This window comes from Anaerocolumna xylanovorans DSM 12503, assembly GCF_900143645.1.
GTDB lineage: Bacteria > Bacillota > Clostridia > Lachnospirales > Lachnospiraceae > Anaerocolumna > Anaerocolumna xylanovorans.
On the sequence record NZ_FRFD01000006.1, the window covers coordinates 1 to 57,671 of the forward strand.

Annotated in this window: 42 protein-coding genes, 2 tRNA genes and 1 rRNA gene (1 of these 45 running past the window's edge); 31 read left to right on the forward strand and 14 right to left on the reverse strand. The window is 38.1% G+C overall.

Going from position 1 to position 57,671, the window contains the following annotated elements:
- From BUF11_RS10575 to BUF11_RS10590, 4 genes are all read left to right on the forward strand, one after another.
- Positions 1–324: ribosomal RNA gene (locus BUF11_RS10575) — 23S ribosomal RNA — on the forward strand; the annotation flags it as partial.
- 95 nt (positions 325–419) lie between these two features.
- A tRNA-Asn gene (locus BUF11_RS10580) sits at positions 420–491 on the forward strand.
- 50 nt (positions 492–541) lie between these two features.
- Positions 542–612, forward strand: a tRNA-Cys gene (locus BUF11_RS10585).
- A 715-nt stretch (positions 613–1,327) separates the two neighbouring features.
- Positions 1,328–1,864 (forward strand): hypothetical protein, encoded by a 537-nt coding sequence (locus BUF11_RS10590; protein ID WP_073588834.1) that lies wholly within the window; start codon positions 1,328–1,330, stop codon positions 1,862–1,864.
- Between the two features lie 214 nt (positions 1,865–2,078).
- Here BUF11_RS10590 and BUF11_RS24730 read toward each other — a convergent pair whose 3' ends face one another.
- Together BUF11_RS24730 and BUF11_RS24735 are read right to left on the reverse strand one after the other, a co-directional pair.
- Positions 2,079–2,540 carry a hypothetical protein gene (locus BUF11_RS24730; protein ID WP_242952359.1) on the reverse strand — a complete coding sequence of 154 codons (462 nt, stop codon included), beginning with the start codon at positions 2,538–2,540 and terminating at the stop codon, positions 2,079–2,081.
- 239 nt (positions 2,541–2,779) lie between these two features.
- The gene (locus BUF11_RS24735) at positions 2,780–3,418 is read right to left on the reverse strand and encodes a hypothetical protein (protein WP_242952360.1); all 639 of its coding nucleotides are present in this window, start codon (positions 3,416–3,418) and stop codon (positions 2,780–2,782) included.
- A 449-nt stretch (positions 3,419–3,867) separates the two neighbouring features.
- Here BUF11_RS24735 and BUF11_RS24335 point away from each other — a divergent pair, with 449 nt between their 5' ends.
- From BUF11_RS24335 to BUF11_RS10640, 10 genes are all read left to right on the forward strand, one after another.
- Positions 3,868–4,011 (forward strand): hypothetical protein, encoded by a 144-nt coding sequence (locus tag BUF11_RS24335; protein ID WP_175562037.1) that lies wholly within the window; start codon positions 3,868–3,870, stop codon positions 4,009–4,011.
- 227 nt (positions 4,012–4,238) lie between these two features.
- Entirely contained in the window at positions 4,239–4,904 is a 666-nt protein-coding gene (locus tag BUF11_RS10600) for an ABC transporter ATP-binding protein (protein WP_073588835.1), read from the forward strand.
- A 10-nt stretch (positions 4,905–4,914) separates the two neighbouring features.
- The gene (locus BUF11_RS10605; RefSeq protein WP_073588836.1) at positions 4,915–7,305 is read left to right on the forward strand and encodes an ABC transporter permease; all 2,391 of its coding nucleotides are present in this window, start codon (positions 4,915–4,917) and stop codon (positions 7,303–7,305) included.
- Between the two features lie 263 nt (positions 7,306–7,568).
- Complete coding sequence (locus tag BUF11_RS10610) at positions 7,569–8,732, forward strand: radical SAM/SPASM domain-containing protein (protein WP_073588837.1); 1,164 nt, start codon at positions 7,569–7,571, stop codon at positions 8,730–8,732.
- Positions 8,729–10,396 carry an ABC transporter ATP-binding protein gene (locus tag BUF11_RS10615; protein ID WP_073588838.1) on the forward strand — a complete coding sequence of 556 codons (1,668 nt, stop codon included), beginning with the start codon at positions 8,729–8,731 and terminating at the stop codon, positions 10,394–10,396. The genes BUF11_RS10610 and BUF11_RS10615 overlap by 4 nt, the downstream gene beginning before the upstream one ends.
- A gap of 8 nt (positions 10,397–10,404) precedes the next feature.
- The gene (locus BUF11_RS10620) at positions 10,405–11,409 is read left to right on the forward strand and encodes a S8 family serine peptidase (RefSeq protein WP_073588839.1); all 1,005 of its coding nucleotides are present in this window, start codon (positions 10,405–10,407) and stop codon (positions 11,407–11,409) included.
- A gap of 15 nt (positions 11,410–11,424) precedes the next feature.
- Entirely contained in the window at positions 11,425–12,519 is a 1,095-nt protein-coding gene (locus tag BUF11_RS10625) for a radical SAM protein (protein WP_073588840.1), read from the forward strand.
- A complete protein-coding gene (locus BUF11_RS10630) occupies positions 12,519–13,766 on the forward strand; it encodes a radical SAM/SPASM domain-containing protein (protein WP_073588841.1) in 1,248 nt (415 codons plus the stop codon). The genes BUF11_RS10625 and BUF11_RS10630 overlap by 1 nt, the downstream gene beginning before the upstream one ends.
- Before the next feature lie 13 nt (positions 13,767–13,779).
- Entirely contained in the window at positions 13,780–14,466 is a 687-nt protein-coding gene (locus BUF11_RS10635) for a response regulator transcription factor (protein WP_084558593.1), read from the forward strand.
- On the forward strand, positions 14,456–15,490 hold the full coding sequence (locus BUF11_RS10640) for a sensor histidine kinase (RefSeq protein ID WP_073588842.1): 1,035 nt from the start codon (positions 14,456–14,458) through the stop codon (positions 15,488–15,490). The genes BUF11_RS10635 and BUF11_RS10640 overlap by 11 nt, the downstream gene beginning before the upstream one ends.
- 1 nt (position 15,491) lies before the next feature.
- Here BUF11_RS10640 and BUF11_RS10645 read toward each other — a convergent pair whose 3' ends face one another.
- The 5 genes from BUF11_RS10645 to BUF11_RS10665 form a co-directional block, all read right to left on the reverse strand.
- On the reverse strand, positions 15,492–16,589 hold the full coding sequence (locus tag BUF11_RS10645) for a sensor histidine kinase (RefSeq protein WP_175562038.1): 1,098 nt from the start codon (positions 16,587–16,589) through the stop codon (positions 15,492–15,494).
- A gap of 229 nt (positions 16,590–16,818) precedes the next feature.
- Positions 16,819–17,541 (reverse strand): LytR/AlgR family response regulator transcription factor, encoded by a 723-nt coding sequence (locus BUF11_RS10650; RefSeq protein ID WP_073588843.1) that lies wholly within the window; start codon positions 17,539–17,541, stop codon positions 16,819–16,821.
- A 110-nt stretch (positions 17,542–17,651) separates the two neighbouring features.
- The gene (locus BUF11_RS10655; protein WP_073588844.1) at positions 17,652–18,746 is read right to left on the reverse strand and encodes a radical SAM/SPASM domain-containing protein; all 1,095 of its coding nucleotides are present in this window, start codon (positions 18,744–18,746) and stop codon (positions 17,652–17,654) included.
- 132 nt (positions 18,747–18,878) lie between these two features.
- Entirely contained in the window at positions 18,879–19,034 is a 156-nt protein-coding gene (locus BUF11_RS10660) for a pseudouridine synthase (protein ID WP_073588845.1), read from the reverse strand.
- Between the two features lie 111 nt (positions 19,035–19,145).
- The gene (locus BUF11_RS10665) at positions 19,146–19,865 is read right to left on the reverse strand and encodes a LytR/AlgR family response regulator transcription factor (RefSeq protein WP_073588846.1); all 720 of its coding nucleotides are present in this window, start codon (positions 19,863–19,865) and stop codon (positions 19,146–19,148) included.
- A 437-nt stretch (positions 19,866–20,302) separates the two neighbouring features.
- Here BUF11_RS10665 and BUF11_RS10670 point away from each other — a divergent pair, with 437 nt between their 5' ends.
- Together BUF11_RS10670 and BUF11_RS10675 are read left to right on the forward strand one after the other, a co-directional pair.
- Complete coding sequence (locus tag BUF11_RS10670) at positions 20,303–23,008, forward strand: EAL domain-containing protein (protein WP_073588847.1); 2,706 nt, start codon at positions 20,303–20,305, stop codon at positions 23,006–23,008.
- A gap of 203 nt (positions 23,009–23,211) precedes the next feature.
- Positions 23,212–23,862 (forward strand): GyrI-like domain-containing protein, encoded by a 651-nt coding sequence (locus BUF11_RS10675; RefSeq protein ID WP_073589082.1) that lies wholly within the window; start codon positions 23,212–23,214, stop codon positions 23,860–23,862.
- A gap of 79 nt (positions 23,863–23,941) precedes the next feature.
- Here BUF11_RS10675 and BUF11_RS23785 read toward each other — a convergent pair whose 3' ends face one another.
- Complete coding sequence (locus BUF11_RS23785) at positions 23,942–25,324, reverse strand: glycosyl hydrolase (RefSeq protein ID WP_175562039.1); 1,383 nt, start codon at positions 25,322–25,324, stop codon at positions 23,942–23,944.
- A gap of 130 nt (positions 25,325–25,454) precedes the next feature.
- Entirely contained in the window at positions 25,455–27,284 is a 1,830-nt protein-coding gene (locus tag BUF11_RS10690; protein ID WP_084558598.1) for a cache domain-containing sensor histidine kinase, read from the reverse strand.
- Positions 27,285–27,417: 133 nt separating this feature from the next.
- Here BUF11_RS10690 and BUF11_RS10695 point away from each other — a divergent pair, with 133 nt between their 5' ends.
- The 7 genes from BUF11_RS10695 (at position 27,418) to BUF11_RS10725 (ending at position 42,075) form a co-directional block, all read left to right on the forward strand.
- The gene (locus tag BUF11_RS10695; RefSeq protein WP_073588848.1) at positions 27,418–28,983 is read left to right on the forward strand and encodes a response regulator transcription factor; all 1,566 of its coding nucleotides are present in this window, start codon (positions 27,418–27,420) and stop codon (positions 28,981–28,983) included.
- A 244-nt stretch (positions 28,984–29,227) separates the two neighbouring features.
- Positions 29,228–35,308 (forward strand): carbohydrate binding domain-containing protein, encoded by a 6,081-nt coding sequence (locus tag BUF11_RS10700; RefSeq protein WP_073588849.1) that lies wholly within the window; start codon positions 29,228–29,230, stop codon positions 35,306–35,308.
- Between the two features lie 131 nt (positions 35,309–35,439).
- Entirely contained in the window at positions 35,440–36,771 is a 1,332-nt protein-coding gene (locus BUF11_RS10705; RefSeq protein WP_073588850.1) for an ABC transporter substrate-binding protein, read from the forward strand.
- A gap of 159 nt (positions 36,772–36,930) precedes the next feature.
- Entirely contained in the window at positions 36,931–37,815 is an 885-nt protein-coding gene (locus BUF11_RS10710; RefSeq protein ID WP_073588851.1) for a carbohydrate ABC transporter permease, read from the forward strand.
- Entirely contained in the window at positions 37,812–38,699 is an 888-nt protein-coding gene (locus BUF11_RS10715; RefSeq protein WP_207665479.1) for a carbohydrate ABC transporter permease, read from the forward strand. The genes BUF11_RS10710 and BUF11_RS10715 overlap by 4 nt, the downstream gene beginning before the upstream one ends.
- Before the next feature lie 71 nt (positions 38,700–38,770).
- Positions 38,771–40,849 (forward strand): methyl-accepting chemotaxis protein, encoded by a 2,079-nt coding sequence (locus tag BUF11_RS10720; RefSeq protein ID WP_073588852.1) that lies wholly within the window; start codon positions 38,771–38,773, stop codon positions 40,847–40,849.
- A gap of 11 nt (positions 40,850–40,860) precedes the next feature.
- On the forward strand, positions 40,861–42,075 hold the full coding sequence (locus BUF11_RS10725; protein ID WP_207665480.1) for a glycoside hydrolase family 130 protein: 1,215 nt from the start codon (positions 40,861–40,863) through the stop codon (positions 42,073–42,075).
- Between the two features lie 98 nt (positions 42,076–42,173).
- Here BUF11_RS10725 and BUF11_RS10730 read toward each other — a convergent pair whose 3' ends face one another.
- Entirely contained in the window at positions 42,174–43,343 is a 1,170-nt protein-coding gene (locus BUF11_RS10730; RefSeq protein ID WP_073588853.1) for an iron-containing alcohol dehydrogenase, read from the reverse strand.
- 173 nt (positions 43,344–43,516) lie between these two features.
- Between BUF11_RS10730 and BUF11_RS24930 the strand changes: the two genes are divergently transcribed.
- Positions 43,517–43,648, forward strand: coding sequence for a hypothetical protein (locus BUF11_RS24930; RefSeq protein ID WP_278277145.1), 132 nt, complete (start codon positions 43,517–43,519; stop codon positions 43,646–43,648).
- 13 nt (positions 43,649–43,661) lie between these two features.
- Here BUF11_RS24930 and BUF11_RS10735 read toward each other — a convergent pair whose 3' ends face one another.
- A complete protein-coding gene (locus BUF11_RS10735; protein ID WP_073588854.1) occupies positions 43,662–44,252 on the reverse strand; it encodes an SOS response-associated peptidase in 591 nt (196 codons plus the stop codon).
- 266 nt (positions 44,253–44,518) lie between these two features.
- Between BUF11_RS10735 and BUF11_RS10740 the strand changes: the two genes are divergently transcribed.
- The 3 genes from BUF11_RS10740 (at position 44,519) to BUF11_RS10750 (ending at position 49,374) form a co-directional block, all read left to right on the forward strand.
- Positions 44,519–44,743, forward strand: coding sequence for a FeoA family protein (locus BUF11_RS10740; RefSeq protein WP_073588855.1), 225 nt, complete (start codon positions 44,519–44,521; stop codon positions 44,741–44,743).
- Positions 44,744–44,765: 22 nt separating this feature from the next.
- On the forward strand, positions 44,766–46,886 hold the full coding sequence (gene feoB, locus BUF11_RS10745; RefSeq protein WP_073588856.1) for a ferrous iron transport protein B: 2,121 nt from the start codon (positions 44,766–44,768) through the stop codon (positions 46,884–46,886).
- Between the two features lie 208 nt (positions 46,887–47,094).
- Positions 47,095–49,374 carry a glycosyl hydrolase family 18 protein gene (locus BUF11_RS10750; RefSeq protein ID WP_073588857.1) on the forward strand — a complete coding sequence of 760 codons (2,280 nt, stop codon included), beginning with the start codon at positions 47,095–47,097 and terminating at the stop codon, positions 49,372–49,374.
- A gap of 90 nt (positions 49,375–49,464) precedes the next feature.
- Here BUF11_RS10750 and BUF11_RS10755 read toward each other — a convergent pair whose 3' ends face one another.
- Both BUF11_RS10755 and BUF11_RS10760 read right to left on the reverse strand, forming a co-directional pair.
- Complete coding sequence (locus BUF11_RS10755; protein ID WP_073588858.1) at positions 49,465–50,466, reverse strand: WYL domain-containing protein; 1,002 nt, start codon at positions 50,464–50,466, stop codon at positions 49,465–49,467.
- On the reverse strand, positions 50,456–51,685 hold the full coding sequence (locus BUF11_RS10760) for a WYL domain-containing protein (RefSeq protein WP_073588859.1): 1,230 nt from the start codon (positions 51,683–51,685) through the stop codon (positions 50,456–50,458). The genes BUF11_RS10755 and BUF11_RS10760 overlap by 11 nt, the downstream gene beginning before the upstream one ends.
- A gap of 188 nt (positions 51,686–51,873) precedes the next feature.
- On the opposite strand from BUF11_RS10760, the gene BUF11_RS10765 reads away from it, so the two are divergent.
- The 3 genes from BUF11_RS10765 (at position 51,874) to BUF11_RS10775 (ending at position 56,277) form a co-directional block, all read left to right on the forward strand.
- Complete coding sequence (locus BUF11_RS10765) at positions 51,874–53,106, forward strand: RtcB family protein (RefSeq protein WP_073588860.1); 1,233 nt, start codon at positions 51,874–51,876, stop codon at positions 53,104–53,106.
- 448 nt (positions 53,107–53,554) lie between these two features.
- On the forward strand, positions 53,555–54,649 hold the full coding sequence (locus tag BUF11_RS10770; protein WP_073588861.1) for a slipin family protein: 1,095 nt from the start codon (positions 53,555–53,557) through the stop codon (positions 54,647–54,649).
- 161 nt (positions 54,650–54,810) lie between these two features.
- Positions 54,811–56,277: a S41 family peptidase gene (locus BUF11_RS10775; protein WP_139243388.1), complete on the forward strand. Its 1,467-nt coding sequence runs from the start codon at positions 54,811–54,813 to the stop codon at positions 56,275–56,277.
- Between the two features lie 5 nt (positions 56,278–56,282).
- Here the strand turns inward: BUF11_RS10775 and BUF11_RS10780 are convergent, their stop codons facing one another.
- Complete coding sequence (locus BUF11_RS10780) at positions 56,283–56,753, reverse strand: metal-dependent transcriptional regulator (protein WP_073588863.1); 471 nt, start codon at positions 56,751–56,753, stop codon at positions 56,283–56,285.
- A 608-nt stretch (positions 56,754–57,361) separates the two neighbouring features.
- On the opposite strand from BUF11_RS10780, the gene BUF11_RS10785 reads away from it, so the two are divergent.
- Positions 57,362–57,671, forward strand: partial view of a methyl-accepting chemotaxis protein gene (locus tag BUF11_RS10785; RefSeq protein ID WP_073588864.1) — the 5' end (the start) only. It continues 1,805 nt past the right edge of the window; only the first 310 of its 2,115 coding nucleotides appear in the window; it begins with the start codon at positions 57,362–57,364; its stop codon lies beyond the right edge, outside the window.

Below are 57,671 nucleotides of genomic sequence, written 5' to 3' on the forward strand. Positions count from 1 at the left end.
GAGCTGGGTTCAGAACGTCGTGAGACAGTTCGGTCCCTATCCGGCGCGGGCGTAGGATATTTGAGAGGAGCTGACCTTAGTACGAGAGGACCGGGTTGGACTGACCTCTGGTGTACCGGTTGCACTGCCAAGTGCATGGCCGGGTAGCCAAGTCGGGAAGGGATAAACGCTGAAGGCATCTAAGCGTGAAGCCCCCCTCAAGATGAGATATCCCATAGCGTAAGCTAGTAAGACCCCTGAAAGACGATCAGGTGGATAGGTTAGAGGTGGAAGTGCAGCAATGCATGCAGCTGACTAATACTAATAGGTCGAGGGCTTGACCTTAAAATGGTTCTTTTGGATGGTTCAATGTGTAGATTAAAAGTACATTAATGGGGTATTGACTTTTTAAATGAAAAGTATTACAATAAATCCCGTATTCCTCGATAGCTCAATGGTAGAGCACACGGCTGTTAACCGTGGGGTTGTAGGTTCGAGCCCTACTCGGGGAGTTTTTTATAGGTAATAAGTTAAGATTTACTTGATAAAATATGATATATATGGCGACATAGCCAAGTGGTAAGGCATGGGTCTGCAACACCCTGATCACCAGTTCAAATCTGGTTGTCGCCTCTAAAAGAATGGTCTCTAAACCTTTAAGAATACGGGTTTAGAGATTTTTTTGTTCGGATAATTTGGTGCAAGTAGGTGCAAGCTGTTTAACTTATGAAACCTTTTGCTTTTGAAGAATATTTTCATCTGTTATGCTAGTCTAAAATGTGGTTTACTTTGTTATATGTCTCTGAACGTGGGGTGATATTTTTTCAAATATCCATTTGTCATGGTAAGAGTAGTATGACCGAGCTGTTCCTGCGGTTAAAGGTTACGGTTGCTAAAGGCCTGGAATCCTTAATAAACAGATATTCACTATCTGGATTCCACTTTCTCTGATGTGGAGTTTCACTGCTTTATTTTATTTCGCTACACTTATTCACAATGCATGTACTATTACTTTCATTTTACAACCCGAATTCAGGCAAATATGGATATACATTAATTAATGCCAGAAAAAGCATATACCATTTATAGAAGTGTAGGAGGTACACTTTGATGATTAGTTCATCTTACTACACCTAATTTTAATTTAATTAAGAATTTACTTGTCTGCAACTTAGAATAGGTACTTGTATGTAAATTCTATATTTCAAAATAGACCATATATTTATAAAAAAAGATGGTGATTAATATGAGCAAAAAATTCCAATTATTATTTAGCTTTATTATGGTATTAAGTTGTATATGCGTCTTAGTATATTGCATTAATTTTATAAGAGAACCAAATGAAAGAATGTCAAACAAAGAAGTTAGTAAAATCGTACCAGAAAATAAATATATAGAAAATACTGATGTTTATGATGAGTTCTTAAAGAATTTTAACTGTCAAGGAGAAAAATATTATTACTCTTTTATAGAATTAGTGGGTTATGATTATCCTATTCTTCTACTTTCAAATGGGGTTTATAAGTTTAAAAATCAAGGTGAAGTTACAATTGGGACAGATATTTATTATCCTATTAACAATGAAATAACAAGATTTGGGAATATTGGTTCTGATGGAACAGCGTATCCCATTTCGGCTGATAAATCTGGCATTTTTACCTCAGGTGGGCACAATGTAGCAAAGTATAGTTTAGACCTTAAAAGTGGGAAATTAAAATTAATTTATAAATACATAATGTTATTCGATAAAATAGGCGAAGAAGTAAGGGCTATAACTATAGGAATTATTGGTGATGAGTATAAATTTGTAAGCGAAAAAGAATTAAATAAAGCAAATGCCGAGTATGGTAATGCAAATATAATTTATTTTAATCGCTTATGTTAATTAAGAAAAAGATAATTAATTCTTGTAGGATACTGATAAAGATAGTATTATTTGTTGAATTGTATCTAGGTGCAAACTGGGTGCAACCAGTATCAGAGATTGAAACCCCTCCTTTCTATGCGGGTTCTGGTAAGGTTCAAATAGTTCAAATCTGGTTGTCGCCTCTAAGAACAAAAGGTTCTAAATCTAGTTGATTCTAAGATTTAGAGCCTTTTTATTGATTTCTGGATATCCGCCATATCACTCCGGTGTTGGGCACAAAAACGCCGGGACTGTCAGGGTCGCTCCATCCTAAGTCCAATACATACATTGCGCCATCTGGTCCAAACACGACATCAGCGGGCCTTTCAAATCCACCCTCCGAGGTAAGTGATGCCGGATAACCGGATTTATTGATTGCAAATGTAGTAACCCCTCCGGTAAGCATATCAATTCTGGCTATTCTTTGTCCAGTACCGATATTGGGTGTTGTATATCCGACTCTTCTGGTTCCGCTGCCGCCAAATTCGGCAATATAAGCATCGCCATAAGGTCCAAATGTTCTATTATAATTAAAATCAAAACCCATGATAGCAGAATTCGGAGGGAAGATTGCAAAAGGCCTTGGAGCAACATTGGGATGCTGTGTTATCAAAAATTCGGGTTGTGGTCCTCTATCGGGCTTGAACCTGGGCAAGGTAATGGGTTCTCCGCCGGAATAATCGGGCCATCCATACCATATTCCGGATACCACTAAAAAAAATTCATCAGGAGCATTTGCTATGGGTCTGCTTCCTCTAATCTCGTATCCATTATTTGCTGCAAATAAGCGACCTAGCTCATCAAATTTAATATAGACCGGATTCCTAAATCCCCAAGCGAAAAGTTCAAGTTCTGTACCGTCGAGGTTAGACCTTAAAACGCTGCCAGATGCTCTTACGACACCTTTTCTGATTTCAAAAGGTACATTAGTACCCCATAGGGAGAATAAGCCCCGGTATAGATGGCTTCCCTTTCCGGCTGTTCAATCAATATATTATCTGTTTCAAAGTTCTGTGCATTGAGTATGATGTATTCACCTGGGTAATCACAAACCAATGGGTTCGTGAAAACCCAATCGTTATCCAATCCCACTACCCCGGAATTTGTAGCCGTTCCTTGCCCAAAATACAATTTATTGTCGGGACCTACCACTACTCTGCTGTTATAATAGTCACCATTACTGGGCAGCCCGGTTATGATATTTCGTCTTGTTCCATTTTGTTCTACTACGCTGATAAAACCCCTATGGGATACATAGATAACTCCATTAAAATAATTAATTCCTGTCAGTGGTACATTAAACCGGTCTGCGATTACTTCAAAACGACCATTAACCAGTCGTAATACTCTTGGGTTTCCTGATGTATAACCTGATTCAGCAACGAGCATATCCCCCTCGTTTGTAAATATCATACTGCTTGGTGAATCCAATCCCTGTGCAAAAACCTCAATACTATATTCTGATGATATACTGATATCTGACGGATTTAGAATTCTTTGAATGCTCTCATTATTTTGAGTACCATTAGCCATTGTAGCGCACCTTTATTCTTTTATTCATTCTCGTTACTTATAAAATGAATTTATTATAATATATTCAATTCACTTTATTCAATTCATTGTAAAGGTCTCTTCTATATAATAAATGAACAGCCGGAATAATTATTATATCAATCTTGCTTTTTTATCTAGCAGATGAAAAATCTCCTTATTTTCTTCAGCACAGTAAATCTTTGTAGACAGCACTATGCTATTTAGTATATTTATTAAAGTGCAAGCTAAATTGGAGATCAAAGAATGCTTTGATTCCTATAATAAAAGGGATTAGGTTTTTATTACTCAAAATAGTTTCATTAATCCAACTAGAAAGTAAAATAGGCCATTTAAGCAATAAATATTTCCAATTAATAAAAGTGCTGTATATTTAAACTATGATATATATCATAGAACCAGAACATATAATTTTTTAGGAGGAAACTAACATGGATGAAAAACAAATTTTAATGAACGAAGAATTAAAAGAAGAAGAAGTTAATATCTATGAAAAGGATTGTGGATCAGCGCAGACACACTGTATCACAGATTGTTTTCCTTTCCACACAGCATTAATAAACGGTAATCGATAATGTTATTTGACTAAATAATATCATGATGTTAGAGCTTTTAGCCATGTTGAGGGAATTAAGTTCCCATGAACATGGCTAAAGCTATTTTTAGTGAAAAGGAGCATAATTGATTTATAATTAATATAGAAAACGCAGTCTATTTTAGTCTTTAAAACTTACTAAGAAAATAATTATTTCGCAATATTTGGGAGTTATATTAATAGAAAATAATATGTGGAGGAAATATTATGCATGTGCTTGAAGCGAACAATCTAAGGAAATATTATGGCAATGATCCAAACATTACTAAAGCACTTGATGGAGTTAATTTATATATAGATCAAGGGGAGTTTGTAGCTATTGTTGGTACATCAGGGTCTGGAAAATCCACTTTACTTAATATTATGGGAGGATTAGATATCCCCACATCCGGCAGTGTACGTGTTCGTGGAAAAGAGTTAGCTAAATTATCAGATGAGGAACTTACTATATTTCGCAGGCGGAATATAGGATTTGTATTTCAAAATTATAATTTAGTTCCGGTATTGAATATATATGAAAACATAGTTTTACCTGTAGAATTAGATAATGATAGTACAGATAAAATGTTCTTTGAAGAAATCACAAAGATATTGGGATTAGAAAGCAAATTGAGCAACATGCCAAATAATCTTTCGGGGGGGCAACAACAACGGGTAGCAATTGCCAGAGCTTTAATTACGAAGCCTGCAATTATTCTGGCAGATGAGCCTACAGGTAACTTGGATAGTAAAACCAGCGCTGATGTATTGGGGTTATTAAAATATACAAGTAATAAATTTCAGCAGACAATTGTGATGATTACGCATAACAACCAAATAGCACAGTTAGCGGATCGTATTATAAGAATTGAAGATGGAAAGGTAAAAGAGTGAGGAGGTCATTGTGCTGAAAGAACATAATAATAAAGTTATAAGCAGAATTGCAATCAGAAATATAAAAAGTGATAAAATGCAAAGCTTTTTTTCTTTTGTTACGTTTATGGTGGCGATCACTCTTATTATGGCATTTATCCTTACTATTTTAGGAGTACAAAAGGAAACAGAGAAAGATGCAAAAATGCAGCATCAAGCGGTGTTTGACCACATAGATCAAAATACCATTAATATTATAGAGCAAGATAGTCAGATAAAAAAAGTTATTATTTTAGGCACTTTACCCAAAGTGAAGTATAATGACAGATTTATTATCCAAACTACCTATTTCAGTAATTTCTTCTATAAAAAATTAGAGGGAAAAATACCACATAGTATAAATGAAATTATGGTTACAAAGGAGAGTTTAAAGTATTTGCCGGAAGGGACGTCATTAGGAAAGCAGTTAAGTTTAAATTTGGGGAATGGGATAAGTAAATATAAGATAACTGCTATTGCTACATTGGATGTCGAACCTCCAAACACAATCAGTATTTACTGTACGAAAGAATTATTGGATGATTTTAACAATGGGGAATATAAAGATTATTCTGTGTATCTTTTCTTGAAAAACTCACAAAACATGGAATATTCACAGATCAAAGATAACATATACCGAATAGCTGCAGAGAATAATATTCCTGATAAGAATATAATGTTTAGCAGTAAATATAAGAACTTGAGTGAAAAATATAGTAGTAAAGAAATTGTACAGATGGCTATGGTTATGGCAGTTATATTATTTGCAGCATATTTGGTTGTGTATAGTATATTTTATATATCTGTAAATAAAAAAATTGTTGAATACGGTCAATTGCGGGCTATTGGTATGGTCAAAAAGCAGATATACCGTATGGTTGCTCTTGAAGGGTTGTTTATTGCTATTCCTGGCATGATTGCAGGGGTAATTTGTGGAGCAATAATAGGGTATATAATACGTCCAAGAGGATGGTATTATCTGAATTTTATAATAGCGGCAATAACTGCTCTTATATTTGGGCTGATTACTCTAAAAATCAGTATATATAGCCCGGCTAAAGCTGCATCTCTCATTTCTCCCATTGAGGCTATTGGCTTCAATAGAACCAGTACAGAGAACATAAAAAGACATAAAAAAAGTATAAAATATACAGCCTTTCGTTTTGCTGAATTAAACTTAAAACGAAACAAAAAAAAATCAATACTTACAATTCTTTCGTTGACCTTTTGCGGTATAATTTTTATATGTTGTGCCAGTTTACAGAGTTCCATATCAGCAGAAAGTATGGTGACGACCACAGATTTTCAATATGGTGACTATAAAGTATGCTTTGAAGGGAACTGGGATATATATAAGGAGTTAGACAGTGAGGCACAAAATTATGGGAAAGGTGCTTTACAGTCTGTCAATAATGCATTAACGATGGATTTAAAAAAGAAGATTCTCTCTATAAATGGGGTTAAGGAAATCAAAGAATGGTTTGGTACAACAAGTATCTTTCGATTTGAAAATAAAGATATTTCAGACCAGACGACGATATGGGGTTATTCACGGCAAGACGAAAAAAAACTGGAGATAGCTAAGGTAGATGGAACGGTAAGTTATTCCGAACTTATAAAGAATAATGGAATTATAGTAAACACATCTGAGAATTTATTTAAAGATGTCTATGGTTATGAACCTAAAGTTGGTGATAAGGTATCCATATCTTTTTGGCAAAGCAATGGTACTGTTCTTACGAAGGACTTTACAGTAATGGGTATTACAGGCAGTGCAGATGGATTTCAACATATGATAAGAATGCCTGTAGAAATTTTGCAGAAAAGTGCAGATTACAACCTGGCTCTCGATTGGGAAATAATAACAGAAACAAAATACAATGAAGAAATAGAAACAAATATTCTGGAATTGCTATCCAAATATCCAGAGCTTACCTTTGAAAAAAAAGCAGACTACGTTAAAAATTATAATAATTTATATGGAGCTCTCTTTTTTACATTATATGTCCTGGTTATGGTATTGGCCGGGTTTGGCATTATTAGCTTGATAAATCTAACATTAACTAACCATACACTACGAAAAAAAGAAACAAGTATTTTATTGAGTATTGGTATGACAAGGCGTCAGCTCCAGAAAACACGGATAATTGAAAATGAAATTTTAGTACTAATATCATTGGTAGTTGCTACAATCATAGGATCACCAATTAGCTATTTTGTAGTTAACTCCTTTAAAGGTACGGGAGCGGTCAGACAATATCATTTTCCATTAGGTGTATATCTTATATTTTATGGTGTAATTATTATGATTCAGTTCATTTTATCATTATACCTGAATAGAAGGAGTAGTCATTCTTTGATTTACGATTTAAAAAGAGCATAGTTTTAACATCAGTAAAGCAGACATATGACATGATTATAGAAGCAGCTTTCGGTGATAATTAAACTTTAATAAATAATCAGATGGTTTGAGAGGAGTCTAAGGAGATCTCCTCTCTATTTTATATTTATGTAAATGTCAATTGTATCATTGTATTATAACTATTTAGGTAATAAAAAAGACAATGTAAGCAAAAAAAGTAGATAAACGCTAATTGATGATATATTTTAAAATAAATTTAATACGATAAGGAGGAAAGGTAAAGAATGTCATATACAATTTATTTAACAACTGATTGTAATTTCAAATGTTCCTATTGCTATGAGAATTATAAACAGCAGCTGCAGCTAAGTAAAGATAGATTAATTAACACGATAAATTTTATATTTCATTATGATAATAGCAAAAAGATTTTGCTTGATTTTCTTGGTGGAGAGCCGTTATTGAAGAAAAATTTAATTTATCAGGCTGTAAATTACATAGAAGAACAATATCCCGATCGCATAGTCAAGTATTATATAACAACAAATTGTTCCTTAATGGATGATGATTTTATCAAATTTATGAAAAAAAATAATTTTGATATACGTTTGAGCTTTGATGGCACTGAGAAAGCTCATAATTTAAATAGGATTCCTAGAAACAATGAATTTTGTTATGAAAAAATATTTCAAAATATTAAAAAAGTACGTGATAGTGGAATGCAATACTCTGTTAGAATGACGATAACAAATGAAACAATCCCACATATGTTCCAGAATATAAAATTCTTACATGAGAATGGTTTGAACAACATATGTATGATCCCTGATGTTTATTTGAAGTTTTCAAAAAATTCTCTTGCGGAATTTAAAAATCAGGTAGAAAAGATTACAGACTATTATATACAAGAATATAGCCAGGAGCGTAAATTTAGTATTGACCAATATGATGGAAAGTTTTTAAATATTTTATGTGATTTTGGAAATCATTTTTCTATGTGTGATGCTGGGATTAGTAATTTTAAAATCATGCCAGACGGAAAAATATATCCATGTGGTTTTTTAACTGATAATGAAAAATATGTGATAGGTGATATTCATGAGGAGTCAATAGATATAAGGCGTGGAAAAATGGTGGCCTTGTCACATTATGATAAATCAGATAATAAATGCAAGGATTGCAAGATACGTGATTTTTGCCATGGTATGAAGTGTGGATATATGAATCTTATTCGTACAGGGAGTATTAATATTCCAGACGATTCTGTGTGTCAATACGAACATGTTTTTTATCCGGAAGTATTGAAGGTTCTTATGTATCTTTCAGACAACCCTGACGCTGAAATCAAACAGCGGCTAAATGGATTTATGCAATATATAGAGCAGGATAGTTTGCGCCTTAGTGAGATGGGAATCCAAATACAGAAAAAAATGAGGATCTGTAGATGATTAAAAAAAAAGGAGTATACTCTCAATTTTTAAAAAAGTTTGCATGCAAAAAACAACTATTCCCAATATATATTCTATTAGTTTTTATCATAGTAGTGAATGCTGCTATTTCTTTGATTCGACCGCAAATGCAGGGAGATATTGTAGATGACTTAAGCGCTCCCGCAAATGTAAAGGTCAGCAGCTTTTTTGTTATGCTAATAATTTTTTTAGGAATGCTACTTTTTAGTTATACAATAACATATATACAGATGTATATAACAAGTATGATTTCTGAAAAAATAGCCGCTGATATGAGACAATCTATACATGATAAACTTGGAACAGTCCAAGCGGAATTTTTTAGAAAAGTGGAGCTTAGCAATTTGCTATTAAAAGTGGATAAAGATGTAACTGCGATTAAACAGTGTGGAGTAACGAGTATAATTACATTGATTTCCAATGTTGTAATATTAGTAGTGGTCCCTCCCTATATGCTATCCATTCATAAGGGTATTGCATTAACTAATATAGCACTATTAGTAAGTGTCCCGGTTATTAGTAGATTATTAGGAAATCTTATACAAGAAACAAGTGAAAGAGTTCTGCAGGGGTATAATGATACAACAAGTGTACTGACGGAGACTTATAATAATTGGTTTACAATTAGAATTTGCAATTGTTATAAGTATATTAATGATAAGTATTACAAACAAAATCAGGTATATAAAAAGGAAACCAATAAACAAAATTTGCTGTATATTATAAATAAATGGATAGTCTTGCTTATACAATTTTTAGGAACACTCATTATATGGGGAGTTGGTGCGAAGGAAATTTTTGATGGAAATATGACGGTTGGAACCATTATGGCATTAATGAATTATCAATCCATAATCATGAATCCTATTATTGGGATTTCTTCTTTTGCTAATGAATATCACACGGCCATTGTTTCTTTAAGGGATGTTAATGATTTGCTAGAGTATACAGATATTGAAAATAATAAGTTTAGTATATCACAAAAAATTGAGTCTATTGAAATAAGAAATTTGGATTTTAGATATGCAGATATAGATAAAAAAGTTTTCAGCAATGTGAATTTTAAATTTAAACAAGGATCTATATATGCTATTCACGGTGAAAGCGGACAAGGTAAAAGCACACTTTTTTCTTTACTATCGGGTATCCTACAACCAACCAGCGGCAACATTTTAATCAATGGAAGGCCAATAAATACATTAAACCTTCAAAATTATTGGGATAAAATTGGAGTGGTCATGCAACGCTCACAATTCTTTAAAGATTCACTTTGGAATAATATAAATCTATTTGGTATGGAATCAAAAAATAGAATAGAATACCTAAGTGAATGTCTAGGGCTTTATGAAGATATTGAGTTGCTGCCAGAGAAATGGGATACAGAAATCAAAACAGAGCCATATAATTTTTCAGAAGGACAATTACGTCGGTTAGATGTATTACGCAATATTTTAAAAGAGGCGGACATATTAATATTTGATGAGGCAACCGCTAATATTGATGAAGCAAGGAGAAAAAACTTCTATAATTTAATCCATACATTATCCAAGGAGAAAATTATTTTATTTGCTACTCACAATCCAAATGAGTTAGCAGAAGCTGATGAAGTGATTTATTTGAGTGGTTTAAAGGGGGAAGGGTAAGAGTTTAAATGAAAATAGGTGTATTAGATACAGATGGAACCTTTGAAAATCCATTTTTCAACAACAAGAAATTGTCAATAATAAGGAAGGAAGTTTGGACGAAGGAACAACTGGAAAAAGGGGCCCTTTTTACTCATTCAGAATATGTGTGTGCCTATATTTTTAAAGAGAATCCAGATGCAGAGGTTTTATTAGTAACAATAATAAATTCAAAACTAAAATGTTCGGTACAGGCTTTAATTGATGGACTTGAATATTTGATGCAGGAAAACGTAGATATAATTAATTTAAGTATAGGGGATGAATATCGTAACCATAAAGAACTGGAACAGGTCTGTAAAAGGGCTTATGATAGTGGAATATTAATTATAGCAGCTCATTCCAATAGTAATGTAGAAGCTACTTATCCAGCAATCTTTCCATTTGTTTTAAGCGTTCGCTGTGTAGATAGTGCAGAACGCACGGATATACTTACATATAATGAAGGAATGAATGAATTATGTTTTTCATCCAGCTATTTTTCTATCTATCATTTGGGTGTTCCTAAATTGATTCCGGGAAATAGTTTTGCCAATGCAAAGATAACAGGACTATTAAGCCATTATAAACAAGATTACAAAAAGTTTCTTGATTTTTTTGAAAAGAGTCCTTTAAATCAGCATTATCCATATTCAAAGCTAAAGTCAAAAAAAAGCCTTTTTTTAAGTAACCGTTTGGGAGATTCTCTGGAGGAACGTTTTATAAATGAAGTAACTACTACGGTATTTTGCGCTGAGTTCATAGAGGAGGTGGGCAACCTTGATAGAAATCATCCCAATATTTCGCCATGGGATATACTATTTATTGATTGCAATTCTTTTGTGGAAATAGAACCATATAAACAAACTATATTACAATTACTCGAAGGACTACCTGACAAGGAGATTATTTTAAGATATCCGTTATTTAGCTTATATGAAAGAATAGGTCAGCATATAAGTCAGCATAAGTGTATTCAGCAACTTTTCATCTAATTTAGGAGGAGTAAGATGTATACTTTATCATTAGAAATTATTAATAGATGTAACTTGAATTGTAGTTATTGCTATTTAGGAGAAAAAAAGAATTCTTATATGAATATAGAGACTGCAAAAGGTGCTATTAATATAGCCATTCATGAGGCGAAAAAGCAATATGATAAAACTTTATTAGTTTATTTTATTGGTGGAGAACCTTTAATGGCATACAGCACTATGAAAGAAATTGTTTATTATGTGATACAAGAATGTAGCTGTTACGGGTTGCTTTATAAATTTAGCACTACTATTAATGGAACACTTTTGACAAATAAAATTGCTGAATTTTTAACCAATTACAATTTTGATGTTAAACTTAGCTTGGATGGTCCGGAATATGTACATGATATTAATAGAAGGGATTATGCTGATAAGGGAAGTTATTCCTTAATAGCAGAGAAACAATCTCTTTTTAAAAAATATGAGATTGATACTGGGAAAAAGATTTCTGTTGCGCATGTCATAACAAGAAATAATTACAATTATTTTATGGAAACTTTTAAGTTTTTAATAGATTCTGGATTTACAAAAATCGAGACAGCTATTGATTATCACTGCGAGTGGCCAGAAAAAGAAAAAAAAGAATTAAGTAATTGTGTTGAAGAAGTATTTAAGTTTTATATAGATTATTTGGTAAGAACCAGTAAGGAGATTTACTGGAATCTATTTGCACAGTATATAAAAGCATATGTGACTCCAGTGTGTTTTTATTTCTGCAAAGCTGGTTTGTGTACGGCGTATGTTGCTACTGATGGTGGTATTTACACTTGTGCTGAGATAGAAAAATTTAAAATAGGTTCTGCCAATATAGGATTGAATGTGCCTAAAATCCGAGAAATAGCCTATGCCGAAGATAAAACGGACTTAAAATGTACTCATTGCGTTTATGTAGAACATTGTAAGACCAGGGGCTGTATTGCAGCAAATTATTTAGTTAATAAGGATATTTATAAATCAGTTGAAATTAATTGTTTTATGACAAAAGTGTTTTACAGCCTAATAGAAAAGAATCTTACCGAACAACAATTACAAAATATTAGAAATGCATATGAAAGGGGAAATAAGTAATGCAAAACAATATATTGCCTAAGTTCATTAAAGTTGAAAATAGAAACAAAGTAGCATTGATTGATCCTGAAAATGCGGTATGTTTAGGTGTGAGCAAAAGAACATCCGATAATTTAGATGATATTTTAATACAAAAAAGATTATTTCCAATTTGGCAAGAGCAAGTTGATTTGCAAAAACGCATACATAGTAACAGGGAGCGTATTAATACTATATATTTAATGGTTACAAGACAATGTAATATGAATTGCGATTTCTGTGCTATCAACGCAAATCAAAATATGGATTTAAGCAAGGAGTTTACGGCGGATTCTATTAAAAATTATGTTGTGCCATTTTTAAAGGAATGTACGCCGCATAAATTAATTATTACCGGAGGGGAACCACTCATAAAACAGGATCTTTTAAAAATAATTGAGATGGTCAAAAACAGTGTAAAATGCCACATTGCATTACAAAGTAATGGATTAGAAATAAAAAAAGAATTTGTACATGGCATAAAAAATAATATAGACGAAATTGACTTTAGTGTAGCCCATATGATTGGAAATGATAAATTAGAACAAAAATTAATTCAAAACATAGAATTATGTCAACAAAATGGGATTGAAATTGCCTTGAGTTTTGTATATGATGGTACCAATGAACAAAAATTGCTAACAGCAATTGACTATGCAGCAAAGTATAATACGCAATTTCTTTTAACGAACACGGTGCCCGTTGGCAGAGCTAAAGAAAATGGCAATATTATAAGTGTGAACAATCAAATTGATTTATTCACTAATGTGGCAAAATATATATTAGAAAAAAAATACGAAGATAAATTAGTAGCAGAAATTTTCTTTGCTCCTGTGCAGATACGAAAAGGTTGTGGTGGATATGGAAAAATTATGTCAATATTTCCAGAAGGTAATATTTATATGTGCCAATCTTTAGAGAACGATGAATTTAAAATAGGTAATATATTAGAAGACTCATCCCAAGAATTATTGGAGAAATTAAACAGTAAACTGGAGCTTCCAATGATCAAACAGACCTTTTGTGTTGATAATAAAAATATTTGCTGTTCCTGCATATATAGATATCTGTGCGGAGGAAAATGTGCGGTATCTGATGATGATTCAGATCCTAAATGCTTATTGGTAAAAGCATTCATAGATTACTCTCTATTCTATTATGAACCAAAAGAAAATGTAAGATATAACTTGAGTTCATATATTAATCATTTGCAATCATTGAAAGGTTAGCAGGAGGTGTTTTTTGAGCACAATACTAATAATTGAAGATGATAGGGTTTTAAATGATACATTGGCAATAAACCTTAAAAATGCTGGCTATCATACCATTTCTTCTTATACAGCTTCAGAGGCTTTAGAGAGCATACGATTACATACTTTTGATTTAATATTATTAGATGTTTGCTTACCTGATGAAAATGGTTTTTTGCTATGTAAATCTATTAAGAATTTATATAACTGTGCAATTGTATTCTTAACTGCAGATGATATGGAATCATCGGTTATAAAAGGATATGACTTAGGCGCTGAAGATTATATCACGAAACCTTTTTCATTTACTGTTTTGTTGAAAAAAATATCAGTCATAATTGGACGTTTATCACACAAAACCGGTGCTCAAATATATAAGGATGGATATCTGGAGGTAAATTTTAATTCTCAAAAAGTTATTATTGATGGAAAATTAGTAGAATTAACACCGTTAGAATTTAAGACTTTAAAACTGCTAATAGACAATTCAGGCAGAGTCTTAACCAGGGAAATCCTTTTGGATAAGCTTTGGGATTGCCGTGGCAACTATGTGGATGAAACATCCTTAAATGCAATCATATGCCGTATAAGAAGTAAGGTTGATAAGCAAGGATGCCATCATATTAAGACTATATATGGTACCGGTTATATGTGGTTAGGAGATATTTATGAAAAATAAAAATAAGAGAATAATAAAGTTTATTATCTTTATAGAAATAATAGTGTATATTGCAGTAACTGCTATCTTATTTTTTAATAGTAAGCAGTCTGTATTTTCATATTTAATACCACAAATAAGCCTAATTCTAATTTTTATTACTATATTTGCAAGTGATAGAAAAAGCAAAGTCATATTTTTTAAGGATATATTAGTCCTATTGGACAATATGGCCGATAATGAAATATCAGAAGAAAGAAATACAAATGAAAATAATTATTTTTCTAAGATATACCATCGAATTTATAAAGTGTATGATATTTTGCAAGCCAATAGAGAAACAATAACGGAGGATAAAACCAATTTACAAACGTATATTTCTGATATTTCCCATCAAATAAAAACACCTGTGACTAATTTAAAATTATTAAATACTGCTTTGATGGAATATACAATAACCGGTGAGGAACAAAAAAAATATCTTGTAATACAAAATAATCAAATAGAAAAAATTGATTTTTTAATAAAATCACTTACAATTGCATCAAGGCTGGAAAACAAACTTATTAACCTATCTCCTCAAAAGGCTTCTATAAATCAGACAATTATAGCAGCCTTAGAGGAAATAGTAATCGCTGCTGAAAAAAAGGAAATCGAAATAACATTTAACAATAGTAATGAATATCTCATTACCCACGATCCTAAATGGACCGAGGAAGCTTTGGTGAATATATTGGATAATTCCGTTAAATATACACTCCAAAAAGGCAGCATAAATATATTATTGGAACAAACAGAAGCTCATATAAAAATTTCGGTTTCTGATACGGGTATAGGAATAAAAGAAGAGGATATACCGCGTATATTTAAGCGTTTTTGGAGAGGAAATTCTACAGTGACCCAAGGAAATGGGCTGGGTTTATATATTGCAAGAGAGATAATAACTTTACAGGGAGGATATATAGTTGTTGATTCAACTCCAGATACAAAAACATGTTTTAGTATATATCTACCCACCAAAAATTATATAGACTTATCCACATAAGTCATTCCAACGGTATAACAATAAATAAATAGAAGATATCATTTTCTACCTTTATAGAAAATTCACCACTATACTTTTGCAGAGCGGCATTTATATTCCTTAGCCCATAGCCATGAAGTTTTTTGTCTTTTTTAGTTGTCTTCAAACTCACCTGTACGTAATCAGCCTGTTTCTTACGAATACTATTTTCGCAAGTAATAAATAGAAAACCTCTCTTTCTTCCGGCTTTTATCAGTATAATATTTTCGCCATCAGGACATTCTTTTTTTCTCTCAATACATTCTCTCATTGCATTCTCTATTGCATTAGAAAAAACTGTACATAGGTCTTCATCTTTTATTTTATTAAATTCTTTTAAATCCACATATGCTTTAAACTGGATGTGATTCTCAGCCGAATCTTTTTTCTTCTTATATAAAATATTATCAATAAAAGGGTTTCCTGTATCGTAATGGTTTTCGAAACCATCTAGACGGTTCATAATACTATCAATGTATTCTGATTTTCTTATATTATCCTGCACCCCTTCTAATGCATTTAAATGCCCCCTTATATCATGGCTTAATTTTCTGACTTCATCCATATCTTTGCTCAGCTGCATATAATAATCATACTTTAATTTTACTTCACTAATTTGAAGTTTTGTTTCATTTTCAATTTCTTTAACTTCTAAATAATATTCTGCTACAGCAATATTACATAATCCTCCTAATAGTACAACGGCACCTGCAATTAGAATTGTAATTACTGAAACAGTAGAATTAAAGTTAGAAGTATTATAGTATAGCTTATCGGCAAACAATATAAGATAAGTGCAGTTTATTATTAGTGGAATAATAATTGTAAGCCAATTTAAGCGAGATATTTGCATGGGTATTTTCCATGCTAACTTTGATGTTATTATAATTAGGAACGCTAAAATAATTTCTATTTTAATAAATATTTCTGCCTGAAAGACTTTTCCTAATAGAGCTATACATGTAGTTTTAGTTTTAATATACATGTAACTAAAAACGGTAATCTGTGCAAGCGTATAATATGAGATTAAAAAACAACAAACAATTGTACTGTATTTAAATGTATAATTATTAACTAGCATTCCAATTGCCAGCACTGTTATTATAAAAGTTAAATAAATATACGCAATATGTATGCCAAACACAGACTCTAAAAATCTTAGGTATGTTAATAAAGCTATACAAAGTATTTTAAGAGTACGATTGACTCTGGTTGAGCTACTGTAAAATATTTCCTTGAAAGAGCGTGTCCTTTTAAAAATAAATAAAATTAGCAATGAATTTATAAATATTAGAAATAATTTCATAATGTTATAATATAACATTCCCAACACATCCCATTTCTTCTGCTAGACGTTGTAACAACTCCTTTTTCTTGGCTTTGCTGGTATAAATTTTTTCACCTGTTGTCAGGTAAATATCTAAACCAACAATTTTTTCTACATAAGCAATGTTTACTATATAGCTATTATGGCAGCGAAAAAAGGAATGTTCGGCTAATTCTTGCTCTAATTCAAGTAATTTTTTATATGATATAATATCTCCTGCTTCTGTGTGTAAAAGGGATTTTCTATCACGAGTTTCTATAAATCTCAAGTTATGTAAATATACTTTGTAAAAACCATCCAAATTTTTCACCGTAAGATATAACTGCTGATAACTTTTTAATCGCTTTATTGCCCTGTCCAATTCACGGTCAACTGATTTCTGGTCAACAGGCTTTTCTAAGTAATTTGCGGCATTGACCTCATAGCCTATGGGCATATATTGTCTATAAGAAGTAATAAAAACCATATATGTATCTGCATCATGTTTACGTAATATTTTTGCTAATTCAATACCATTCATATTAGGCATCTGTATATCCAGAAAATAAATCTGGAAATCCAATTTTAAGGATTCCATTAATTGAATTGAACTGTTAAATTTTCTTATTACAAAGTCTATATTATTTCTCTTACTATAATCTTTTAACATTTTTTCAAGTTTATCTAAAAAGTATTTTTCATCATCACATAAGGCTATTTTAATCATTCTTGCCTCCTGCTTCCAAATAATATTTTCATAGGTAATATTTTGAATATACTAATTTTGCAATATATTGTTATTAAATGTGTTGGAAATTTAAAATCATTACCTGCTAATTATACTACATAATTAAGTTTTTTATCTATGTCAAATGTTAAAATTTTCTTATATTTTTTATATAATTTAAACTTTTCTTGCTCTAACAGACATAATATTTGACATGGTTTATTTATATCCGAATTTACTTTTAGATTATTCATAAGGCATCCTTTAGCCGTACAAATATCGTAGATATTACATATTTGGCATTTTTCATTCTCAATTGAATGTATATTTTTTAGTATAATTATTTTATCAATCTGCAAGCCCTCATTAATATTCCCTAATGAATACTGCGGTTCTAAATTTGCAGCACAGGCATAAATACTACCATCTGTGCGAATATAACAACTAATAAGCCCGGCACCGCATATATAACAGGTATTTAATTTTTTATTAAAATTTTGCATATCAATAAGGGTTCCCCATAAAAAGGGCGATTTTTGGTTGACTTTTCCTTCAAAGAGAGTCATAATTTGCTCCATATTTTCGGAGATTTGCTCTAATTCGTATTCGTTCCAATTACAAGAAAGGTCAATTGCTGAATCTATAATATGCATTCCTAACTCATTCACAAGATATTTACAAGAATCATAATATGACTGATAGTTATTTTTGGTAATAACATGGGTTGCCTGTATCATATTACCGCTTTCTTTTTCATATTTCTTAAAAAATGGTATATTACTCATCAGTACTGAAAAACTTCCCTTCCCGTTAGCTAATATTCTGTTTTTATCATGAATTGGTTCGGTGCCATCAATACTTAATTTTATACGAACGTTATTGTGAACTAACCAATCATATATTTCATTATTCATTACTGTGCCATTGGTAGTAATTGAAAATATTATATCAAAATCATTTAGTTGCCTTTTTTCGTTTATATAATTTTCTATTTTTTTTAACAACTCAAAAGATAATAATGCCTCTCCTCCAACAAAATCAAACCATAGTTTTGATTCTTTATGAAGAGCTGCCTTATAAAAAGCAAAATCAATGCATTTATATGCTAGCTCCTCAGACATTACTGTTCCATTTTTCTTCTCTAAATAGCAGTATTTACAGTTAAGATTACAAATTTGGTTAACCTCCATTGTTACTGTATACATAACACCCCTCCAAAGTAATATTATCATGATCAGAATTATAGGCAAAGCGGATAGTTTTATTTTAACTGAGTACAAAAAATAAAGTCACCGGTAATAATAATACCAGCAACCTTATTTATACTTCTTGATGTTTCATTCTCCGGATGAAATATATGTTCCTGGAAATGGCCATGGGCAATCGCTTAGGCACATCTGTGTACGAGTTGTGCAACCGCTGTATGCCCTGATTTCCTCCTCAGTCATCATTACCTCTTCTGATTCTTGCTCACAATTCATTTTTGTATCCATAATCCCCCTCCTTCCTGCTGGTAAAACCAGTATAAATATTACATTATATTCAAACAACATTTTTTGCTTAAATAGCACAACTTTTTGATTGGATTGACATAGGTAGAGCTATCATACACTTTCTCCTAGAAATTCTGCTATTTTTTTAATTAATTGCTTTCTTTTATATTTACTAACTGAGACAATATGGCCGGTAGTCAAAATTGCAGAGCTGTCTGTAAGTTTGTCTATATAGTCTAAATTTAACAAGTAGCTGTTATGGCATCTATAAAATCTTTGATTTACTAATATATTTTCAAAATCATACATTTTTTTATAACAATATATTTTTTCCTTCGTCGTATGAATAAGAATATTTTTATTTATTGTTTCAATAAAGATTATGTCCGATATTTGGATTGTGAAGATGCCATCTTTATTTTTGATTACAAGTTTTTCTTCCTTGTTTGTTAATTTTCTATGATAAATATTACTTAGGATAGTTTCAAGCTTTTTGTAAAAAACAGGTTTTTTGAGAAAATCAGTTGCCTCTACATCATATCCGCTTTGGATATTAGGTAAAGTAAAATATGCAGTACAAAAAATTAAACTTACCTGATTGTCTATTTCTCTTATTTTTTTGGCAACTTCTAGCCCATTCATTTCCGGCATTTCAAAATCTAAAAAGATAATATCATACTTTTTTTTATGATAAAACATTAGCAAATATTCCCCGCTGCAGTAGCTTTGAATTTTTACCTCGACATGATTTTCTTGCCCATAGCGCATAATATATTTTTCCATATTTTTATTGTATTCTTTTATATCATCGCAAATTGCGATTTTTAGCATAGACATCATCTCCTTATGTATTTTTCAAAATATCAACAGATTTAGCATGTTAAAGGTTTGCATCAATTCTGCTATGACTTCTGGTTATCATCTCACTCACAACATTACAGTCTGATTAGAAAAATATCTATAAATTATGAACAAAATGTCAATTTCTTTACCTAATTGGAATTTTATAAAAATACTGTTGCAGCACCACTGTTATTGTAACAATTGAATATATATTAATAGAAAGGTTTGTAATACATTACATACTTAATACAGCCTGAGTAAACTTGCATATTTCGACTGGGCATTATATAATGGAAATGCACACAAATGAATATTTTTCCTTGCAAAGTATTGCATTTGACAGATTATGACCGAAAGCAGGAATGCTGTCAATATAGAGCGAGTATCCGATTGCTTAAGCGTATTTGAGGAAAGAGGGAGGACTAATGGAGTTTAGGATCAAAGTGTTTACTAGAAAAATAGTCTGTTGTTTATTTTGCATAGTCTTTGCAGGCGCGGTGTTTCAATATCCTGCCTATGCCGCTGATTCTTCCAAGGTAGTCTATCAGGTTGACGAAGATTATCCTCCCCTTACATATACGAATGGAAATTATATCTATGGATTTGACCCGGACTTGACCAATTTGATATTTAATACCGCTGATTATAAGGTAGAACATTCTTATGATAAGTGGGAGCTTGTCTATAAAAGATTAGTGGAAGGTGAAATTGATACGGCAGGTATTATTGCCGTAACAGAGGCGAGAAAGAAGGAGGTATTATATACCGATAATATATTTAATTCCTCCATTTCTGTTTATACCCGCGCAGGCTACCGGGATATTTCTCTGAAAGATTTGAAGACACTTAAAGTTGGAGTTGGCAAAGGTTATTATTCAGAGGGAGTCCTTAAGGAGAAAGTGGGCAGCACTAACTATGGTGCATATGAGGACTTATCTGAAGCAATTACAGATTTGGAAAGCGGTAAGCTTGATGCAATTTTTGAGAACGAACAGTTAATCGATACCTTGTTGATTAGCTTAAAGATGAAAGGTTCTATTGTCAGTAAGCTGGAGCATCTCTACCCCCGTGAGTATGCATACGCAGTTAGTAAGAACAGGCCTGACCTTGTGGAATACATGAATAAAAGAATAAGGCAGCTGAAGAGGAGCGGCGTATTCGAAGCTGTATATACAAAATATTATTATACCCATTCGGACTATTATAAAAGAAACCTTCTTATAAAAATTATCGTAATTGTTGCTGTTGCTGTTACAACAGTAACTGCACTTATTCTTTTGCTTCGGTTTTATATAACGCTGCTGAAAAAGAGATTAGCTGTAAATTATAATAAGCTGTCCATTGCAAACGATGAATTAACGGCTACCCATGAGGAACTGCAGGCCCAATTCGAAGAAATCCAGGCTCAATATGAGGAAATTGAAGCGAGCAAGATAGCTTTGGAAAAAAGTGAAGAGAGATACCGGTTGGTTGCCGAGGGAGCGAATGATGGGCTCTGGGACTGGGATTTGACAACAGATACGGTCTTTTTATCGGAAAAATGGGCTAAAAGGATGGGATATCAAGAACCTGATATACATGACTTTTTATCAAAGTGGGCACAGGATATCCTGAAAGAAGATCAGGATAAGATAAGAGAATATTACCAGACCTGCGAACAGGAAAATAGTCAGAACTTTGATGTAGAGTATCGGTTGTTAACCAATCAGAACCAATTGATTTGGATTTTACTCAAAGCGAAGGTGTTACGGGATGCAGAAGGAAAGGCCATAAGAATGGCAGGGTCGATTACGGATATTACTGATACAAAGGAGCACGAAGAAAAAATATTCCGGCTGGCCTATTATGACTTTTTAACGAATATCCCCAACAGGATTATGCTAAATGATAAGCTCGAGCGTATTTTAAAAGAGCGGAATCAAAATGTCTATACCGCTTTGTACTATATTGACCTTGATAATTTCAAGCATATTAATGATACACTGGGTCATGATTACGGAGATGTATTGTTAAAGCTGGTTGCAAAAGAACTGGAAACGTTAAGGGTGAATGATTATTCTGTTTACCGGGCTGGCGGAGACGAATTTGTCGCTCTGATTGAAAATATTACAGCCAGAGACGAGATTGTTCTATGGGCTGACAGGATTCACAGCCTGATCTGCCATCATTGGATGCTTGGGGACTGTGAGGTCTATGTGTCGGCAAGCATAGGGGTTACGGTTATACCGGATGATGGACAGGAATATCAAAAGATATTAAGGAATGCAGATACCGCTATGTATACTGCGAAAGAAGCCGGAAGGAGTAATTATAAATTCTTCAGCGAAGAGATGTTAAGTGAGGTCACCATAAGAACAGAAATGGAGGCGGACTTAAGGAAAGCACTGGAGCGAGGCGAATTTCGTCTATATTATCAGCCGTGTATCAGAATGTCGGATGGAAAGGTTATCGGCATGGAGGCCTTGATTCGATGGTTCCATCAAAAGAAAGGCTTAATATCTCCGGCAGAATTTATACCGATAGCAGAGGAAACCGGGCTGATTAAGCAAATTGGCCGGTGGGTTTTAGAAGAAGCCTGCCGCCAGAGCAGAACATGGCAGGAACAGGGCCCTTATGGAATCCCTATTGCAGTAAATGTATCAAAAATACAATTAGAGGACGAGGATTTTGTCACCGATTTAGCAAGTCTTCTCGAAGTTGCGGGAATTGATCCCCGCTATCTGCAAATAGAGATAACCGAAAGCTGTATTATAAAATCAATAGAAGTAAGTGTTGAAAAATTAAGAGAAATCAGAAAAATGGGGATACATATTTTACTGGATGATTTCGGGACAGGATATTCTTCTCTGTATTACCTGCAGAACCTGCCTATTGATGTGGTCAAAATCGATAAAAGCTTTGTTGACTCAATTGCCGTAAAAGCCCGTAATACCTTGATTATTGATGATATAATCTCTATTGCTCATAAATCAGAGATGACTGTAATTGCAGAAGGTGTTGAGACAGAAGACCAATTCAATTACTTAATGGACGAAGATTGTGATGCAATGCAGGGATATTACCGCTGCAAACCCCTTCCAAGAGAAGAGGTTGAAAAATGGATCAGTCATTATTTAAAGGGAAATTTATAACATGACATACAGGTGTCTTATTTTATTTGATATAATGTGAAAAATAAAAAGCATTTTTCACTTTCTATTTGGGCAGTTTCGCAAGTAAACTTGCGAAATGCACGGGTGTTAGTGTGAAAAATAAAAGGAATTTTTCACATTTCTTTTGGTGCAGTACTGCAATGGGTATCAGTATAGTTATAAATGAAAAAGGAGCGGATAATATGGATAAGGTGGATTACAAAAAAGCATTTAAAGAGCTGTATCAACCCGAAGCAACCCCGAAAATAATAGATGTTCCCGCCATGAGATTTATTCAGGTGGATGGACATGGAGATCCCAATGAACCTGGTGGAGAATATCAGGAAGCAGTAGAAATACTTTATGCATTGTCTTATACAATTAAGATGCTCTTTAAGAAGGAGCAGGCGCCTGCTGGTTATGTTGACTATGTTGTACTGCCGTTAGAAGGACTATGGCAGGTGGAAAATAATGAGGAATTTGACGGAACACAAAAAGAGAAGCTTTACTGGACATCAATGATCCGCCAGCCCGACTTTGTAGACGAGGCAGTTTTTAAAATAGCTGTACAGCTGACGAGAAGGAAAAAGCCTCACCTTACGTTGGAAAAGGCGAGGCTTGTAACTTTTACGGAAGGCTTGTGCGTACAGTGTATGCATATTGGCAGCTTTGATGAGGAACCGGTAACCCTTGAAAAGATGAAACATTTTACAGAAAATAATAATTTTGTTTTTGATTTGTCGGAGGAAAGGCAGCATCATGAGATATACCTTTCTGACCCGCGAAAGGGCAGTTCTTCCAATATGAAAACAGTTCTGCGCTATCCGGTGAGAGCCCTGTGTTCCGAAAACTAATTTTTTTTGATTACCCTTTTACAGAACCCTGTGTCAGACCGCTGTAAATATACTCTGCTTTGCTTTAGCTGATAATAATTTATTTCAAATCAGGTAATTCATTTTGGACAATAACATTGGAAGCCCAGTACAGATTCTGTATTTCGGAATTGGAGTTATTGCTGAAGGTAAGCTCCGCCCAGCTCATACAGAATACCCATCGGGGCTGCGATAAAAGCTTTGAGGCTGTGGGCAATTTTGCGCATTCCCCGATGGCAATGGGTTTGCTTCCGGCTATGTTTAAGGCCTGATTGTATTTATAATCGGTAAAGCCGTCCGAGTTGTAAATATCCAGTGCGAAGATATCCCAGTAGGCAGAACCCGGGTTATAAGTACTCCAGTTATAATCAAGATCCTGCATATCCCATACCCAGATAAGGTTGGTAAGGCCTTTTACGTTTTGCAGATAATCACGGGTCAAACGGTAAAGAGCTGCGGTTCCGTTGCTGCCTGTGCGGCCAGCCCACCAGAAAATGCTTTGATTCATTTCATGGAAGGGTCTAAAGAGCACGGTAACGCCATTGTCTTTAAGATACTGGAGGTATACGGCGTATTGGTCTAACCGGGTTTTCCAGGCTTTGTTTAACGTTCCGCCGTCAGTAATCAGACTGCTCCACTGGCTGTCATTTAAAGTGCTTACAACACCTCCGTCCCAGGAGCCCGGTTCTGACTGGGTGGGCGGAACAACATGCATCATTAGCTGAACCATGGAACCTTTATCCCACTGCTTTTTACATTCATATATCATAGTCCAGCGGTTGGCAACATCATCAGAGGAAAATAAGAAATCTCCGCTCCATAGGCCGGGATATTGCCCGGTTATGCTATAAGCCTTTTCCGTTTGTACATCAGGGTCGGAATTGGGTTCCCTGTTATGGATACCGATTACCGTTTTACTTCCGCTGATGCTGTAAAGGTAGTCTAACACACCGGTGCCTGCCGCGCTGTAAATCTCAAATTCATAAAGAGAGAACCCATAGGATGTTGCCCGCTTTATTAAGTAGACCTTTACATACCGTGCGGTGGTTGCGGAAAAGCTGATGGAATTGCTTCCGCCAGTTCCGTTGTAATTGGAATAGACAGTGGTCCAGGCGGAGTTGTCAAGAGAAGTCTGAATCTGGAACTGGGAGGCATAGGCAGATTCCCAGGCCAGCCGCACACTTGATACCGTATAATTCTTACCTAAGTCGACAATAATGTACTGGTTATCCGCATAAGCAGAAGACCAGCGGGTGTTACCGTTGGCATCTACAGCATAGGAACCTGGATAGCTTGAGGATTCTGTGGAAGATACGATAACGGTCTTTTGATAGGCCAGATTTTCACCGGCAGCACGGGTTTCTTTCGGAATAAGCAACCCGGATACCAGCAGTACAAAAGACAGTAAAACACTAAATATTCTGTAAGTAACTTTGCGCTTCATAAAGCACCTCCTTCTCATTTTTCATAATAGCATAGGGGGAGAGTTAAAAATATTGCATGTTTTTGGATTTATATACATATTTTCACTACTGCGTTAAGATGCAATTTTAGGGGTTTATAAAATAATTATGTTAGACCGGCTCTGACGGAAATACTACTGTTACGGTAGTACCCTCATTCAGCTGACTTGTTATGGTTATGCCGTAAGCCTCTCCATAGCGCAGCTTTATCCGTTTATTTACGTTTCGCAGGCCAATACTTTTAAAGTTATTATTTTCATCGTTAATATAACCGTTTAAGGATGCCGTCTGCTCTTTGTCCATACCTTTTCCGTTGTCCGAAACTATAAAGTGCAGTAAACCGTCAGACTCATAACCTTGTACAGCAATAAGACCGTCTTTTCGTATCGTGTTCATGCCATGATAGATGGCATTTTCTACAATCGGCTGGAGAATCAGCTTAATCATTTCGTGTTGGAGAATGGCTTCATCGATAGACAATTCGACCTTATAGGAGTCATGAAAACGTATTCCCTGAAGACGGATATATTTTTCAAGGATGCATATTTCTTCGGCTACGATTACGATACTCTTATCCTTGCTGATGCCGTAACGCAGTATAATTCCTAAATCGGAAGCCATTTCTGAAGTAGTATCATCATCATTGATGGTTGCCATCATGCTGATGGATTCCAGCGTATTATATAAAAAGTGCGGATTTATCTGGGACTGAAGCATCTGCAGCTCTGTTTCGCCCTGTTTAATCTGCTCAAGGTATACTTCCTGGATTAAGCTGTTAATCTTTTGAATCATGGAGTTAAAGGAGTGGGCAAGGCTTCCGATTTCATCATGGGAAGTGATATTTACAGGGTTGCCAAAGTTCCCGGTCTCTGCCAGTTTCATGAACATTTGCAGCTTTTTGATGGGATTGACAATCTGCCTGGATATCAGAAGTATGACGAGTACAGTAATAATTAATATAATAGCTGAAAATAGAACCGTGGAGCGCTGCATGCTTTCCAGGTCACTGAATAAATCCTTTGTGGGTATTAAACGTATAATGTGCCAGCCCGTGTAAGAGGATTCAATTGAGGATATCCAAAGCTCCTGCCCATCCATGTCAACTTTTTTGATTTTATTTTCCCCTGCTGAGTGAAGAGCCTTGATATCATCGGGGGTAATCTTTGCGATATATTCTTCTTTTGTGTCATAAATGGTGTAATCTCCGTCTAATATAACAATCCGTTCATCGTTTGATACCTTCATGTTATCACATACCTTACGAAGATAGTCAATATCCGTATTCACTAGCAGCACGCCGATTACCGTGCTTGTTTCAAAGCGGACAATTCCTCTTGATATTCCAAATACATAGTGGGGACTGCTCTTTTTTACTACATAAGGAAGTTCATAGGTCCGAACAATATTGGGCTTTCCGAATTTTTTAATGGTCTCTAAAAACCAGGGCTCTTTTGACGGGTTAAAGGCTTTATAGATTGGCACTTCTACCTTATAATCCGCCTTACCGGAGGTGTTAAAGATAAAGCAGGAGGTCAGGGACTGCTTGTAACCCAGGATATCATTAAACATCTGTTCATTCAGCTTTTGGAAAATCAAAGAGGACACACCATCCTCTTGAAAGGATTCCAGTTCTCTAAGGTAGCTGATATCATTGTATTTATGAGTAAGCGGAAATTTGGTGATATTGGAAAGGTCGGCAATATAGTCATCTATCTTGCTGATAGCCTGATGATTGGTTTGATTCACCGTATTTAAAGTAGTCTGCCGTTTATCTTTTGTAAAGGTAGAAAAGTTAGTGTAGGACAGCAAAAAAATCGCGAAAAATACCAGAACGATGATGATGGTTAGTCTATTAAAAATAGGGATATCTGTTAAGCGTATCTTCAGCCGGTGAAGTATGTTCTGGTCTTTTTTTGGAGCTGTATTTTGATAGTCGTTCATGAATACCTCTTCTCTGTATCGTTACAGATGTTTTTTCATTGGCTATATTGTACAAAATAAAGCTTGTATTGGCAAGCAAATTCTATTATAATGATAGAAGGCTTTATCCGGGATGCTAAAGGAGGTGTACAATTTGAAAATTTTCATCGTAGATGATGATCAGATTATACGATTGGGATTGCGAAAAACCATAGAAAAAAGTGAGTTGAATTGTACAATTGTCGGAGAAGCTTCTGACGGAGAGTTAGCTCTGGAAGAAATTAAAAAGAATGAAGATATAGACCTTGTTATTACAGACATCAGAATGCCTGTTATGGATGGCCTCGAGCTGATACGTGAAATCAGGAAGTTCAATTCTGTAGTACGTATCATTGTGCTGAGCGGTTTTGACGATTTTAAGTATGTGCGGAATGCCTTTATGGACGGAGCCGTGGACTATATATTAAAGCCTATCAATAAGAGCGATTTTCTTGCTCTTTTACAGAAGTTGAAGGCAGACATTGCAAAGGATATGAAAGATAAAGGCATTGTAGAAGAGTATCACAATGTTTATCAGGAAAAGATTATTAATAAACTGCTTCATGGAAAGTTCAAGACAGAGGAAGAAATGGCAGAGGCAGCAGCAAGAATCAGCCTTCCTTTAACCGGAAATTTTGGCATCATGGTGCTGCGTACGGATAACTGGTATAAGGAGAACGCAGAAAAGCTTCCTGCGGAGGGAATTATGGAACAGGCGTTTATAAAGATTACGAATCTGTTCCGGCTGGATCAGAACAATAAGTATTATGCCTATATTGCCCATGACTCTATAGCAGTTTTCATTGAAAGTAAAGCTAATGCAGTAGAAAAAGAGCTGTACTATAAATACCATTCATTTTTTCTGAATACTCCTCCTGAAGAGGGAATGAGTTTCACTCTGGGAACCAGCAGAAGATTTAGTATGCTTGCGGAGGCAGGCAAGGCTTTTGCAGAAGCTGTAACAGCGGCAGAAGCGAGATTCTATCTTGGAAAGGGCAACCTGATTTTCTATGACGAGCTATCCTTGCCGTGTAAAGACATAGCCATAACTTCCGAGGAACTGATGAAGGGATTAGCGGATGCGCTTGATTTATGTGACTATATTAAAGTTAAGGATGAAACAGAAAAGATATTTCATGAGTTGATGGGAGCGGACCCGGTGGAATTTCGCCTGCGGATTAAAATGGTTCTGGAGCTGCTTCTTTTTCAGGTAAAGGATTTTAAAGAAGCCATGTCTTTAAATGAAACAGAATATGAATATGCAATACAGTATGTAAATACCTCCGAGGAATTAAAAAATAAACTGCTTTTTCTATTCCGCGGTGCTATTCAGAGCATGAAGCAGGAAAGAGAGCGGCGCAGTAAGAAGCGTATTGAAATGGCAAAGAAGTATATTGATAAGCATTATATGGAGTCAATTACCTTAAATGATGTAGCAGAGCATGTGGAATTAAACCCGTCTTATTTCAGCAGTCTTTTTAAGAAGGAGACAGGCTTTAATTTCACCGATTATCTTTTGGATACCCGGATTGAGATGGCAAAGAATCTTCTTTTAAACCCTACTGTGAAGGTATATGAGATTGGGTGTAAGGTGGGTTATGAGGATGCTGTTTCATTCGGAAGAGCTTTTAAGAAGAAAATAGGAATGTCTCCAAAGGAGTATAGAAAGATTATCAGCTAAGACAAAGAACATGGGAAATATCATGAATATCCGGCCTTGAACCAGGAAACCGGATGACTGATATTATTCCATGTTTTTTTGTGGAATAAAGACCTGCAGACCTAAGAAGTTTTATGAGAGGATAAAAAATTGCATAGAAACCCAAAATCGAGTTGTTAAATGAAGGCCCTTCCCGTGCTACCATTGAGATAATGCTTTTAAGAAATATCTTAAGGGCAAGCATTATGATAAAGGAGAGGGAAAAATGCGTGCAAAAAAAGTAAAGAAAATCATAGCAGTTATGACCAGTGTTGCCATGCTGTTTACGGGTATGAATTTAAAGCCCGCCGCAGCCGCTGCAGAGGAAACGGGGCAGCCAACAGGTATGATAATTGACTATGCACCTGAGTTTAGAACGGTATTTCAAAATTATGTCACTACTCAAGGGATTAAGCTAATGGATGGTGATAAAGAATTGAAATTCGCTTCCTTGAACTATCCGCAAGCTACCAGTGACAATGAATGGGAACAGAGGAATGCAATTAAGACCATTGAGGCAATGGGAGGAAATGTTACCAGAACTTATACCATACCGGTTTATAATGGGAAAAATGCAGGGACTGCCTATGTTACCGGAGTGGACGGGCAGGGAAATCTGACCTTTAATGAGGATGCCTTAAATAAGCTGGATAAGCTCCTTGCTATCTGCAACGAGTACGGCATCAGAGTGATTATACCTCTCGTAGATCATTGGCACTGGGTAGGCGGTATTGACGGTTATTGCAGACTGGCAGGTATTACGATTAACACAACGGACAGTCTTGATCCCAATGCATGGCAGTTCTATACCAACGAAACCTGCCGTGAATTATTTGAGCAGATGATCAGCCATCTGATGGAGAGGACTAATACGGTAACCGGCGTTAAGTATAAGGATGACCCGGCGGTTCTGTGCTGGGAAACAGGAAATGAAATCGCTGCCTATGACAGTACTTCTAATCCGAAGTTTCCGCAGGATTGGACAACAGAAATTGCTGCCCATCTGAAATCTGCCGGAATCAAACAATTAGTGCTTGATGGTAAGATGGATGCCACGGCAGCATCTTTAACTGACCCGAATGTAGATATTCTGGGAAGTCATTACTATACGGGTTCTTTTTCACAGAAATTAAAGAATGATACCGAGATGGCTCATGCAAATGGAAACGGAAAGCCCTTTATTCTTGGGGAATTCGGAACCTATACGAAATATCAGGATGTTGACAAGGTATTTAAGCAGGGAATTGACTCCGGCACCAACGGTATTATGATGTGGAGCTTAAGAGCCCATAAGGATGGATATGGCTATTATTTTCATCCCGAAGATCCGGGCAACTGGGCAGCTTATCACTGGCCGGGTTTTCCTTCGGGGGATTACTACGATGAAACCAATATTGTCAGAACCATTTATGCCTATGCCCAGCTAATGAACGGGAAAGCAGCCACCATAGAGGAGGCAAGGCTTATTCCGATACCTGCTCCTGAAACGGAGGAGAGCCCCCTTCTTTATAGCATTACTTCTGTGGGCGACATCAAATGGCGGGGCGTTGTAGGCGGTGCATGGTATGAAATTCAGAGGGCAGAAGGAGAAAACCCTTCGGAAGGTGATTGGAAAACGATTGCAGATAAGAACGACTATGTATATGATTCAGGACGAAACTGGGAAAATAAAGAGGTTCCGTGTATAGCAGGTTATCATGACATTACAGCCATAACCGGTGAGACTTATTCCTACCGTTTAAGAGCATGCAATGAAACCGGTGCGGGACTATGGTCCAATGCAGTGTCTACAGAATCAGCAAGCCATGATATAACGGATAATCTGGACATGATAAGCGTATCCAGTACAGACCAGAACCCTGCCGAGATCCGTAATACTTACAGCTATGATCATTCGGCCAATGTAACGGTTTCCGGCAGCACCTTAAAGAATGACAGCAGCACCGACGGTTATATTACATACTTTACCGGAGATATCCTTTCGAAAGTAAGCATTGTAACAAAGGGAGAGCCTTCCAGCGCTCCAAGAGCGTATGTATCAAAGGACGATATTACCTATCAGGAAATCGGTCTCACTAAGGATGGAGTAAAATATTCTTCCGATAGTATACCGGAAGGAAGTTATTTCTTAAGAGTGTACATTGGCGGTAATAATGCCTGCATATTAGACAGCATCCAGGTGATTTACAGTTTCCATGACGAGGCAGAATTGTATCAGGGCAAGAAGGCTCCTGCCAATGCTTTTATACAGGATGAAACCTTCGATTCTGCCAATCCTCTTTATGCTTATAAGAGTAATAACTTGGATTATACAGCAAGCGGAGATGTGAAAGGTCTTGCCACAAAGGATGAAAATGGGGCAGAACTCATTTATAAAACCGGAGACGATATGACCTCTTACCGGATTACCTTATATGCAAAGGATGTGAGCGAGGTAAAGGTCGAATATTCTATGGATGGGGTTTTGTATACGAAAATATCCCCGAATGATAACAAAGAGATGTCAGGCGAATATACAAAGCTCATTTTTGCAGATCTCGATGTTACAAATCCGGTGCGTTTCATTAAAATAACTTATCCGGCAGGAAAAGAAAAGGTAATTGTAAAATCAGTAGAAGCAGCTTCCGGAAGCAAGAGACTTCCCATGGCTGATAAAGCGCCTGTTAATGTGCTGGAGGATGGGGAATATTACTTTGGAAGTCTCACAAAGCTTCAGGCAGCATATACCTTAAGTCTGAATAATACAACAGGATTATTTATAAAAGAATTAAATAATATTGATTTTTCAGGCTATGATTGTCTGTATGCCTGGGTAAAGGGAAATGGAACAAGTGACAAAGCGGTTTTAAGGCTTACAGACAAGAACGGCATCCAATGGGAAGCGGACAGTGTAATGGGCGGCTCCTCACAGATGCTTAAATTCGAGTTTAATACCATGAGGGCAGTAGCCGGCGAGGGCTATGAGACAGCGGAAACACCTGATTTTTCTAAAGTTGCTGACTTTAGAATCGGAGTAGAGAGCGCAGATGGCAGTATTGACGGTATGCAGTTAGTACTGGATGAGAATAATTTTTATACCGGAAATTACGGAGTAGGAATAACCTATCAAAAGGGTGGACAGAGTTATGAGTTCGCTGTTGATAATATCTATGTAAGCAGTTTGACCAAAGTAGATGATTATGAAGGCTATAACGGCTCCAATACCCTGTTAAATGCAGCTTATTCAAGGAATACCGGCGGCGGTGCCTTTAACATTTCGCTGGATGTTGAGAAAAAATCAGAAGCCTCCTATGGTATGCGTATCGACTATGATTATGGAAGTGCCGGCTACGCTGGAGCAACAAAGACCATGGATTATCTGAATTTAAAGGATTATGACGGTATCAAGCTCTGGTATGTACCCGATGGTTCGGGCAATTCCCTTACCATACAGCTTCAGACTTCTGACGGATTATCCTGGGAATCAGTGGGGCTTATGACAGGCGCCGGTCCTACGGAGCTTTATATGCCCTTTGAATCCTTCAAGGCACCAAGCTGGGATCCCAGAACCGGAACCCTTGATAATAATTTAAACATTGTGAAGTTTTCTATCTATACCAATCAGGTAAAAGAGGTAACGAAAGGAACCTTGTACTTTGATGATATTAAGGGTGCCGATTTCAAGGATGATTTAAAGGACGCAAAGGTTGCAATTGCAAATGCAGATAATGAAACAGTGACCCAGTTCCCCTATAAGATTTCAGGAACCGCGGAAAAGGTAAATTATGCAGCCTTAAAAATAGGCAGTAAAAGCGTAAATGTGCCTGTTGTAAACGGCATGTGGGAATATGAGCTTACAAAAGACAGCAAAGTATATAACGGTACAGTAGATGTCAGTGCAAGCATCAATTACCATAACGGTGATGTAATCGCAAGTGATAATAAGAAGCTTACTTTAAACGTGGAAGGTAACGTGGAGGTATCACCTGTACAGTACGAGAAGGTTTATGAGATGGATTTTTCTTCTCTGGCTGGCATTCCCTCCGATTGGACAATTACCCAGTCGGGAGCTGACGGAAAGATTGAGAATTCACTTCTGTGGTGGGCGCAGAATGCCTATTCCGTTGATGTTAAGAAAGAGATTAACGTGCCGGACGGAATCTATCAGATGACGGCAAAGATGCGTGTAAAATCAGGCTTTACCGATTCCAGAATGTATGCGGTTACAGGAGAGGATACCTATAAGTCCAACTTCCTGGATACTACAGATACCTGGAAGGATATTACCATAGAAAATATAAAGGTTACAAACGGAAAGCTTTCTCTTGGCTTTTTGGCACAGGCGCCGGATGGCACTGACGGACTGGTATTTGCTATCCAGAAGGTTACACTCTATAAAACAGCTGATGTCAACCATATGCCAAACGGAGATATGGAAAGCCATAATGCGGACTGGCCGAATTTACCGGAGGGTTACACTGTTACTTATACCGGCGGAGATGGCTGGTCACCTGTTAAAACCGAGACAAACGGGCACCAGGCAGGAAGTACCGCCGATGTGGAAGGCAGCCGCAAATTTGCCGGTTATGCAGACAATGCCTATACCTATGACCTTAGCAGAGAGGTAAGCGGTTTAAGAGCCGGTACCTATGAACTAAGTGCCTGGATTAAATTATCTTCAGACGGAAGCTTTGGAGACGGCTATATGGAAGCACTGGTTAACGGTACGAACCGGAACCAGGTACATTATGATAATACACAGAAGGGCAAATGGGTACAGCTTACCTTAACCGGAATCAAGGTCACTGACGGAGATTTATTTGCCTGCCATTTTTATGGAGAGGTTACAAAGAAGGGCTTTGGCCTGGATGATATTTTCTTAAAGAGAACAGGGGACTTAGAAAGTGTCGTAAGTGCGGACATTACACCGAGGCAGCAGGAATATGACAAATATACGTCTTCCGGTGGAGGCATAAGCTTTACGGTAATCTGGGGAGATGCGGCTGTGATAACAGGCATTACCAGCAGCGGAGAGGTTGTCAGCGGAAGCGCTTGTACGGTATCCGGAAGTGCGCTTACCATAAATGATAGTTTCTTGATGTCACAGCCGGTAGGGCAGAAACAATTAACAGTAACCTTTGACAAGGGAAATCCGGTAATACTGACAATTGATGTGAAGGACACCACTCCCGGAAGTACACCGGACCCTGATCCGGACCCGGATCCAAATCCCGCACCAAATCCTGCACCAAGTCCTTCAGTCACTCCTGCAAAGCCTGTTCTGGAAGGTTACGGCAGCGGCTGGGAGAACATTAAGACAGCATTGGCTTCTCTGAAAAATACAAATGTTATTCTTAATATGAACCAGGAAACAAGTATCTCCGGTGATATTTTCAAGGTTCTAAAGGATAATAAGCTAATAGTGAAATTTGTGTTTGACGGATATAGCTGGACCGTTGACGGAAAAGATATTACCGGAAATATAAAGGATGTAATTGACTTATCTCTTACAAAGTCTGAAAGCGGACTGCCTTTACAGGAATTAAAGGAACTTACCGGCAGTTCGTCCTATATTCCTTTGCACTTAAATTATGAAGGTGAGTTTGGTTTTAAGGCAGAATTGACATTAACTGCCCCAAGTACCAATAAGGGACTGGCAGGGAATCTGTTTTACTATGATAAGGCAAAGAAGACATTCGAATTAATATCGCTTGGAAGGGTTAAGGAAAATGGCGAGATAACCTTAGAATTCACCCATGCATCTGATTATGCACTTGTCTTTTCTGATAAACCCATGCTTTCGGGCGAGCTAAAAAACATTAAGGTCACTCCTGCCGCAAAAACCCTTTATGCCGGAGGAACGACCGGAAAGACGGCAGCAGTAAAGGCAGTTCTTACAGACAATATCCTGGCAGCAAAAGAAAGCGGTTTATCTAATATTTCGATTTCTTACAAGTCAGCTGACACAAAGGTTGCCGCCGTATCCAAATCCGGTACGGTAACTGCAAAGGGAGCCGGAAGTACTACCGTAAAGACAACAGTAACGATTGATGGCTATTCTAAGACCTTTGTTACGAAAATAAAAGTTGCCAAAGCAGAGGTTAAGCTTATAAATCCTGTTAAGTCCATGAAGCTTGGAAGTACTCTTACCTTCCGTGTGAAGGTATCCGGGTATCTGACAAAGGATGTTACCTTTTCAACTCTTTCTGCCGGTAAGGTGGTTATAGGAAAGACAACAGGTAAGGCCACTGCCAAATCCAAAGGAACGGATACCGTTGTGGTACATTATGGTAAACATAAGCAGAAATATAGTGTAACTGTAAAATAAGGCTCTAAAATCTAAAAAATTGCATAGAAAAGCAAAGCAGAGTTATTTTAAAGAAGCCGCAGTTTCACTATAATAGTACTTAAGAGATGCATCTTGAAGTACTTAACAATCACAATATGGGAGATGGCAAAATGAAAAAAATTATTGCGAGACTTTTAGTTCTGACAATGATACTGACAGCCTTAACCGGCTGCGGCAGTAAGGGAAATAATCAGACCTCCACAGACAACAAAAATGCGAATTCCGGTACAAATACAGAAAATACCGGCAGTACAGATACGGCAGCTACGCCGACAGAAGAAGCTTTAAGCGGTAAGATCGTAGTTGCTACTAATATGACAAATCTGGTAGATACCACTTTAGCAGACCTTGCAAAAGAATTTATGGATGCGCATCCTGGCACGACCGTAGAATTTGAAGCAATCAAAGACTATGAAAATGTAATATCCACCCGCGTAGCAGGCGGTGAAGCACCGGATCTTTTTCAGGTTATTGATGGAATGAGCCAGGACACCTATGCAGATTACTTTAAACCCATAGATGACCTTGATATCAACTTTGACAATTTCTTATTTTCAAAGAATACCACAGGTAATGACGGAAAAATATATGCAATCAGCGATAGCGTTAACTATACCGGCGTAGTATACAACAAAGCAGCTTTCCGTCAGGCCGGGATTACCGATGTGCCTAAGACGATGGATGAATTCTGGGATGTATGTGCCAAGTTAAAAGCAGCCGGCATCACTCCTATGGGAACCGCATTTAAGGATGTATGGCCTATTTATCCATGGGTATCCTGGGACATGGTTCAGGTTACTTTAAACGGCAACACACAGGGCAAGAATGTATATGTTAACCAGGATGAAATCTTTGATAAGACTATGTTAGAGTCAATGAACACTATAAGAAAAATGTATCAGATGAATTATCTGGAGAAAGATATCATATCCGCAAACTGGGATCAGTTCAAGCTTGATATCTCTCAGGGAAAAACTGCTATGTTCTATGCAGAAACATGGTTCCCTGCACAGGTTGTTGAGGGCGGTGCAAAATCAGAAGATGTTGGTATGTTCCCGTTCCCCGGAGCAAAGGCAGTATTCTCTGTTCCCGGAAAATCATGGGGAATCTCCAAAGACTGTAAAGACACTGCTGTTGCAGAAGCCTTCTTAAAATTCATGTTAGAAGGCGGAAAATATGCTCTTGCATGCAACACCTTACCTTCTGATAAAACAGTTCAGAATACAGACCCTTATGCAGCTGAATTATTGTCCTACGGCGTTTCTGTATCCGAATGTGAAATCCCTGACGCTGCATTTACAAACATTAAAAATGAGATTGAATTAGATGAACAGTCCTTCTTAATGTCTTATGTACTGGAATCTGACGATACGAAGGCTCAAGCTATGGTAGATGAATGGAATAAGAAATGGGCGGAAGCAAGGCCGAATTTCGTAAAATAACATCAGCAATAAACTGATTCTCTTTGTAAAGGAGCTGCCGGAAAAGAAAAAACAAAAGGTAGCTCCTTTCTATTACAAAGGAAATAAAAAACAATCTCTTTCGAATGATTGAAAAGGGAGGATTCCGTCAAAGAATTCTCTGTAAAAGGAGGGCAAGTCATGAAGATCAAAACAAAAGTGAAGGACAGAATTACAGTGATAGGCTTTCTCTTAGTACCTGTGATTTTATTACTGATGTTTTCTTATTATCCTTTAATGAAGCTTTTTCAGTTAAGCTTTACAGACTGGAACGGTCTGTCCAAGGATTTTCACTATGTGGGCTTTAAGAACTTTAAAGATGTTTTAGGACAAAAAGAATTATTTGAAGTATTTGCAAACAATGCCGCTTACATTATCACAGCAATTATCCAGCAGTTTGTCGGATTGTTTCTGGCAATCCTGCTAAATTCCAACTTACAGAAGAAAAATATGTTCCGCTCGGTGATTTTTATGCCCTATATTATTAATGGTGTAGCGGTAGCCTTTATGTTTAACTATATGTACGATTATACCAATTCACCGGTTAATGTTATTATACGGGCACTGGGCTTTGAAAGTCATCAGATTCATTTCCTGACGGCAAGTTATTTTTCAAATTTCGCACTTTCTTTTATCAGTTTTTGGAAGTATGTGGGCTTTACCATGGTAATATTTATTGCTGCACTTCAGTCTATTCCGGGTGAAATATATGAAGCAGCAAGAGTGGACGGAGCCGATTTCAAACAGACAGTACGCTATATAACCTTTCCAAACATAAAGGGGATGGTAGAGATATCCCTGCTCTTAAGTATCAACGGGGCCTTACAGGCATATTTTGAGCCATTTATGATTACAAAAGGCGGTCCCAATGGCAGAACCGATACATTTATTACGAAATCCCTGGCTTTGGCCTTTGATTATAAAAAATACGGCAAGGCAGCCGTAATGGGTATTATCCTGTTAGTAATGATTCTGTTAATTGTAGCTGTACAGAGGCTGCTGCTAAGGGGGAATAAGAAGGAATGAGTATAATAAGTAAAAAAACCAAGCCAAAAGACGATTTGATGATAAAGGATACCTTTATCATAAGCAATAAAGCCGGAAGAATAGCAAGCTATGCCATATTAATATTTTTTATGATACTTGTTTTTACACCTCTTCTGATATTGTTAAATGTATCCTTAAAAAGCAATCAGGAATATATGCTAAAGGGTGTATATGCATTACCCGAAAACATACTGAATTTTAAAAATTATGCAAAAGCCTTTGTAACAGGTAAGTTTGCTCTTGGTTTTAAAAATACATTGATTCTGATTGGCGTTAGTGTTCCGGTATCCCTGCTAACCGGAACGATGGTAGCATACGCCATGGGAAGATTTGATTTCGTATTAAAGAAACTGATGCTTTTATTGTTTTTAGTACCTACCTTTATCCCGGCAATGACAGTAACCATAGCCACTTTTACCTTAATCAGAAATCTGGGACTTTATAATACCAGGCTTGCGGGAATGCTCCTCTATATCGGAACGGATATTATGCAGATCTATATATTTCTTCAGTTTATCAACCAGATACCGGTAGCATTGGATGAAAGTGCAAGAATAGACGGTGCATCCAGACTTAGGATATACTGGTCCATTATTCTGCCCCAGATGAAGCCGGCCCTTGCAACAGGTGCCATATTAAAGGTGCTTGGAATTTACAACGATTTCTTTACCCCATATATGTATATGCCAAAATCCAATCTGAAAACCGTAGCAACAGCCTTAAACTCCTTTGCCGGAGACAGGATGGCGGACTGGCCCTTAATGTCATCGGCAATACTCTTTGTTGCGATACCGACCATTGTGATGTATATATTCATGCAGCGTTATATTATCAGCGGGGTAACAGACGGAGCGGTTAAGTAATACTATGAACGCCTTAGCGACAAAATTGCAGGACTACTTAAGAACAAGGCGATAGACGATAAGGAGTCTCAATGAATACAAAAATGCGGTTAAAGGATAAACGGAGGAGCAAATCCTTCGGTTTTCATTCCATCAGATTCAGGATAATAATAAGTTACTTTATTCCGGCGATATTAATTCTGCTGACAGGCGCTTTTACCTACTCAAAGTCTTCCGCCGTTTTGGGAGAGACCTACAGGGAGGCTGCTCTAAGCACCCTGACGGCACGGGGGGATTATATAGAACTGGTAATGGAGTCTATCAGAACCAAGGCAAACCAGCTTTCCTCCAATGCCAATATTGCCAAATACTATGCCGGTGCCTATAAAAAAGGGAGTCAGGAAGAATATAGCGCTTATGATGCTGCCTATAAGGATGTAATAGCGATGGCGGGAGCTGATAAGTATATCTATGCTGCCAGTATTCTATCTAAAAAGCAGGACGCCATATCTTCCTTTGCAAATTTCAGTTCGGATTACAGCTATGATATCTTTGAAAGCTCTGACTTTCTAAGTAACCTTTTAAATGGTGAAAAAGAAGTCTGGATTAAAGGTCATGACTACTTAAGCCAGATGTTAAAGCTGGATGATAATAAGATAGGGTTTTCTTATATAAGAGCTCTGCAGAATAAATCAGGAAAAACCCTTGGATATATCGTAATTGATTTAAAAAAGGATGCGCTGGAAAAAGTATTAAAAGAAGCGGACTTTGGACAGAGCAGCGAAATTGCACTTTGGCTAAACAGTGACAGTAAGATAGAAAGCCCTTTAAACCAAGAACACTATACTCTGGATAAAGCAGGGGTATTTGAAAAGGAGAAAGCGAGAAACAACAATAGCGGCAGCCTTTTAGTGCCTGGAGAAAAGGGAATGAATTATTTTATATTCCGGAACATCAACGCTACAGAATTCTATCTCTATGGGATTATACCTAAGAATCAGATCCTTATGAAAGTAGATATGATTAAGAAGATAACCGCCACCTGTATCCTCCTTGCCATCTTTCTGGCACTTTTAACAGGAACGGCAGTGGCTTCCGGAATTAACAGCACAGTAGGAAAAATCAGAAAAGCTGTTGAAAAAGCCTCTCAAGGTGACCTGACGGCAGAAATAACCCGCTGCGGCAGGGATGAACTGGGGGTGTTGGCAGCAGGAATTAACCGGATGCTGTATGAGATGAAGACCTTAATACAGAACAACCAAAGTGTGGCTAAGCAGGTTATTGATTCCGGGGACCAGGTCCAGACAGTAACAGAGAGGATGAAAGAAAGCTCCGGGGCAATTCTTTCCTGTGTGGAAGAGTTAAAGGAAGGGGCCGCTTCACAGGCAAAAGAGGCAGAGAGCTGCCTGCTGGAAATGGAAGAGCTTTCTAAGAAAGTGAATGTTGTATATCAAAAGGCAGATAAGGTAATCGAAACGACCAAGGACAGCAGGGAGCTGGCATTAAGCGGCGTGAAGACCATTGAGGATTTAAAAGGGCATACGGTGGCAGTAACAGCACAGATGCAGCAGATTGGCAGGGAAATTGAAGATCTGGAAGAAAACTCCATGACAATTAACCGAATTGTAGACGTCATAAATGGTATTGCCGAGCAGACGAATCTGCTTGCTTTGAATGCCTCTATTGAAGCGGCAAGAGCCGGAGGAATGGGACGCGGCTTTGCAGTAGTTGCACAGGAAATAAGAAAGCTGGCAGAAGAGTCAGCGGAGGCAGCCGTAAAAATAAAGGCAAATATCAACGGCATCCAGACAAATAACAGGCAGGTAATTATAACCGTAAAATCTGCCGGTGAAACAGTGGAAAACCAGGGAACGGCACTTGCAGATGCGATTGCCATGTTCCATCAGATCAATGGCTGTGTGGACAATCTTGCTGTTAATATGGAAGATATCGTGACGGAGCTAAGAGAGGTAGAGACGGTGAAATCTGTGAATCTGGAAATGACGGAAAATCTGTCTGCCTTACTGGAGCAATCGGCAGCGGTTTTCGAAACGGTGAACCAGACTGCCATTTTGCAGATGGCAGCAGCAGGAGAATTAAATCAGGCTTCAAAAGAATTGGCTGATCATTCCACAATGCTAAAAGAAGCTGTAAAAGCCTTTGTGATATAACGGCCGGAGGAATGAAGAATAAAAAGGAAGGAATTGATACAACTATGAAAAAACCGGATATATCCTATTCGCCGAAGCCGGTGATTGAGCCAATGCCCGGATGCACCTGGGCAGATACGATGGTATTAAATCCTGCTATTGTAAAAGAAAAGGATTCGGATACCATTCATATGCTTTTCCGTGCCACAGGACCGTGGCCTGAAAAAAACTTAAAGGGTCTCTCCGACCCATATCCAATCTTTCTGGGATATGCTAAAAGTGAGGATAAAGGGAAGACATTTGTACCGGATTTTACAAGACCGGCACTTGCTCCAAGACTGGCTTATGACCTGGAGGATATGTATATTACCGACGACAGGGGAGAAAGGGCAGTAAATTATGCCAACGGCTGCATAGAAGACCCCAGAATATTCCTGGTAGAGGGAGAGTATTATGTGACGGCGGCCTGCCGGATGTTTCCGCCGGGACCATATTGGGAAGGGGATAAGAGAAAAGACAACCTTCCTGACTGGGCTATGAAGGAGGATAATCCCTTTGGCAGTGCTGCCTATAAAAACGATACGACCACAGTGCTATTTAAGCTTCATTTAGAAGAACTGGTGAAACAAAATTATGAAAGTGCATTTACTTATGTCTGTCCCTTAACAGACGGCAGCCTTACCGATAACCGCGATGTAATGCTGTTCCCCGAAAAAATGCTTATTGACGGGAAGATGCAGTATGTAATGCTTCACCGGCCGGATGAGCCGGATGTATTTGAGGATGGAAAGGGAATCCATAAGCCTTCCATGTTCTTGGCGGCGGCAGAGAATCTAAGAGATTTCATAACACCAAAGGCAACCCATAAACTTTTAGCGGCCAGTACCTTTGATTGGGAAGCGGAGCGCATCGGAGCAAGCTTTCCGCCTGTTTCTCTGGGAGAAGGAGAATGGCTGATATCCTATCATGGCAAACAGCTGCCGGATTACGGGTATACCCAGTCCTTTATGATTCTAAAAGAGAGAGAAAATAATTTTCCTGAAATCCTCCACCGCTGCAGCGAAAGAATTATGTTTGCCTCCCAGGAGTGGGAACTGCCGGATAAATTTTTATGTCCCTGTATTTTTACCACAGGAGGTATTGTTGTGGACGGGGAACTGCTTATGAGCTATGGAGCGGCAGATCAAAAAGTAGGAATGGCAAGAGTAAATTTAAAAGAACTGGTAGAGTATATACGCAAATTTTAATAGAAAACAGCAGTTGCAAAGGCAAAAATTGATAGCCCTCGCAGCTGCTGTTTTCCATTTACTATTTCCCGGTGACATGTTTTCTGCTGTAAAAAGATTTAACGATAGGAAGCTTTTAATATCGCAAAGCAATCCTCTTTTGTAAGAGGAGCAGGATCGACTTCAAATAATCCGCCCATAGTCTCGTAAGCTTTCCCTACGTATTTCATAAGTTCTTCTTCTTTTATACCGTAATCAGACATCTTAAGTTCAGAGACACCGCAGGCTTTTTGCAGTTCTGCCAAAGCCGTCACAAAATCAATAGGATCATTGGCGTCCGTCTTGCCCAGTGCCTTAGCCATAGCAATCAGTTTATCGTCACAGCTATGGGACTTGGCAAAATGGGTGTAGTAGGCACAGCTTATCATAATCAGACCGGCTCCGTGAGGAAGGGAAGGGTGATAAGCACTTAAGGCGTGTTCCAAAGAGTGTTCGGAGGTACAGCCGGAAGTGGATTCTACCATGCCGGAAAGGGTATTAGCCAGGGCAACGTCCTCTCTGGCTTTTTCATCCTTTCCGTTATTAACGGCGGCAGAAAGGCTTCTTCCGATAAGTTCAATCGCCTTTAATGCATATAGGTCGCTCATAACATAGGCAGTTTTATTGATATAGCCCTCCGTACTGTGGAATAAGGCATCAAAGCCCTGGTAGGCTGTCAGGTGAGGCGGAACGGTGAGCATTAGATCCGGGTCAACAACAGATAGCACGGGGAAAGTTTTCTCATATCCGAATCCAATCTTTTCCTCGGTATCTTCCTTTGTAACAACGGTCCAGGGGTCAACTTCCGTGCCGGTTCCGGCAGTCGTAGTGATAGCCACAACAGGAAGGGGAGAATTGGGAACGGGAAGCCCTTTTCCGCTGCCGCCGCTGATATAATCCCAGTAGTCTCCTTCATTAGCTGCCATAACAGCGATAGATTTGGCAGAATCTATACTGCTGCCGCCGCCAAGCCCTATAACAAAATCACAGCCGTTTTCTTTGGCAAAAGCTGCCCCCTCCATTACATGGGACTTAATTGGGTTGGGAAGAATCTTATCAAATACGGCATAGGAAACACCGGCAAGTGTAAGTTCTTTTTCTACCCTTTCCAGATATCCGTTTTCGCGGATGGATTTACCGGAAGAAATTACAATGAGAGCTTTTTTGCCGGGAAGCTTTTCTAAGTGGAGATTATTAAGCTGCCCCTTACCAAATAATAGTTTTGTGGGGATGTAGTAGTTAAAGTTCATAATATACTCCTTCTGTCTTTATTTAGGTTTTTAGCCAGGAACCTATAAACAGGATTCTTGCTTATCTTTGTTATACCCCATAGAGCTTACTCTAAGTCAAGCTTTTTTTGATTGGAACTGGAAATAATATGCAGTTAAAAAGCCTCATGGAACCGCATTAGAAAGAAGTATGCATGAAGGCAGTGCCAAGGCATACAAATACACGGCAGAAGGCAGGTGAATATCTGGGCGTACTGGAAGTAACCCAGGATATTAAACCCATTCAGGAGATTACCGGTGAAAAGAGACTGGTAACACCGGAATAATACTCTTATAAACTTATGAAAGGGGGAAGCTTATCTGCTCATAAGCCATATCCTTCTTAAGTTCATGCGGTTTCTTTAAAAGAAATTCTTCCGTTCTGGCGGAGTCCAACAGCCAGGGAAGGATTTCTTTTTCTTCTATTAATAAGGGCATCCTGTCATGTGTTCCAATCATGGATTCATTGGCAGGAGCAGTCAGTATTACAAAACAGTCGGCATCATTAAAATGGCTATAACAGCCTGCCATATAAAGAACTGGAGAATCGGCAGAATAAAAGGAGGCTTTTTCCTTTAAGGAATTCCATTCATAAAAGCCGGCGGCAGGAATGACACAGCGCCGTGTCAGGATGCTGTCCCGAAAAATATTTTTCGTAAGGGCTGTTTCACTGCGGGCATTTATAATAAGTCCTTTTCCCTTAAGTCCCGGAAAGCCCCACAGCTTTTCCTGGGAATGCAGTTTGTTTTCCTTAGCAATTAACACCAGGGCAGGCTCGGAGGGACGGATGTCTCTTATATATTCTTTTTGACCAAAGGCTTGGTCTGTTTCATTTACCAGTTTCTTAAGTTCTCTTACAGATTCTTCATTGATATAATATCTGCTGCACATGCGGTAACCTCCCTTTGGTATTATTGGGTATGTTTTTCTCTGCAATTATCCTGAAATTTATAGTAAAAAAGGTTCATCCTTGAATTTATAGTAGCACAGGAAGAAATATTCTGCAATAAAGAAAGAACATGGGTTCTGATAAGGATATTCTAAAACTTTAAAAAATTTAAAAACTTACCGGAACCTTTTATTTCCTCTTTCATACTATAAAATTAGTTTCATTTAAAAAAGTTAAATCAATCTAAAATAAAGTGAGGGTTATTTATATGACAAAGCTTACAGATATATCAGTTGGAAGACATACCACGGTTTTAGAACTTAAGGCTTCGGATTTGCTAAGGGAGAGGATGCTTGCCCTTGGCCTTACAAGAGGAGCCAGAATTGAGGTTATAAGAAGGGGTCCCTCCGGTGATCCGACCGTCTATGGAATCAGGGGAACTATGATTGCACTGCGAAAAGAAGAAGCAGAGCTTATAACAGTATTAGATTAAGTAGAATAAAGGGAGGATAACAATGGGCTTAACCTATCAGTCTACACAAAACAGTGCTATGACGGATCTCTATCATGTTGACAGGAAAGAAGGGCAGTATGTCATTGCCCTGGCGGGAAACCCTAATACCGGGAAAAGCACGGTATTTAATGCGCTTACAGGACTTCACCAGCATACCGGCAATTGGCCCGGTAAGACGGTTGTCAATGCAAGAGGAGAATTTACTCATGATGGCAGTGAAAATATACTGGTGGATTTACCCGGAACTTATTCGCTTTTTGCCTCTTCCGTGGAAGAGGAGGTTGCCAGGGACTTTATCTGCTTTGGCGGCTCGGATGCGGTTATTGTAGTAGCGGACGCTACGTGTCTCGAACGGAACTTAAATCTTGCCTTTCAGGTAATGGAGCTTACAGACAAGGTTGTACTTTGTATTAATCTGATAGATGAAGCCAGGAAGAAGAAAATTAGCATTGACGGGAAGGGAATTGAAGAAGAGCTTGGAATACCGGTAGTAATGTGTGCGGCCAGAAGCGGTATCGGAATGGAAGAATTAAAGGCTGCTGTTATTAAAGTGGCAGGCGGTAAAATAGCGCCAGCTCCGAAACTTGTGAAATATAATCCTGCAGTAGAAGAATATATTCAGAACTTCTACCCTCTGATAGAGAATAGAAATGGAGGAATTCCTGTAAGATGGCTGGCACTTCGGATGTTAGACGGTGACGAAAAGCTCTTTCAGACAATGGCTTCCCATATTGGCGACAATCTTTGGGAAGAAACAGTGCATGCTGCCAATATCGGGGAGGCACAGCTTGATAAGAAGGTTATAAGAGACCAGATATCGGAGGCTATTTACCAGAGGATAGAAGAAATAAAGGAAAAATGCATTCACGAGGAAACTGTCTCCAATGAAAGAGACAAAAAGATTGATAATATCATAACTTCCAGGCGGTTTGGAATACCAATTATGCTTTTGTGCCTGGCGTTGGTTTTCTGGATTACCATTGCGGGGGCCAATGTTCCTTCTGCCATTTTGGCAGCTTTCCTGTTTGGCCTGGAAGATAAGCTTATTCAGGTTCTTCACGCCATTCATGTATCAGACTGGATTACCGGGGTCTTGATTCTGGGCTTATACCGGACGCTGGCCTGGGTGGTATCGGTTATGCTGCCTCCCATGGCAATATTTTTCCCGCTCTTTACCATCTTAGAGGATTTAGGTTTTCTTCCAAGAGTTGCTTTTAACATGGACCATCTGTTTAAGAAAGCCTGCGCACATGGAAAGCAGTGCCTGACTATGATGATGGGATTTGGCTGTAATGCTGCCGGAATTGTATCCTGCCGCATCATAGAGTCACCAAGGGAAAGAATGATTGCCATACTAACCAATAATTTTGTCCCCTGTAACGGCAGATTTCCCACCTTAATTGCGATTGCAAGTGTATTTTTAATATCTTTTGGAGGAAATAAAGCGGGTATAGTTCCGGCTCTTGCAGTTACCTGCATGATAGTAATTGGGATTGGGGTAACCCTTCTTGTATCTTACTTTTTATCAAAGACTGTCTTAAAAGGAGTTCCTTCGAGCTTTACTCTGGAACTGCCTCCCTACAGAGTACCAAAGATAGGTAGGGTACTCTATACTTCCATGATTGACAGATCAGTATTTGTACTAAAGAGGGCAGTAATTGTGGCAGCTCCGGCAGGAGCCGTTATCTGGATTCTGGCAAATGTCAGCATAGGAGACGCAAGCATCCTTTTGCATATGGTTAATTTTTTTGACCCCTTTGCAAGGCTTATCGGACTGGATGGCTTTATTCTTATGGCATTTATTCTTGGTCTGCCTGCCAATGAAATCGTACTGCCCATTCTTTTGATGGCATATCTTGCTAACGGCTCCATGGTAGAGTATGACAGCTTAAAATCATTGCGGACGGTGTTAACAGACCATGGCTGGACGTATCTTACCGCTCTTAATACCATGCTCTTTAGTCTGCTCCATTGGCCTTGTGCTACAACCTTATTGACTATCCGTAAGGAGACCGGCAGTACGAAATGGACCCTTGTTTCGGCATTGCTTCCAACAGCGATAGCGGTTTTGGTGTGCTTTATTACTGCCTGCGCTGCAAGGCTGCTGAACTTAGTGTTTTAAAAGATAAAAAAAGTCAAGAAATTTTCTTGCGAAAAATATGATTTTTTTGTCTATTTTGTCTTAAAAACTTGTCTAAAAATGTGCATTTATAACTATTTTAAACAAATTATTTACAAATATGACAGAATATGCTATTCTGATTTCCACAAAATGTTTCCTTGCAGAGACTAGTTGTTCGGGAAAAAATAAAATCAGGAGGTAGGTATTAATGAAAAAACTGTTTTTTAAAAGAGCAGTCGTATTTATTGCGGCTCTGGCTCTTTTGGTAACAGGGATTGTACAGTTTCCGGCTGTTAGTGGAAAGACGGCGGAGGCTCAGACAACCGGAACATTGAGAAACGTGTTGTACTATGGTGACTGGTCTATTTGGGGCGGCCAGGGCAATTTTTATCCGAAAGGAATTGCAGCGGATCAGATAACACATTTAAATTTTGCATTTCTTGACTTTGATTCATCCGGTAATCTGATATTCACGGATAAAGATGCAGCAACCGGCGCACCGGTCGGTATGGACGGCGTTACATGGGGAGCCGCTAACGGTGGTGTATTAAATGCATTTCAGCAGCTTCGCGCTGAGAATCCCAATCTTCGTATTGGTGTTTCCCTTGGCGGCTGGTCCAGGTCCGGAGATTTTTCAGCCGTAGCAGCCAGTGAAACAGCAAGAAAAGCATTTGTTTCAAATGTTTGTAAGTTCATAAAATACTGCAATATGGATTTCGTGGATCTTGACTGGGAGTATCCCTGTTCCAAACGCAGTCCTGACCTTGTAGATAATGCCAAGGATGAAGGTACCCCGAACGCTTCTCCGGCAGATAAAGCAAATTATATTCTGTTATTAAAGGAATTCAGAAAACAATTAGATGCTCAGGGAGCCGCACTTGGACGTACCTATGAGTTATCTGTTGCCTTATCAGCATCAAAGGCTAATCTGGAAGAGGGTATTGATATTCCGCAATTATTCTCAGTTGTAGATTTTGCCAATATGATGACCTATGACCTTCGTGGTTCATGGGATGAATACAGCGGACATCAGACGCCTCTTTACAGCAATCCGGCTGATCCGTATGCAAGTTCCGGATATTCTATCGATGGCTGTGTGAAATACTTATTATCAAAGGGTGCTCCTTCCCAGAAGATCGTAGTGGGTGCAGCATTCTATACAAGAGGATGGGAAAAAGTAAGTGCAGGTTCCAATTCCTCTTTACCGGGCTTGTTTGGGGCTGCTGAACTTTGTGCAAAGGATGCGGATCTGACGGCTACCAGAGGAGCGGCAAATGAGGCAGCTCTTTCCGTTGGTGACGGAGGACATCGCGGCGGTGTTTGGAGTTACCGCTCTCTTAGCAAGCTTAAAGCTGCATACCCCGGACTGGTTGAATACTGGGATGATGTTGCAAAAGCACCTTATCTGTATAATGCATCAACCGGTGCTTTCTTTACCTATGATAATGTTAGAAGCATAACTGCGAAGGCAGATTACGTAAAGGCTAATAATCTTGGCGGTATGATTTCCTGGATGGCTTCCCAGGATGCAGAAACCACTGCATCAGGCAAAAGAGACGAGTTGGTTTCAACAATCAAAAAGGGACTTTTCGGTTCCGGTGCTCTTCCTGCCTATTCACTTCCTGCCAGTGCATTAGATGTAAGTTCTTCTATTACAGCAAGCGGAAATGTATATACGATTACAATTAAGAATAATGCAACTGCCAATGAATCCGGCGAAGTTTTATCTTTAGTTGAGACGGCGGGAGAAACAGTTAAGGCTCCTAAGTTATATATTAAGACAAATAGCGGTGCAACCTTCAGCGCATCCGGCTATGGCTGCGGAACTGTTACGAATTCCAACGGTTACGGCATTGCTGATATGGCTGTGGTTTATGATAACAAGCTTATTGGACAGGGTGCTACAGTCACGATCCAGTTAGCAGTTACAGGCACGGCAGATGTTTCTGACATCGCAAGTATCGAGCTTGCTCAAAGAATTACACCGGCCGGTGTTGAAATTAGCAAGCAGATAATTTATAAGGGAAACGGGACAGTAACGCCAACAGTAACCCCTACGGTAACGCCAACCGTGACGCCAACAGTAACGCCAACCGTGACGCCAACAGTAACCCCTACGGTAACGCCAACCGTGACGCCAACGGTAACCCCTACAGTAACACCAACAGTAACTCCTACTGTAACACCAACGGTAACCCCTGGCACAGATACTTATGATGCATCAAAGATTTATACTGCGGGAGATACGGTAGTATATAATGGTGTAACTTATGTGTGCAAATGGTGGACACAGGGTACTGCACCAGGCACTGCAAACGGACCTTGGGAAATGAAGACAACGTCAAATTCCGATGGTTCTGTTAATTACGTAGCAGGAAAAGCTTATGTCAGCGGCGATATTGTATTATATAACGGTGTGAAATATAAAGCGAACTGGTGGACGACTTCCGTACCAGGAGCTGATTCCTCCTGGACCCTGATCGGTTAACAGAGAAAACTAATATTAGTCTGGTATAAATGACACAGACAGAAAAGCAGCAGTTAAAATGCTTCTTCTCTGTCTGTGTTGTTTTTATTTTTAAAAGTCATTTTCCCCGATATTTAATCGGTATTGCCTGTTTATCCGTTCTTTGATTTGCGTAAGAAAACCTTCCGGGCCCAATACCTTTACGACCGGGCCAAAGCTTAGAATGCGTATCAGAAGTTCGGTTTCATCCTGTCTGTCGTAATAAATCCTGCAAGTATAGCATTCCTTTTCTTCATCATATTCTGTCTGCTTTTCCCAGGAGGCAAATTGCAGCATAAAACGCTCCAGTGCGTTCCGCTCTTCGGAAATTTCCAGTACAATGGGAGTAGCGTGGGTTTTCTGAACAAAATACTTTTCTGCGTTGAAATGGACCGGTAGGACAGCAGTGGAAGATTCAACCGAGCGGATTCGTGCAAAGTTTAATGTGACTTTTTTATGACGTCCATCCCCTTTAAGAAGGACCCCAAGGAGGCGGAACTTATCGTCCCGGACGGAGTAATTTATATGATAAGGAACAATATTTCTGGCCAGCCGTCTTTGTTTACCGCTTTCATACTGAATATATACCGGTGATTTTGTAACACAGGCCTTTAGGATCGACCTGAAATTCTGAATATAGGTTTCATCTTCATAAGGGTCACCATCGGCTGCCAGGTCATATGTATGAAAATCCTCTGTTAAAAAGAGGGGCGGAATATCAGAAAGTGCACTTTTCAGTGCAGCCAACTCGTCCGGAGCCACAAACAGAAGGATTCGCCTGTCCAAGAGGAGAGCCTTTAACCACGCTTTTTCAAGGCCTGTCATGGGCCGTCTGGTGTCTGGCCATTGGAGCTTTGAATAGTATTTGCCGTCTGCCTGCCTTTTAAGCAAACTCCACTCATCGGAAAAAAGCTTTGGCAGCAGGTGAAAGGCACTGTCATAAAAGGCATGGGAGTTGACCAGTTTTTCAATATCACTTTTTGAGATACCGTCCCCCGCCTGTTCCAAAATCTTTGCTACTACTGAATAATAGCAGCCATAAACCTCTGAAAATAAATCGCTGTTAGTTCCCATACATTTCTTTCATCCTTTTAATATCCTTGTAAAAACGGTCGATAACAATTTGGTTTGTTCCTTCCAGCTGTATAATTCTTCCCGTAAAGGTTTTAAGCCATGGAGAGATATCATTGGAATCAAACATTTCCTTTGTATATAGAAAAACATTCGGCTCCAGGCGTATAAGTTCACCGTCATGGCCCTCACGAACAATGCGCTCCAGTATATAAGCTTCGGTTTCCTCGTTAATAGACAGCTTCATACAGACAATTTCCATACGGCTTTCACCGCCAAAGCCTACTCCCCATATATTAGGAAGATTTTTCATAAGATTCTCATAGTGCTTCTTGGTATCATTACAGAATCCCAGCGTTTTAACTGCTTTTATGTGGTCCAGCCGGTAGTTGAAGAAACGCTTTGTTCTGGTTTTATAGACACAGAGATAACGTCTTCCGGTCGCAGCGCTGATGAAGATTTTTAGAGGAATACCATCCAAAGTGGAAATCCGGGTTCCGGATTCATTGTAGTTTAAGAATTCAATTGCCTGTCCGTTTCTGATAGCAGAAAGCAAATCCAGCAGAATTGCATCTTCCAGAGTATGTGCGGCATAATAATGTTTGAAGGAAAAGAGGCCATTTAGGGTATTCTGGTTATCCATGATAAAGCTGCCGATTTCCCCAAAGGCTGTGGCGCCCTGAAAGAATTTAACTGCGTCTGATAAACCGGGTGCCATAGTAAGCATATGCTCAAAGTTATCGGGGGACAGGCTGTAATAGAGGGATTTCCCTTGCTTTTTTGCTGCTATCAATCCCAGTGTATGGTATTCATTGCACTTGTTGCGGACGGTCTGGATGTCAAAAATCTGATCGCTCCTTTTGCAAATAACATCAGTTAGTTTGTCGATGGAAAAAATTTCCTTATTTTTAAGTGCATCCAGAATATAAAAATGCAGCATAATATCATTGTTTGTAAAAGCTTTGGATTTCCAGGCGGCATAGAGAGGATTTACCGGCACCTTTGAACAATCCATGGAAATAAACAGATTCTTTCCGGATTTTGTATACTCCCATTTCATGTATTCCCCTATATAGCTTTCAATCCGGCGCTTCTCATTATCGTAAGTACGGGCAGATTTGTGCGTAAAATCACTGCGGGATTTAAAACCGTAAATATAAAAATCCCGCATGTAATCCCTTATTTTATCAAAATTTCGAATCAGTTCCTGAAATTCTCCCATACTAATCTCCATGCATATCGCAAGTTTACTTGCGATACTGCTTAAATAGAAATTTGAAAAATGCAATGCATTTTTCAATCTAATCCCTATTTTCGCAAACTTTTTTAAATGATTGCAGTGAAAATACATGTTAATATCATAACATAGCAAACAGATACAGACAATAAAGAATGAAGGGAAGTGATTGTATGTTTGTTATTGCGGATAAGAATACCTGTATACCTATTAAAGTATGGCTGGAGGATGGAAAAAGTATAGATGAAAGTTGTCTGGAGCAGGCATATAATCTTTCCAGACTGCCCTTTTTACATCAATGGGTCGCATTGATGCCGGACACCCATACAGGAATGGGAATGCCAATCGGAGGTGTTATTGCTGCCAAGGATGTTATTATTCCAAATGCAGTCGGGGTAGATATTGGATGCGGCATGGCATTTGCAGGAACCAATATCCCTGTGGAAGAAATCAAAAATATCCAGACAGGAAGCGGCACGCTGATACAGGCTATCGTGGGAGATATCTTAAGGAATGTTCCCACAGGCTTTAAACACCATACCCATGAACAACCCTGTAATACTCTTGATAGAGCCCTTGAGGAGCTTTATAAATATGAAGAAAACGGCGAGTTATTAGGACAGTTGGATGCGGGATTCTTTCAGATTGGCACTCTTGGCGGCGGAAATCATTTTATCGAGTTACAGGAGGACGAAGAAGGTTATCTTGGTATTATGATTCATTCCGGAAGCCGTAATTTCGGTAAGCAGGTGTGCGATGCTTTTCATCACAAGGCCAGAGAACTGAACCAGAAATGGCACAGTCAGGTGCCGGATGAATATCGTCTGGCTTTTCTGCCGGTGGATATAAAAGAGGGCAGGCAATATATTAACTGGATGAATCTTGCACTGGATTTTGCGGAGGAAAACAGGCTTCGCATGATGCTTGCAGTGAAAGCAATTGTGGATAAATGGGTTAGTAAGTATACCGGTTTAAGCATTGAATATACAACAGAAATCAACTGCCATCACAACTATGCGTCCTTGGAACAGCATTACGGCAAAGAGGTGTGGGTTCACCGCAAAGGAGCAACAAGGGCAAGAGAAGGTGAACTTGCAGTTATTCCCGGTGCTATGGGTTCCTATAGCTATGTGGTAGAAGGCTTGGGAAATGATATGAGCTTTCATTCCTCCTCCCATGGGGCAGGCAGAAGATATTCCAGAAAAGGTGCCATGGCGGCCTTTACAACAGAGGAAGTTATGGGTGATTTACAAAAACAGGACGTCGTTTTAGGAAAGTTCAATAAAAAGGACGTGGCCGAGGAAAGCCGTTTTGCCTATAAGGATATAGACGAAGTAATGGAAAACCAAAGGGATCTGGTAAAACCGGTAAAACGGCTGAAAACAATCGGCGTTGTAAAAGGATAACGGTATTTTGGCGTAGGCCATGATATAGTCTGTTTGTTTTAGCATAGGATTTTCTTCCTTGCGGCGCAGGAAGCTTTTGCTTAGCTGTGTACCGGACAGACGGGATTTAAGAGGGGATGGCGGTTCGACCCCCATACCCATTATAGGGTTAGCCAAGTGGTTAAGGTAATTAAGGTAAGATTAACGATCTGTGGTTCAACTCCACACCAATACACCTGTCAAGTGTATAAACATCAGAAAGAGTGTAGATACCCGGTGGCGTAGAAATTGTGCGTCACAGCATGAATCCGGGCCTGCAGCAGGGCGGATACCGCAGCAAAAGACTTATCCCATGTTCATAAACTGTATGAAAACCGGATAAAACATTTAGCTGCTCAAGCCATACTCCCCAGGGATTTATGTGGGTATTTACGCAAATTCTAAAAATTAAGAAAGGAAAGAAGTTAAGATGAAAGTAATTATCAATGAAAATGAAAGGGGCTTTCTGTTTAGAAACGGCATGTTCCAACGCATGCTGGTACCTGGCAGACATGATGTGACTTCGCTCTTTGGCGAAACCTGTTTTAAGACAACGGTCTCCCGTATGATAAACATAAAAGATATTGATATCAATGTATTGCTAAGGGATATAAATTTCGTAAACAGCGTGGCAATGATTGAAGTGCCTGACTTGCATTTTGCCCTGCATTACGAGGATGGCAGAGCAGTAGAGGCATTAAATCCCGGTACATATTATTTCTGGAAAATATTCCATGAACATTCTTTTCAGCTGATTGATATCAGCAAGCCGGCTGTTAATTTACCAAAGGAAATGATGTCGATTGTTCCTTCAAGATTGTATAGTCAGATGACTGTTGCGGAAGGAGAGACAGGATTACTCTATTTTGACGGTAAGTTTCAGGGAGAATTATCTCCTGGCAGTCACTGTTTCTGGAATTCGGCTGTTAAGGTATCCTGCCAGATTGTGGATATGCGTACACAACAGTTGGATGTGAACAGCCAGGAGATATTAACAGCAGATAAGGTAACTTTGCGATTGAATTTTGTCTGTACCTATAAGATTACGGATGCAGTCAATATCAACAACCTGCTCAAGGATTATAAGACCCAGATTTATGTTACAACTCAGCTGGTATTAAGGGAGTATGTAGGGCGGTTGAAGTTTGACGAGCTGCTGGAGCAAAAGGACAGTCTGGCAGGATTTGTACTTGAGAAGTTAAGAGAAAAGCAGGATAGCCTGTTCATTGAATTTACGGACGCAGGACTAAAAGATATCATTCTTCCCGGTGAAATAAGAGATATCATGAATACGGTCCTGATTGCAGAGAAAAACGCCCAGGCCAATGTTATATCCAGACGGGAAGAGGTCGCCTCCACAAGAAGCCTTCTTAATACTGCAAAGCTCATGGAGGAAAATACCACATTGTATAAGCTTAAGGAACTGGAGTATCTTGAGAAAATATGTGATAAGGTAGGCAGTATTTCAATCGGAAACGGAAACCTGTTAGGTCAGCTTAGTGACATTTTATATGCAAAGAGATAGAGATAAGACCCACGGAGATTTTATAATCTGTGGGTTTTATTGTTGCTCTTTTGAACTTGAAAGTTAAAAATTTACTTGGGATACAAAAACTGGTGGAAATTGCAGGCCGGATAGGATATAATCGTAGCATCTATTATAGCAGCTGTAACGGAGGAAAGTTTATGAAAAAACGGTATTTCGTAATTTGTCCGGTTTTACTGGTATTGTCAATCGGTTTAATACTATTTGATTTACTGGTGGCTTCTGTCCCGGCATGGGTCGTTGGATGTAATATAGCTCTTACGGTTATTAACCTTGTGTTTTTTTACCTGAAAGCCAATGCAAAACGAGGCGGAAAAATCCTTATCACTGCTATTACCTTACTGACTGTGTGCTTCTCCCTCTTTGGCCTTTACTGCAATCCATATTGGAATAGCTACAACTTTAGAGCAAATAGCAGCACAGAGGATTATAACCGCGAAATCAGTTATAAGCAGGCAAAGGAAGATATCGATTATATGTTAAAATACATAAAAAAGGACCATCCCCTATTTCGAAAGAATGCTCCCGATAACTTTACAGCCGCATATGAGAAAGCAGTATCGGAACTTAAAAGCAGCAGCCATATTACGGTTTCCATGCTCTGGCAAAAGACACAAAGCATTCTGTCAACCCTTGGTGATGGACATACCTGTGCCTATGCCAACTACAAGACTCCTCATTATTTAAAATATAGAGCAGAACTGAAAGCAGGTAATTATGATTTAACCAAGGTAAACGGTATTTCCATGGAAAAGCTCTTCCAGGAAAAGAACAGCTTATTTTCCTATGAAGCGGAGAGCCTTGGAAAAGAAATGTTGAAAATACGTCTTCTTTCTTTGGAAGGATTGGATTTTCTTGGCATTCCCATCTCTGACGGTATTGTATTTACCTATAAAAACGATAATGGCAACACAGTTGAAAAAACCTGCTATGCAAAGGATTTTCTTACTTACGGTGAATATATTAAGTATAACAATATAAAAGATGACAATAAGACGAAGGAGAATTTTGTTTCTTATTCCATAGAGGAAGACAAAAGTCTGGCCCTTCTCACACTTACCGCCTGCAATTACAACAAGCAATACCGTGATTGCCTGAATAAAATGTTTTCGGAAGTAAAAGAAAAGAACATTAAGAATGTTGCAGTTGATATCCGGGATAATGGAGGCGGCAACTCCCTTGTGGCAGATGAATTTATCAAATATCTGGATACTGATACCTATAAAGTGTCTACGGATAAGTGGAGATTGGGCTTATTCAACATAAACAATAAGCATAATATCCAAGTAAATCATAAATATTCAGACCTCACTTTCAGCGGCAGGGTATATATTCTCACATCCGTTGGAACTTTTAGCTCTGCCATGCAATTTGCGGAACACATCAAGGACAACCGGTTAGGTGTAATCATTGGGGAAGCTCCCGGAAATAATGCATATGGCTATGGGGATATTGCGATTTTCAGGATGCCAAACTCAAAGCTTTATTTTCAGGTATCCACCAAACAATTTTTCAGAGCAGACCCTGCAATAAAAGATAAATGGGTAATACCGGATGTTCCTTGTGATAGCAAGGATGCATTAACCGTATTATATCAGCAGTTATAGAAATATTATGGATGCTTTCGTTTGCGGAATTGCGCGAATTCTTCTTCTATAGCTTTATTGCTTTGAAAAAAATCCAATAAATCTCTTATGCTGGTGAGTATTTCATCGTTGAGGGTATGTTCTATCTTTTCTGTTTCCTCCAGTAAACTGCTCTTGATATTTAAGAATTTCAGAAAGTTCTCTACCAAATCATGCCGGCACAAAAGGGCTTTTCCTTTTACAAGGCCATTTGGTTCCAGTATGATTACGCCGTACTTTTCATATTTAAGAAGGCTCATTTCTGCTAATTTTTTTACCATACTGGTTACGGAGGGGGGCTGTACATTCAATGCCTGGGCCAAGTCTCCGGCTCTGGTGTAGCCGCTGTCCTTTGACAGGCGATATATCATTTCCAGATAATCTTCGGCGGAGGGGGACAAATCGTCATGATCGGTTCTTAAATATTCCCGAAAGGTGTAAAACTCCTGATCTGACATGGCTACTATCCTAACAGTTATTTATTCATTATATGTTTGGAAGACAAAAGTAAGACATGGAAATATATAGTAAGAAAATACCGATATTCCACTATTGTATTCTGAAAATATTCAGTGTATAATTTGGCGTATAAAATATTTGACAGCATTGGAGGAGGCTGTAAAATAATACCAGACCGTGATGCCAAGATGGCTGTGATGCTAATTATAATGAAGAAGAAACACTCGCTTAGATTATTTGGCAGAGAAATATACACTTTGATGGGAGGTTGATAGCACTGTTGTGAGCAGGATTCAGGCTATAACGGGTATTAACATTTACCGGGGCGAAAAGACCATTTCACACTAGCTCCCATGGCATAAATCGTCTGCTTGCAGATGATTTACTGCCTCAAATCAGGGTGTGAAATGTCTTTTATTTCACACTAGCTCCCATGGCATAAAATGTCTGCTTGCAGATGATTTACTGCCTCAAATCAGGGTGTGAAATGTCTTTTATTTCACACTAGCTCCCATGGCATAAATTGTCTGCTTGCAGATGATTTACTGCCTCAAATCAGGGTGTGAAATGTCTTTTATTTCACACTAATACAAGGAGTGTAATTCATATGACAAAAAGCAAAGGTACCATAAAGGGAAAGCTCAAGATTAAGTCACTGAAGAATCAAATTGTAATGACAATCATGCTGTGCTGTTTAATATTGACACTTGTTGTATCAGCTGCCGTTTGGTTAAAGGTGTCAAGTGTGACAGAACAGAATGCCAGAGATTATCTTACACAGGTGGCCTCAGATAAGGGGCATGAATTTCAGACTCATACGAGCAAAATTGAAACTACTGTTTCTGAATTGGGGCAAATAGTTGCAGATCAGATAGACACAAAGAGTGTAAAAGATGACGGCTATATGGAGGCCTATG

Bases quoted from the DNA above. Each gene is read 5' to 3' on its own strand.
- BUF11_RS10750 (WP_073588857.1), top strand. From the start codon at position 47,095: ATGAAAAAACTGTTTTTTAAAAGAGCAGTCGTATTTATTGCGGCTCTG.
- BUF11_RS10700 (WP_073588849.1), top strand. From the start codon at position 29,228: ATGCGTGCAAAAAAAGTAAAGAAAATCATAGCAGTTATGACCAGTGTT.
- BUF11_RS10660 (WP_073588845.1), bottom strand. From the start codon at position 19,034: ATGGATACAAAAATGAATTGTGAGCAAGAATCAGAAGAGGTAATGATG.
- BUF11_RS10770 (WP_073588861.1), top strand. From the start codon at position 53,555: ATGAAAGTAATTATCAATGAAAATGAAAGGGGCTTTCTGTTTAGAAAC.
- BUF11_RS10655 (WP_073588844.1), bottom strand. From the start codon at position 18,746: ATGTATACAGTAACAATGGAGGTTAACCAAATTTGTAATCTTAACTGT.
- BUF11_RS10670 (WP_073588847.1), top strand. From the start codon at position 20,303: ATGGAGTTTAGGATCAAAGTGTTTACTAGAAAAATAGTCTGTTGTTTA.
- BUF11_RS10610 (WP_073588837.1), top strand. From the start codon at position 7,569: ATGTCATATACAATTTATTTAACAACTGATTGTAATTTCAAATGTTCC.
- BUF11_RS24335 (WP_175562037.1), top strand. From the start codon at position 3,868: ATGGATGAAAAACAAATTTTAATGAACGAAGAATTAAAAGAAGAAGAA.
- BUF11_RS10690 (WP_084558598.1), bottom strand. From the start codon at position 27,284: ATGAACGACTATCAAAATACAGCTCCAAAAAAAGACCAGAACATACTT.
- BUF11_RS10755 (WP_073588858.1), bottom strand. From the start codon at position 50,466: ATGGGAACTAACAGCGATTTATTTTCAGAGGTTTATGGCTGCTATTAT.
- BUF11_RS10630 (WP_073588841.1), top strand. From the start codon at position 12,519: ATGCAAAACAATATATTGCCTAAGTTCATTAAAGTTGAAAATAGAAAC.
- BUF11_RS10720 (WP_073588852.1), top strand. From the start codon at position 38,771: ATGAATACAAAAATGCGGTTAAAGGATAAACGGAGGAGCAAATCCTTC.
- BUF11_RS10600 (WP_073588835.1), top strand. From the start codon at position 4,239: ATGCATGTGCTTGAAGCGAACAATCTAAGGAAATATTATGGCAATGAT.
- BUF11_RS10615 (WP_073588838.1), top strand. From the start codon at position 8,729: ATGATTAAAAAAAAAGGAGTATACTCTCAATTTTTAAAAAAGTTTGCA.
- BUF11_RS10775 (WP_139243388.1), top strand. From the start codon at position 54,811: ATGAAAAAACGGTATTTCGTAATTTGTCCGGTTTTACTGGTATTGTCA.
- BUF11_RS10675 (WP_073589082.1), top strand. From the start codon at position 23,212: ATGGATAAGGTGGATTACAAAAAAGCATTTAAAGAGCTGTATCAACCC.
- BUF11_RS10665 (WP_073588846.1), bottom strand. From the start codon at position 19,865: ATGCTAAAAATCGCAATTTGCGATGATATAAAAGAATACAATAAAAAT.
- BUF11_RS10760 (WP_073588859.1), bottom strand. From the start codon at position 51,685: ATGGGAGAATTTCAGGAACTGATTCGAAATTTTGATAAAATAAGGGAT.
- BUF11_RS23785 (WP_175562039.1), bottom strand. From the start codon at position 25,324: ATGAAGCGCAAAGTTACTTACAGAATATTTAGTGTTTTACTGTCTTTT.
- BUF11_RS24735 (WP_242952360.1), bottom strand. From the start codon at position 3,418: ATGGCTAATGGTACTCAAAATAATGAGAGCATTCAAAGAATTCTAAAT.
- BUF11_RS10590 (WP_073588834.1), top strand. From the start codon at position 1,328: ATGTCAAACAAAGAAGTTAGTAAAATCGTACCAGAAAATAAATATATA.
- BUF11_RS10625 (WP_073588840.1), top strand. From the start codon at position 11,425: ATGTATACTTTATCATTAGAAATTATTAATAGATGTAACTTGAATTGT.
- BUF11_RS10780 (WP_073588863.1), bottom strand. From the start codon at position 56,753: ATGTCAGATCAGGAGTTTTACACCTTTCGGGAATATTTAAGAACCGAT.
- BUF11_RS10650 (WP_073588843.1), bottom strand. From the start codon at position 17,541: ATGATTAAAATAGCCTTATGTGATGATGAAAAATACTTTTTAGATAAA.
- BUF11_RS24930 (WP_278277145.1), top strand. From the start codon at position 43,517: ATGAAGGCAGTGCCAAGGCATACAAATACACGGCAGAAGGCAGGTGAA.
- BUF11_RS10640 (WP_073588842.1), top strand. From the start codon at position 14,456: ATGAAAAATAAAAATAAGAGAATAATAAAGTTTATTATCTTTATAGAA.
- BUF11_RS10710 (WP_073588851.1), top strand. From the start codon at position 36,931: ATGAAGATCAAAACAAAAGTGAAGGACAGAATTACAGTGATAGGCTTT.
- BUF11_RS10730 (WP_073588853.1), bottom strand. From the start codon at position 43,343: ATGAACTTTAACTACTACATCCCCACAAAACTATTATTTGGTAAGGGG.
- BUF11_RS10765 (WP_073588860.1), top strand. From the start codon at position 51,874: ATGTTTGTTATTGCGGATAAGAATACCTGTATACCTATTAAAGTATGG.
- BUF11_RS10620 (WP_073588839.1), top strand. From the start codon at position 10,405: ATGAAAATAGGTGTATTAGATACAGATGGAACCTTTGAAAATCCATTT.
- feoB (WP_073588856.1), top strand. From the start codon at position 44,766: ATGGGCTTAACCTATCAGTCTACACAAAACAGTGCTATGACGGATCTC.
- BUF11_RS10705 (WP_073588850.1), top strand. From the start codon at position 35,440: ATGAAAAAAATTATTGCGAGACTTTTAGTTCTGACAATGATACTGACA.
- BUF11_RS10735 (WP_073588854.1), bottom strand. From the start codon at position 44,252: ATGTGCAGCAGATATTATATCAATGAAGAATCTGTAAGAGAACTTAAG.
- BUF11_RS10725 (WP_207665480.1), top strand. From the start codon at position 40,861: ATGAAGAATAAAAAGGAAGGAATTGATACAACTATGAAAAAACCGGAT.
- BUF11_RS10740 (WP_073588855.1), top strand. From the start codon at position 44,519: ATGACAAAGCTTACAGATATATCAGTTGGAAGACATACCACGGTTTTA.
- BUF11_RS10645 (WP_175562038.1), bottom strand. From the start codon at position 16,589: ATGCTAGTTAATAATTATACATTTAAATACAGTACAATTGTTTGTTGT.
- BUF11_RS10715 (WP_207665479.1), top strand. From the start codon at position 37,812: ATGAGTATAATAAGTAAAAAAACCAAGCCAAAAGACGATTTGATGATA.